43 protein-coding genes, 2 tRNA genes and 8 pseudogenes (1 of these 53 running past the window's edge) are annotated in these 57,332 nt (G+C 61.1%); 31 read left to right on the top strand and 22 right to left on the bottom strand.

Going from position 1 to position 57,332, the window contains the following annotated elements:
* The 5 genes from TU80_RS21400 to TU80_RS21380 form a co-directional block, all read right to left on the bottom strand.
* A protein-coding gene (locus TU80_RS21400) for a ParB family protein (RefSeq protein WP_057005343.1) crosses the window boundary here: on the bottom strand, window positions 1-1,685 show its 5' portion. It extends 40 nt beyond the left edge of the window; 1,685 of the gene's 1,725 nt are visible here — the first part of the coding sequence; its start codon is at window positions 1,683-1,685; its stop codon lies off the left edge, out of view.
* Window positions 1,678-1,938, bottom strand: coding sequence for a hypothetical protein (locus TU80_RS21395; protein WP_019689285.1), 261 nt, complete (start codon window positions 1,936-1,938; stop codon window positions 1,678-1,680). The genes TU80_RS21400 and TU80_RS21395 overlap by 8 nt, the downstream gene beginning before the upstream one ends.
* The gene (locus tag TU80_RS21390) at window positions 1,922-2,785 is read right to left on the bottom strand and encodes a ParA family protein (protein WP_057005342.1); all 864 of its coding nucleotides are present in this window, start codon (window positions 2,783-2,785) and stop codon (window positions 1,922-1,924) included. Before TU80_RS21390 ends, TU80_RS21395 begins: the two co-directional genes overlap by 17 nt.
* Before the next feature lie 36 nt (window positions 2,786-2,821).
* Window positions 2,822-3,034 (bottom strand): AlpA family transcriptional regulator, encoded by a 213-nt coding sequence (locus TU80_RS21385; protein WP_057005341.1) that lies wholly within the window; start codon window positions 3,032-3,034, stop codon window positions 2,822-2,824.
* Between the two features lie 483 nt (window positions 3,035-3,517).
* Window positions 3,518-4,423: a LysR family transcriptional regulator gene (locus TU80_RS21380; RefSeq protein ID WP_057005340.1), complete on the bottom strand. Its 906-nt coding sequence runs from the start codon at window positions 4,421-4,423 to the stop codon at window positions 3,518-3,520.
* A gap of 260 nt (window positions 4,424-4,683) precedes the next feature.
* Here TU80_RS21380 and TU80_RS31925 point away from each other — a divergent pair.
* Window positions 4,684-4,957 (top strand): annotated as a pseudogene (locus TU80_RS31925) (IS481 family transposase); the annotation flags it as partial.
* 56 nt (window positions 4,958-5,013) lie between these two features.
* On the opposite strand, the pseudogene TU80_RS31920 reads toward TU80_RS31925, so the two are convergent.
* Window positions 5,014-5,590, bottom strand: a pseudogene (locus TU80_RS31920) (Tn3 family transposase); the annotation flags it as partial.
* Between the two features lie 138 nt (window positions 5,591-5,728).
* Between TU80_RS31920 and TU80_RS31915 the strand changes: the two are divergent.
* The 13 genes and pseudogenes from TU80_RS31915 to TU80_RS21310 form a co-directional block, all read left to right on the top strand.
* Window positions 5,729-5,910 (top strand): annotated as a pseudogene (locus TU80_RS31915) (integrase); the annotation flags it as partial.
* A 237-nt stretch (window positions 5,911-6,147) separates the two neighbouring features.
* Complete coding sequence (locus TU80_RS21365; protein ID WP_057005337.1) at window positions 6,148-7,854, top strand: sensor histidine kinase; 1,707 nt, start codon at window positions 6,148-6,150, stop codon at window positions 7,852-7,854.
* Between the two features lie 17 nt (window positions 7,855-7,871).
* Window positions 7,872-9,221 carry a sigma-54-dependent transcriptional regulator gene (locus TU80_RS21360; protein WP_057005336.1) on the top strand — a complete coding sequence of 450 codons (1,350 nt, stop codon included), beginning with the start codon at window positions 7,872-7,874 and terminating at the stop codon, window positions 9,219-9,221.
* Window positions 9,222-9,491: 270 nt separating this feature from the next.
* Entirely contained in the window at window positions 9,492-10,823 is a 1,332-nt protein-coding gene (locus TU80_RS21355; protein ID WP_057005335.1) for an ABC transporter substrate-binding protein, read from the top strand.
* 30 nt (window positions 10,824-10,853) lie between these two features.
* Window positions 10,854-12,173, top strand: a complete 1,320-nt coding sequence (locus tag TU80_RS21350) for an ABC transporter substrate-binding protein (protein ID WP_057005334.1) — start codon at window positions 10,854-10,856, stop codon at window positions 12,171-12,173.
* Between the two features lie 71 nt (window positions 12,174-12,244).
* Window positions 12,245-13,144, top strand: coding sequence for a branched-chain amino acid ABC transporter permease (locus tag TU80_RS21345; protein ID WP_057005333.1), 900 nt, complete (start codon window positions 12,245-12,247; stop codon window positions 13,142-13,144).
* Window positions 13,144-14,088 carry a branched-chain amino acid ABC transporter permease gene (locus TU80_RS21340; RefSeq protein WP_057005332.1) on the top strand — a complete coding sequence of 315 codons (945 nt, stop codon included), beginning with the start codon at window positions 13,144-13,146 and terminating at the stop codon, window positions 14,086-14,088. The genes TU80_RS21345 and TU80_RS21340 overlap by 1 nt, the downstream gene beginning before the upstream one ends.
* Window positions 14,085-14,879, top strand: coding sequence for an ABC transporter ATP-binding protein (locus TU80_RS21335; RefSeq protein ID WP_057005331.1), 795 nt, complete (start codon window positions 14,085-14,087; stop codon window positions 14,877-14,879). Before TU80_RS21340 ends, TU80_RS21335 begins: the two co-directional genes overlap by 4 nt.
* On the top strand, window positions 14,876-15,523 hold the full coding sequence (locus TU80_RS21330) for an ATP-binding cassette domain-containing protein (protein WP_057005330.1): 648 nt from the start codon (window positions 14,876-14,878) through the stop codon (window positions 15,521-15,523). Before TU80_RS21335 ends, TU80_RS21330 begins: the two co-directional genes overlap by 4 nt.
* A gap of 9 nt (window positions 15,524-15,532) precedes the next feature.
* On the top strand, window positions 15,533-16,687 hold the full coding sequence (locus TU80_RS21325; protein WP_057005329.1) for an iron-containing alcohol dehydrogenase: 1,155 nt from the start codon (window positions 15,533-15,535) through the stop codon (window positions 16,685-16,687).
* Between the two features lie 17 nt (window positions 16,688-16,704).
* Window positions 16,705-17,859, top strand: coding sequence for an iron-containing alcohol dehydrogenase (locus TU80_RS21320; protein ID WP_057005328.1), 1,155 nt, complete (start codon window positions 16,705-16,707; stop codon window positions 17,857-17,859).
* A 182-nt stretch (window positions 17,860-18,041) separates the two neighbouring features.
* Window positions 18,042-19,287: pseudogene (locus TU80_RS21315) on the top strand (OprD family porin).
* A gap of 464 nt (window positions 19,288-19,751) precedes the next feature.
* A complete protein-coding gene (locus TU80_RS21310) occupies window positions 19,752-21,170 on the top strand; it encodes an IS1182 family transposase (protein ID WP_057005327.1) in 1,419 nt (472 codons plus the stop codon).
* A 116-nt stretch (window positions 21,171-21,286) separates the two neighbouring features.
* Here the strand turns inward: TU80_RS21310 and prpR are convergent, their stop codons facing one another.
* Window positions 21,287-23,242 carry a propionate catabolism operon regulatory protein PrpR gene (prpR, locus tag TU80_RS21305; protein WP_057005326.1) on the bottom strand — a complete coding sequence of 652 codons (1,956 nt, stop codon included), beginning with the start codon at window positions 23,240-23,242 and terminating at the stop codon, window positions 21,287-21,289.
* 244 nt (window positions 23,243-23,486) lie between these two features.
* Here prpR and TU80_RS21300 point away from each other — a divergent pair, with 244 nt between their 5' ends.
* The 7 genes from TU80_RS21300 (at window position 23,487) to TU80_RS21270 (ending at window position 30,743) form a co-directional block, all read left to right on the top strand.
* Window positions 23,487-24,545 (top strand): phosphotransferase family protein, encoded by a 1,059-nt coding sequence (locus TU80_RS21300; protein ID WP_057005325.1) that lies wholly within the window; start codon window positions 23,487-23,489, stop codon window positions 24,543-24,545.
* On the top strand, window positions 24,542-24,898 hold the full coding sequence (locus TU80_RS21295; RefSeq protein ID WP_057005324.1) for a DUF6285 domain-containing protein: 357 nt from the start codon (window positions 24,542-24,544) through the stop codon (window positions 24,896-24,898). The genes TU80_RS21300 and TU80_RS21295 overlap by 4 nt, the downstream gene beginning before the upstream one ends.
* Before the next feature lie 52 nt (window positions 24,899-24,950).
* Window positions 24,951-26,123 (top strand): acyl-CoA dehydrogenase family protein, encoded by a 1,173-nt coding sequence (locus TU80_RS21290; protein ID WP_057005323.1) that lies wholly within the window; start codon window positions 24,951-24,953, stop codon window positions 26,121-26,123.
* Window positions 26,123-26,890, top strand: a complete 768-nt coding sequence (locus TU80_RS21285; protein ID WP_057005322.1) for an SDR family NAD(P)-dependent oxidoreductase — start codon at window positions 26,123-26,125, stop codon at window positions 26,888-26,890. The genes TU80_RS21290 and TU80_RS21285 overlap by 1 nt, the downstream gene beginning before the upstream one ends.
* Window positions 26,891-27,034: 144 nt before the next feature.
* The gene (locus TU80_RS21280; RefSeq protein ID WP_057005321.1) at window positions 27,035-28,693 is read left to right on the top strand and encodes an acyl-CoA synthetase; all 1,659 of its coding nucleotides are present in this window, start codon (window positions 27,035-27,037) and stop codon (window positions 28,691-28,693) included.
* Between the two features lie 59 nt (window positions 28,694-28,752).
* Window positions 28,753-29,082: a DUF485 domain-containing protein gene (locus tag TU80_RS21275; protein WP_057005320.1), complete on the top strand. Its 330-nt coding sequence runs from the start codon at window positions 28,753-28,755 to the stop codon at window positions 29,080-29,082.
* Window positions 29,079-30,743 carry a cation acetate symporter gene (locus tag TU80_RS21270; RefSeq protein WP_057005319.1) on the top strand — a complete coding sequence of 555 codons (1,665 nt, stop codon included), beginning with the start codon at window positions 29,079-29,081 and terminating at the stop codon, window positions 30,741-30,743. Before TU80_RS21275 ends, TU80_RS21270 begins: the two co-directional genes overlap by 4 nt.
* A gap of 70 nt (window positions 30,744-30,813) precedes the next feature.
* Here TU80_RS21270 and TU80_RS31910 read toward each other — a convergent pair.
* The 4 pseudogenes from TU80_RS31910 to TU80_RS21255 all read right to left on the bottom strand — a co-directional run.
* Window positions 30,814-31,353: pseudogene (locus TU80_RS31910) on the bottom strand (transposase domain-containing protein); the annotation flags it as partial.
* Between the two features lie 207 nt (window positions 31,354-31,560).
* A pseudogene (locus TU80_RS21260) lies at window positions 31,561-32,280 on the bottom strand (HNH endonuclease); the annotation flags it as partial.
* Between the two features lie 90 nt (window positions 32,281-32,370).
* Window positions 32,371-32,628: pseudogene (locus tag TU80_RS34130) on the bottom strand (recombinase family protein); the annotation flags it as partial.
* A gap of 436 nt (window positions 32,629-33,064) precedes the next feature.
* Window positions 33,065-33,796, bottom strand: a pseudogene (locus tag TU80_RS21255) (reverse transcriptase N-terminal domain-containing protein); the annotation flags it as partial.
* 337 nt (window positions 33,797-34,133) lie between these two features.
* Between TU80_RS21255 and TU80_RS21250 the strand changes: the two are divergent.
* Window positions 34,134-34,209, top strand: a tRNA-Glu gene (locus TU80_RS21250).
* Between the two features lie 3 nt (window positions 34,210-34,212).
* Window positions 34,213-34,288: transfer RNA gene (locus TU80_RS21245), tRNA-Gly, on the top strand.
* Between the two features lie 283 nt (window positions 34,289-34,571).
* Here TU80_RS21245 and TU80_RS21240 read toward each other — a convergent pair.
* Window positions 34,572-36,194 carry an acyl-CoA synthetase gene (locus TU80_RS21240; RefSeq protein ID WP_017846813.1) on the bottom strand — a complete coding sequence of 541 codons (1,623 nt, stop codon included), beginning with the start codon at window positions 36,192-36,194 and terminating at the stop codon, window positions 34,572-34,574.
* A 261-nt stretch (window positions 36,195-36,455) separates the two neighbouring features.
* On the opposite strand from TU80_RS21240, the gene TU80_RS21235 reads away from it, so the two are divergent.
* Together TU80_RS21235 and TU80_RS21230 are read left to right on the top strand one after the other, a co-directional pair.
* A complete protein-coding gene (locus tag TU80_RS21235; RefSeq protein ID WP_057005316.1) occupies window positions 36,456-37,955 on the top strand; it encodes a PAS domain-containing sensor histidine kinase in 1,500 nt (499 codons plus the stop codon).
* Between the two features lie 16 nt (window positions 37,956-37,971).
* Window positions 37,972-38,607 carry a response regulator transcription factor gene (locus TU80_RS21230; protein WP_017846815.1) on the top strand — a complete coding sequence of 212 codons (636 nt, stop codon included), beginning with the start codon at window positions 37,972-37,974 and terminating at the stop codon, window positions 38,605-38,607.
* A gap of 6 nt (window positions 38,608-38,613) precedes the next feature.
* Here TU80_RS21230 and TU80_RS21225 read toward each other — a convergent pair whose 3' ends face one another.
* Window positions 38,614-39,228: a TetR/AcrR family transcriptional regulator gene (locus TU80_RS21225; protein ID WP_057005315.1), complete on the bottom strand. Its 615-nt coding sequence runs from the start codon at window positions 39,226-39,228 to the stop codon at window positions 38,614-38,616.
* Window positions 39,221-40,072 (bottom strand): 3-hydroxybutyryl-CoA dehydrogenase, encoded by an 852-nt coding sequence (locus TU80_RS21220; protein ID WP_017846817.1) that lies wholly within the window; start codon window positions 40,070-40,072, stop codon window positions 39,221-39,223. The genes TU80_RS21225 and TU80_RS21220 overlap by 8 nt, the downstream gene beginning before the upstream one ends.
* Before the next feature lie 161 nt (window positions 40,073-40,233).
* On the opposite strand from TU80_RS21220, the gene TU80_RS21215 reads away from it, so the two are divergent.
* Window positions 40,234-41,280 carry an AraC family transcriptional regulator gene (locus tag TU80_RS21215; RefSeq protein WP_046384175.1) on the top strand — a complete coding sequence of 349 codons (1,047 nt, stop codon included), beginning with the start codon at window positions 40,234-40,236 and terminating at the stop codon, window positions 41,278-41,280.
* A 1-nt stretch (window position 41,281) separates the two neighbouring features.
* Here the strand turns inward: TU80_RS21215 and TU80_RS21210 are convergent, their stop codons facing one another.
* Window positions 41,282-42,301: an AraC family transcriptional regulator gene (locus TU80_RS21210; protein ID WP_046384174.1), complete on the bottom strand. Its 1,020-nt coding sequence runs from the start codon at window positions 42,299-42,301 to the stop codon at window positions 41,282-41,284.
* A 259-nt stretch (window positions 42,302-42,560) separates the two neighbouring features.
* On the opposite strand from TU80_RS21210, the gene TU80_RS21205 reads away from it, so the two are divergent.
* Together TU80_RS21205 and scpC are read left to right on the top strand one after the other, a co-directional pair.
* On the top strand, window positions 42,561-44,339 hold the full coding sequence (locus tag TU80_RS21205; RefSeq protein ID WP_046384173.1) for an acyl-CoA dehydrogenase family protein: 1,779 nt from the start codon (window positions 42,561-42,563) through the stop codon (window positions 44,337-44,339).
* 43 nt (window positions 44,340-44,382) lie between these two features.
* Entirely contained in the window at window positions 44,383-45,888 is a 1,506-nt protein-coding gene (scpC, locus tag TU80_RS21200) for a succinyl-CoA:acetate CoA-transferase ScpC (protein ID WP_057005314.1), read from the top strand.
* 53 nt (window positions 45,889-45,941) lie between these two features.
* Here the strand turns inward: scpC and TU80_RS21195 are convergent, their stop codons facing one another.
* The 6 genes from TU80_RS21195 to TU80_RS21170 all read right to left on the bottom strand — a co-directional run bounded on the left by TU80_RS21195 (window position 45,942) and on the right by TU80_RS21170 (window position 53,244).
* Window positions 45,942-47,681 carry a dipeptidase gene (locus tag TU80_RS21195; protein ID WP_057005313.1) on the bottom strand — a complete coding sequence of 580 codons (1,740 nt, stop codon included), beginning with the start codon at window positions 47,679-47,681 and terminating at the stop codon, window positions 45,942-45,944.
* Between the two features lie 184 nt (window positions 47,682-47,865).
* Complete coding sequence (locus TU80_RS21190; RefSeq protein WP_046384170.1) at window positions 47,866-49,083, bottom strand: phospholipase D-like domain-containing protein; 1,218 nt, start codon at window positions 49,081-49,083, stop codon at window positions 47,866-47,868.
* Window positions 49,084-49,139: 56 nt separating this feature from the next.
* Window positions 49,140-49,787: a MotA/TolQ/ExbB proton channel family protein gene (locus tag TU80_RS21185; RefSeq protein ID WP_046384169.1), complete on the bottom strand. Its 648-nt coding sequence runs from the start codon at window positions 49,785-49,787 to the stop codon at window positions 49,140-49,142.
* A 17-nt stretch (window positions 49,788-49,804) separates the two neighbouring features.
* Window positions 49,805-52,084 (bottom strand): TonB-dependent receptor, encoded by a 2,280-nt coding sequence (locus TU80_RS21180; RefSeq protein ID WP_057005312.1) that lies wholly within the window; start codon window positions 52,082-52,084, stop codon window positions 49,805-49,807.
* A 24-nt stretch (window positions 52,085-52,108) separates the two neighbouring features.
* A complete protein-coding gene (locus TU80_RS21175; RefSeq protein ID WP_046384167.1) occupies window positions 52,109-52,834 on the bottom strand; it encodes an energy transducer TonB family protein in 726 nt (241 codons plus the stop codon).
* A 2-nt stretch (window positions 52,835-52,836) separates the two neighbouring features.
* The gene (locus TU80_RS21170; protein WP_005786670.1) at window positions 52,837-53,244 is read right to left on the bottom strand and encodes an ExbD/TolR family protein; all 408 of its coding nucleotides are present in this window, start codon (window positions 53,242-53,244) and stop codon (window positions 52,837-52,839) included.
* 190 nt (window positions 53,245-53,434) lie between these two features.
* Between TU80_RS21170 and TU80_RS21165 the strand changes: the two genes are divergently transcribed.
* Together TU80_RS21165 and TU80_RS21160 are read left to right on the top strand one after the other, a co-directional pair.
* Window positions 53,435-53,989, top strand: a complete 555-nt coding sequence (locus TU80_RS21165) for a GNAT family N-acetyltransferase (RefSeq protein ID WP_057005311.1) — start codon at window positions 53,435-53,437, stop codon at window positions 53,987-53,989.
* Window positions 53,986-55,560, top strand: a complete 1,575-nt coding sequence (locus tag TU80_RS21160) for an alkaline phosphatase D family protein (protein WP_057005310.1) — start codon at window positions 53,986-53,988, stop codon at window positions 55,558-55,560. The genes TU80_RS21165 and TU80_RS21160 overlap by 4 nt, the downstream gene beginning before the upstream one ends.
* On the opposite strand, the gene TU80_RS21155 is transcribed toward TU80_RS21160, so the two are convergent.
* A complete protein-coding gene (locus TU80_RS21155) occupies window positions 55,557-56,183 on the bottom strand; it encodes an alanyl-tRNA editing protein (RefSeq protein WP_057005309.1) in 627 nt (208 codons plus the stop codon). The genes TU80_RS21160 and TU80_RS21155 overlap by 4 nt on opposite strands.
* An 89-nt stretch (window positions 56,184-56,272) precedes the next feature.
* On the opposite strand from TU80_RS21155, the gene TU80_RS21150 reads away from it, so the two are divergent.
* Window positions 56,273-57,205: a LysR family transcriptional regulator gene (locus tag TU80_RS21150; protein ID WP_057005308.1), complete on the top strand. Its 933-nt coding sequence runs from the start codon at window positions 56,273-56,275 to the stop codon at window positions 57,203-57,205.
* The last annotated feature ends 127 nt before the right edge of the window (window positions 57,206-57,332 follow it).

The following is a 57,332-nucleotide window of genomic DNA, read 5'->3' as shown; positions in this document are numbered from 1 at the left end:
GCCTCGATGTCCAGCAATCGCCTGGCAAGCCTCAACAAGCGGAAAAGCTTCACCAGCCCACTGTCGCTCAGACGCACGACCTGCTGTGATGAGGGCGTACGCACCTGCCCCAGTAAAAGAGCGCCCAGGTCCTCGGCCAGTTGTGCTGTGTTGATGCGTACAGGCAAACTGCCGACCGGCTGATAGGGGGCGCTCAAGGCATGCAGCAGTGACAGTAACGAGCGCGGGAGATTTGATGGCGTGTCCAACTCGCCAAACGCTCGTGCGCACGTGAAGCCGATGCCCTCGTTGCAGGCGACGATGCCATCATCCAGACCCGCTTCGTTGGCGATCTCACGCGCGAATTGAGCGATGTGGATACGCAGCCGATCGGGTGTATCGAGGCTGGGGTCGATGTACCAGACATCCGAGATCGGATAGAGACCTCCAGCCTGGACAGGGATGGCCTGCAGGACGTTTGTTCCGAAATCAGGTGGTGTCTCGCCGGTGTGGTCAGCCACCAGTCGCTGGATCGACTGCAGGCGATCGGTGGTCTCGGCCGGCGAAACGATATGTTCCTGAAACAAGACCGAGCGATCGTCCTTGTCCTGTTGATCCTCAACCGCGTCGGCCGGAGGACGTGTTGCAGATCCACCTTGGAGCGTATGGGGCTCGCTTGCAGATGTTCTGGATGTCTCCGTCGTCCGCGGTGTGGATGCTGACGGCGGCGGTGCGACCGTCGATGGCAATGTTGGCTGGCTCGTGGGTGCCTGTCCGGTAGTCGCCGTGCTGGACGTGTTGTTGGGGTCACTATTCAGCAGTTGCCAGCGCTTCTCGGAATCGGTGATCTCGAATGCCAGCGTGTCATAGTCCACCCCGAGCAAATCGGCCATTTGACCGATCAGCTCATCCTGTACTCGCTGCGCCGCAAAGCTCCCTGGGGAGTCAAATACCATCAGGACGTCCTGGAACAGCGTCGCAAAATCAATGCTCGCACTGTTTCTGGTCATGCGCGCATCCCAGATCCGGGAACCGGCCCTACGCAGGCTGGTCAGTTGCTCGACTTGGGGGCGTCCGAGGCCGGCATAGAGCACGTTCGGTATCGCTGGCAGCAGGAACTGGATCGCCTCCTGCATGCGGCTGATGTGGGGTTGGGGCACGGGGTAGCCATCAGCCTTGAGGCGTCGGGCAAGCTCTGATTGCGACAGCGATTTACCATCCTCTTGCTCATAGAGCTCACGGACTTTTTCGATGCCCAGGGCACGTTCGATGAACGACAGGCCGCCGTGAAGTTCGTTCTCGACCAAATGTCCCGTCAGGGCAACGATCTCGCCACGCTCCGGCCATGGGCGGAACAGGCAGCCGATACGGAAGAATCGCTCGTCTTTGCTCTCACTCCAAAGATCGCGCAGTATCGCCAGGCGCGTGTTGCCGCCGTTACGGATGATGTAGTGATCGGCACCAGGGCGTCGGGTGATCGGCGGCGGGGCATCCAGCCCACGCTGGCGGATGGACGCTTTGATCTCCTCGTACAGCGGATTGCGCGTCAGCCTCGGATCGAGCTCATAGGAGCGTAACTGGTCCAGCGTCACCACCATTGGCGTGTCGGCGATCGGATCGCTCATCGAACTCGCTACCGGGCCGTTGCGTGTGAAACCATCGCTCAGGAGCTTGCTGGCGATGTCTTCTGGGGAGACATCAGTCATGGTCGGCTCCCTCTTGATCGGGGTGCTCGACCACTGTGGCGTGACGTTGTGCGCGCCGCAGCATGGCGCGCGCATTGCGTTCTGCCCGGTGATCGCTGGCTGTCGCGCTGGTATAAATCGGCGGTAAGCCCGGCTTGACGAATTTCAGGTGCCCGCCAGGTGTTCGGGAGACATTCCAACCCTCGCTCAGGGCATGTTCAATCAGTGGCAGTAGTCGCTTGTGGCCACGGGCCAGTTCATGGGCGTTCAACATGAGAATGTCTTCCCTCAAACTTCCCGGTGACCAGAGCGAACTGTTCCTGCCATTGCGGGCACAGTTCGCTGGCCAGCCCGCGGACAATGTCCAGTGCGGCTGCCGCGACTCGGCCAGTGGGCCGTCGGTGCTCAACCCGGTGGACCGGCAAACCACGCGTTGCCGCTCGGGGAAATGCCTCGATTGCAGGAATCTCGGTACGCAGGACGTGAACCCCTTCCTGATCTCGGTAGATCAAACGCAGTGTCTGCTGGATCAGCTTTGCATTGGCTGACACAGCAGGTACGCGGTTGAGCAGGAGATGAAGGTGTGGCGGGTTAATGCCCAGATGCCTATAGGGGGCGATGTCTTCGATGAGCTGCAGAGTGCCTCGGCGCATTTCACGCGCGGCGAGGATTTCGGGGGTGACGGGCGAGACCGCCTGTTCGGACGCCAGCACGGCCATCTCGAGCAGCACACTGCGAGCGCCTTGAGTATCGAGTAGCACCAGGTCGTAGTGCGGCTGAAACACCGGTAGCAGGTGCCGCAGTCGAAGCCGCCCATCCGGGGCATGCAGCAAGAGGGTGTTCAACTGCCGATGCGCGTCATTGGACAGAATCACGTCCAGCCGGTCTATGACGGTGCGCGATACCAGGCGCGCAATGTCGCGCTCGTTGAATGCCAGCAGCTCATAGATCCCGCATGGAGCGCGACGGGCAAGCTCGTAGTAGGATGACAGCGTCGGCTGCATATCAAGATCAAGCAGCAGAACCCTTAGGCCGGCATCGGCGATAAAGCCGCCGAGGTTCGCGGCTACGGTGGTTTTTCCTACACCGCCTTTGGTCGAGATAACAGAAATCACCTGCATGACGTGCTCCTCTTTGGCAAGGAATGGGGAGCTCAGTCAGGCGCGTTCTTTAAGGCGGTCAGTGATCCACTGGTCGATCTCAGTGGAGTCCCAGCCAACGGCACGGACGCCAAGTTTTATGGCTTTGGGGAATTGTCCCGCCTTCATGAGGCTGTAAAGATAGGCACGTTTGAAGCCTGTCTTGGCCTCGACTTCAGGCCGGCGGAGAATGCGTCGCTCCGCAATCGGAGCCGAGTTCTGTTCAGACATAATGGTCACTCCTTAATGCTCAGTGGCACGTGTTGGGCGTGACCCGTATTGAATCGATGTCACCACTGGAGCACATCAAACAATAGGATTGTGCTGACCATCGTATTCATTGCTTCGTCATTGAAGCTAAGGCTGCGAGGCGAAGCATTGCGGCCAACGCTATCCGTGGAACTGACACTATTAAAAGGTTCAGCGTTTTGATAAATAGTCCGTCGGGCGTTGGCTCGTTGTTCAATTTAGTAGCAACTGAATACGGCATTTTTCGTCATCTAGACGACAAAAAAAGTCGGTCATTAATGGCGGGGTGCGATTGACAAGCGCTACCAGCTCCAACGCTTGTGCATGAGCAGGCGCCTCCCCAACTGAATTCAATGGCCGCCCCCTTTATCTCGCGATGATGAAGGGGATATTTGAGACTTGCACCAGACAAAAATGTATGGAACTTAATGTGAGAGCCCAGTGCTGAGCATGGAATGATCATCGTCACTCATTGGTCATGCTGCCCCCGATGTGTTGCGCTCTTTTAATGAAGCGTTCCAGCTCTGCTGAAATTGGCCTCTCCGGTACAACGATGAATGTTGCCGTGTCGGGGATAGCGTCGATAACCGGCCGAACAATGACGTCAGGGTGGTTGTAAATGGAAAGCTGCGATTCCAACCCGATACCAATGCCATAGCCAGCGGCCACCAGCATCATCATTGGCTCATGACCAGAAACATGTTCAGCAATATTGGGGGAGGGCAACGAATCGTCCTCAAACCAATGATTAATGACGTTGTGTCCTCCGGCGCAACGTTCAGGATGGCAAAGAATCAACGGGTAGCGGAGTGCTTCCCCAAGAGGCACTTTATCCAGGGAAAGCAGCGGATGGTGAGTGGGAATAGCGATGGCAGGGCGTTCGACCCACACCCTTAACTTTGTGAAGCCATTGGTGGCGACTGTGCTGTCGACAGTGAAACCCGCATCTATCTCGTCATGGGCAAGAGCCTTATGCATCTCGTTGACGGTCATTTCCACGATCCGAATCTCGGTGGCAGGTTCCTCTTCACGGCATCGAGCCAGCAGCTGTGTCAGCCGAGGCTGAGCCAGGCTATCGGCGATGGCTATACGTACCCGGCCACGATAGCCCTGGGAGGCCGATTGCACGCGCGTCAGGGCGTTATCCATGAAGGCAAGGACGCGGCGCGCCTCCTCACGGAAAACCTCCCCTGGCCAAGTCAGCTGTATACGCCCCTTGGTGCGATGGAGCAGTCGGACACCGAGATAGGACTCAAGATCTCTTATGGCTCTGGACAACGGGGAAGGTTCGATGTGAACTCTGGCCGCCGCACGAGCAAAGCTTTGCTCTTCAGCGACGATCAGGAAATAGCGCAGGTGACGTATCCTCATGGTGCATCTTCCTTGTTGGTTGTTGACCTGTGCTTTGACCGCGAGCAGTGCCCTGTTATTCGCGCACGGGTAGTGGTTTCGGTGAGCTGCTGTGTGATTCAGTCCACAAGTTTTGACGCAGCCGAAGCTGACACGTACAGGTCGCAACCGTGTGACTGCTTCCTGAACTGAAGTGTTGATCCTACCGGCGTCTCTACGTGCCCCCCAATGTTGATGTCCAACATTTCGGGGTCAGATCACCGAAGGCCGACCCCAGCTTTCCGCTCCAAGGCCGCCCGAAGATGATCTACCTGGACAATGGCCCGGTGGCCAAGCGCCGCGTCTTCCAGAACGTCATGCAGGCACTGGACATCGAGTGGCAGACGCACATTCCCGCCGGCAGGCAAGGATGGCACACGCACTACGACCCGCTCGAAGGGCAAGGTTGAGCGGCCATTTCGCACAGTGAAGGAAGCCCACGAAACGCTGTATCACTTCCACAAGCCGGAAACTGAAGCGCAAGTCAACGAATGGCTGATGCGTTACCTGGTACGCACCTACAAGGGGAGCCTACAGAATTCGGAAAAAATCGTACGCTAAGGTTTTCCGACTTACCGTAGCGGCCTGAATTTCCCCTCTTCCAGCTTGCGACTCTGCCGCCAGACGTAGTCGCCGGTCAGGTTGATGTGCTCCCAGCCCAACGGCGATAGGTATTGATACAGGTCGGTATTCACCGGTTTTCCGGTGTCAGTCAGCCCTTGGGTTGCGCGTTCCAGGTAGACCGTGTTCCACAGCACAATAGCAGCGGTCACCAGGTTCAGTCCGCTGTCCCGGTAGCGCTGCTGCTCGAAGCTCCGATCCCTGATTTCACCTAGGCGGTTGAAGAACACCGCCCTGGCGGAGGGCATTGCGTGCTTCGCCCTTGTTGAGTCCTGCATGCACACGGCTGCGTAGCTCGACACTTTGCAGCCAGTCCAAGATAAACAGAGTGCGCTCGATCCGGCCCAGCTCCCGCAGGGCCACGGCCAGGCCGTTCTGGCGTGGATAGCTGCCAAGCTTGCGCAGCACCAATGAGGCAGTGACAGTACCCAGCTTGATCGACGTGGCCAGACGCAGAATCTCGTCCCAGTGGGCACGGATGTGCTTGATGTTCAGCGTGCCGCCGATCATTGGGCGCAGCGTCGGGTAAGGCTGCCGCCGGCGATGCGAATGCTCAGTTACGTGTGGATGGGATCATGCCGAGATAAGGAAAAATTAGGACATTAGACCTGTAATGGCATGATTTACTTGGCTTTTTATGGATCGTCATTTCACGCAAACAAAACGCAAGTCGGGGTGAAGATCATGCCCATGACTTCCGGCGCTCATTCATTACCCGGGTGATCGAAGAACATGATCTGTCGATCGCCCAAAAACTGGCCCATCACACCAATATCCAGACCACCGCCAGCTACGACGTGTGCGACGATAACGAAAGGCGCAGGGCCATTGATCGCTTTGACCTCTAGCCGCTGCCGAGGCACGAGGCTGCGATCGGGCGCGAAGCGGTCGTAAAAATCCTGAAGGCAACGCAGGTTTCGGACCTGCTGCGGCCCCTTCAGGACCGTTCGCAGCCTCGTGCCTCGGCAGCGGCTACAGAATTCAATAGTGGCCGTATGATGGGCGCAGATGCTTATGCTAATAGACAGGTACAAGTTGTCATCCCTATGCTGGCGGCGACTTTATAAAAAATAATCAAAAAAGCCATGAACCGCACTGCTTACTTCTGCGGGCTACGCAAGTGGCTCGCCCGGCCGCACCGCAGCCTGGTGGCGCGCTATACCTTGCTGTCCGTATTGGTGATGGGCATTGCCCTCATCACGCTGGCGGTGCTCTATGAGCAATTGGCCAAGGATTTGCTCAATCGCCTGACCGGTGAACGTCTGGACGCCCAGGCGCTGTCCACGGCCAACCGCTTGTCGTCGTTTCTCGATGACCGTTTCTACCAGCTCTCGGCATTGTCCAATCACCCGAACATGCCGGGGTTTATCGCCGATCAGTCTGGCCCTGGCAGTGACGTGGACTCATTGCTCAAGCTCGAAGCGGACTTACCGTTCCTCTATGGCGTGCTGTTTTTCGATGAGCACGACCTCTTGATCAATGTGCTGCCGGGGCAAGCCGCCTCCGGCGAGCCCTATTGGACCAACACTCATTGGTCCATCGCCGGTCTGCCGATCCAGTGGGTGGGTGACATCGAGGTGATTGGGCCGTTGCTCGCCGAACCCGGGCGCTCCGGTGGCTTTTTGATCCGCAAGACGATCCGCAATGGCCGCACCGATCACCGCGTGCGCATCGCCTTGCACCTGCGCCTTGCTTCGCTGACCGAGCTGCTGGTCAGTGCCGGGATGAGCGGGGTGGTTGCACCGTTGCTGCGGGTGCCGAGCGGTGCCTTTATCGACCCCACCGGGCGCGCGGTCGAGGCGCCTAAGCAGTGGCGTGATGGCCCGCAGATCATCCCCGGCTGGCAACTGGTGTTCAGTGTGCAGCCGGGGGCTATCCTCAAGCCGTTGAACGATGCGCGTTGGTGGTTGTACTGGGTGGCCGCCGGTTTTATCGCGTTTATCCTCGTTGTGTTTTTTACCCTGTCCCGGCAGCTGCGTTCGCGGGTCAGCACCTTGTTGCAGGGCGCTCATCAGTTGTCCATGGGCGACCTGAGTTATCGCCTGGCCGAACAGCCCCGTGACGACGAAATCAGCCATGTGGCGCGGGCATTCAACGTGATGGCCGCGCGCCTGGCCGACGTGCTGGAAAACACCGTGCGCACGGAAAACCTGGCGGTATTGGGGACTTTTGCCACCGGCGTGGCCCATGAGGTGCGCAATCCCCTGGCGACCATGAAAACCACGGTGCAAGCCTTGCTGCGTCGTGAGGAGGAGCCCGAACGACGCCACTTGCTGACCGACCTGGGCAAGGAGATCGACCGCCTGTCCCACGTCACCAGCGATCTGCTGGAATACGGCAGGCCGCACCCGGCTCAACCCAAGGTGGTGGCCGTGGCGCCGTTGTTCGAACAGATCGCCCGGCTGGTGGCGCCGAATGACCTGCAATTGCTGTGCAAGACAGAACCCGGCTTGCAGTTGTACGTCGACCCGGATCAGATCCGCCAGATACTGCTCAACCTGTGTTTGAATGCCTTCCAGGCCTGCGACAACCAAAGCCCCGTGCACCTGTGTGCCCAGGCGTGGGATGGGCAGGTGCGGGTCATGGTCATTGACCAGGGTTGCGGTATCTCCGAGGCGGACTTGCAACGCATCCGCCAACCGTTTTTTACCTCCAAGGCGCGGGGCACCGGGCTGGGGCTGAGCATCAGTCAGCAACTGCTGGAAGCCAACGGTGCGCGCATGGACATTATCAGCACGCTTGGCGTAGGGACTCAGGTGATCCTGGACTTTCCCCACGCCCCCAGGGAATGAGGCGAAGTAAACCACCGATGTCTGACATTCACGTTTTGATCGTTGATGACGAAGAGGCGCTGGTGCGCTCCCTCAGCTATGCCCTGCGCGGCGAAGGCATGCGCATCAGCACGGCCGGCAGCGGCGAGGCTGCACTGGAATTGCTGGCGGGGAACACCACCGACATCGACATCGTGCTGCTTGACCTCGGGCTGCCGGGCATCGATGGCATGGCCACTTTGGACGGTTTACGCCAGCGTCACGTACAACTGCCGGTGATCATGATTTCCGCTCACGGCGACACCCGCGCCGCCGTACAGGCGGTGAAAAGCGGCGCCACCGACTACCTGACCAAACCTTTCGAACTGGATGACCTGCTGGCGACCATCGCCAGCACCCTGTCGCTGGCCAACCACGAAGAGCCCACAGTGGTGGTCAGCGGTGAACTGGCCGCCGGGCTGCTTGGGCACAGCCCGGCGATGGGCGCCTTGCACGCAGCGGTGGGGCGCATTGCCCGTAGTTCCGCGACGCGGATTTTGCTGCTGGGCGAATCCGGCACCGGCAAAACCTTGGTCGCCCAGGCCCTGCACAACCATAGCGGGCGGGGCGGGCATTCGTTTATCGAGGTCAACTGCGCGGCGTTGCCGGAGCAGTTGATTGAGGCCGAGTTGTTTGGCTCGGAAAAGGGCGCGTATACCGGTGCCCACCAGAAGCGTGCCGGGCTGGTCAGTCAGGCGAATGGCGGCACCCTGTTCCTCGATGAGATCGGCGAACTGCCGTTGGCGCTGCAAGCCAAACTCCTGCATTTTCTGGAGAACGGCAGTTACCGTGCCGTGGGTGCCAGTGCCGCGAGCAGCGCTGATGTGCGAGTAGTCGCGGCGACCAATCGGGATCTGGCCGATGACGTGCAATCGGGGCGGTTTCGCGAAGACCTGTTCTATCGCCTGAACGTTATCACCCTGGATATTCCGGCACTGCGCGAACGCGGTGAAGACGTGCTGTTGCTGGCCCAGCATTTTGCCCGGCGCCAGGCCGTGGAGGAGGGGGTAGAACCGATCCGCTTCCTGCCGGACAGCGCCCAGGCATTGGCCCGTCACCGCTGGCCCGGGAACGTACGCGAGCTGAAGAACCTGGTAGAACGCCTGACTATTCTTTCGCCGGGGCAGGCGATCACCGTGGCGATGCTGCCAGCGCCGCTGCAAGGCCCGCAGGTCGAGCCGCTGGTGCTGGGCGAGCAACTGGAGCGCGCCGAGCGTGATCTGGTCACCGATGCTCTGAGCCGCGCATCGGGCCATAAAGGTCTGGCAGCGGGCCTGTTGGGTATTTCCCGGCACGCGCTCAAGCGTCGCCTGCAACGCCTGGGGCTGGATCGCTCCACTGAGCGGTAACCGCTCAATACCGCGCGCAGGTTGAGCGCTAAGCGCTCAACGCCACGTGGGCACCGCTCAAAGCAGCATACCCATGTGAGAGCGAGCCTGCTCGCGATAGTGTTGTTCCCGCCAACATCCCCGATGAATGTGACTTCGTCATCGTAGGAACGCCGCCCGGAGCCAGCTCGCTCACACGAAAATCCGTCTGTGCCAGCGTCCTGGCACACCCTTTGCTCTATCCCTCTGGCTAACTAACAAGAGGCGTTGCCAACGCCCTAAAGGATTTCTATGTCACTGCCACGACCATGGTTTCATTGCGCGCTCACATTGGGCGGTCTGCTGCTGAGCGTTGTTGCCTCAGCCCAGGTCGGCCGCGTGGAGTTGGGCGCGGCCGCCTCCCAGGCGGACCTGACCATGGGTTGCCTGTACCCGATGACCGAGCGCGCAGTGATCTACGGCCAGGACAGCATCGCCGGGATTCAGCTCGCCCTCGGCGAGTTGCAGGCCCAGCGCGAGGCCGGCCAGCAAGTGCCGCGCCTGCGGGTGATTATCGACGACGACCAGTCCAAGGCTTCCTACGGCGTAGGCCTTGCTAAAAACTTTATCCACCAGGACGGTGTGCAAGTGCTGTGCGGCATGGTCTCGTCCGGCGTGGGCCTGGCGGTCAGCCAGTTGGCCAAGCGCGAGAAGGTGTTGATGATCGGCACCGACCATGCGTCCTCGCGCATGCCCCTGGAAAACGGCCACCCGTACTACTTCCGGGTCACCAATGACACCTGGACCTCGATGGCCGCCGGTGCCCGCTACCTGCAAGCCCTGCAACAACAAACCGGCTGGAAACGCTTGGCGTTCATCGGCCCGGATTACGAATACGGCCATGTGTCCCGTGATGACTTGCACGAAGCCTTTGCCCAACTGGGGGTTAAGTTTGAGGACGTCACCGAGCTCTGGCCACGCCTGTATGAGCCTGACTATTCGGCCTATATCGCCGCCCTGGAACAAGCCAAGCCCGACATCATTGTCTCGGCCCTGTGGGGCGGTGACTTCCACGCCTTCGTCAAGCAGGCGGCCGGCACCCAATTGTTCGCCACGTCGCGCCTAGCCAACTTCGACACCGGTGGCAACTACGATTTCCTGGTGTCCCTGGGCGACAAAGCACCGCCCGGGCTGATCCTCTCGGCGCGGCACCACAACAACTGGCCGGACACGCCGCGCAATCGCTCCTTTGTCGAGCGCTTCCAGGCCTTGAACGGTCGCTACCCGACCTACGCCGCCCAAGGCGCCTATACCGGGGTCATGGTGCTGGCCAAAGCCTACGAAAAAGCCGCGGGCAGCACTGACACCCAGGCGTTGATCCGTGCCCTGGAGGGTTTGGAGATCGCCCTGCCGGAAGACCCGCCCGGGTTTGTCTCGCGGATCGACCCACAAACCCACCAGATCCAGCAGACCCAGGCCATCGGCACACCGGTACTCAACAACGACTACCCGCCCGCCAAGGCCATGCTGGGCAATTGGGCGGTGTATTCCGCCCAGGAACTGCAGCAAAGCAGCGCCACCATCAAACGTCGCATGGCCGCTGAAAGCCCTGGCTCGAAAAACAGCCGTCCCGAGAGTCCTTAGTCAACTCATTAATCGACAGTGGAAGCACAGATGAACAACTATAAGAAAAGCGCACTGAAACACCCTTTGACCTTAGCCATTACCGCTGGCTTGGCACTGTCCATGGGCTCCTCGGCCATGGCTGCCGAGAACGGCAAGTTCCGCATCGGCGTGGTGACTTTTCTATCGGGTCCAGCAGCCGGGCCGTTCGGCGAGCCCTCCGCGAACGCCGCCAAAGTGCTGGTGGAAGGGCTAAACAAAGGCAAGCTCCCGGTGCCTTACAACACCATCGGTATCAACGGTGCCGAAATCGAGGTGGTGATCATCGACGAGGCGGGCGGCGCGGCCAAACAGGTCGAAGAGTTCCGTAACCTGGTGCAGCGCCAGAAGGTTGATGCGGTGGTTGGCTACATTTCTTCCGGTGACTGCTTGGCCATTGCGCCTGTGGCCGAAGAACTGGGTGCCATGACCGTGTTCTACGATTGCGGCACTTCCCAGTTGTTCAACGAAGACAAGACCCCGCAATTCGTGTTCCGCACCAGCCTCGATGCGGCCGTGGACAATATCGGCGCCGCCCGTTACCTGACCAAGACCCGCCCGGACGCGCAGAAAGTTGCCGGCATCCAGCAGAACTACGCCTGGGGCCAGGACAGCTGGAACGACTTCACCCACTCCATGGAGCAGTTGATGCCCAAGGCCAAGGTGGTCGAGTCGCAGATGCCGAAGGTCTTCCAGGGCCAATACGGCGCGGAGATTTCCGCACTGTCGGTCAAGCGTCCGGACATCATCCACTCCAGCTTCTGGGGCGGCGACATGGAAGCCCTGGTGTTGCAAGCCAACGCCCGTGGCCTGCTGGAAGACGCCACCGCCGTGCTGACCTGCGGCGAGTCTGCCCTGGACCGCTACAAGGACCAGGCGCCGAACGGCATGATTATCGGCGGTCGGGGCCCGTTCGGTGCGTTCGCGCCGGATAACGAACTCAATCGCTGGTTCAAGGACAAGTACCAAACCGCGTACAACACCGCGCCGACTTACCCCGCGAGCAAAATGGCCCAGGCCATTCTCGGACTCAAGCACGCGGCGGAAAACGCCAAGGTTGAATCGGGCAAGATCCCGGCGCCGCTGGAAATCGCCAAGGCCTTCAAGGGCGCGACCTTTGAATCGGTGTCCGGCACCGTACAAATGGCCCGCGCCGGCGGCCATCAGGCCATGCAGGGCATTTCCTATGGCGAGTACCAGTACGACAAGGCCAGTAAGAAAGGCAGCGTGCAAAACGTCATCGCTTTCTCTGGTGAGTGCGTGACCCCACCGGACGGCACCACCGCTCTGGAGTGGATCAAGGCTGGCTTCCCCGGTGCCCAGTGCAACTGATCAACCTCGCTTGATTGATCCGAAGTGGCGGCCCTGTGGCGCCGCCACCTTTTTGCCAAGGTAGGACCTCTATGATGAGTCTTTTCGCGGTGCTGATTGACGGCACCATCTATGCCTCGTGGCTGTTTCTGGTCGCGGCCGGGCTGACGGTGATCTACGGGGTCATGCGGATCCTGAACATGGCCCACGGTAGCTTCTATGCCATTGGCGCCTACACCGCCGCCTCGCTGGTGGGCTGGTATTTCAATAACGGCATCGGCCCAGTCTGGGCCGGTTACCTGCTGATGCTTGGCTGTGCCCTGGTGGCTGGGCTGATCGTCGGCCTGATTATCGAGCGCGGCCTGCTCAAGTTCATGTACGGCCGCGACGAAGTGCTGATGGTGATCATCACCTACGCGCTGCTGCTGGTGTTGGAAGACACCATGAAAATGATCTGGGGCGTGAACCCCTATTTCGCCTATCAACCCTATGCCGAAATGGGCCGCAGCGCCCTGGCCGGATTGAAGGTGTCCAATTACGACCTGATGCTGGTGGGTGTGTCGCTGGTGCTCGGGCTGGGCTTGTACCTGTGGCTGGAACGCACCAACCAGGGCAAGGTCCTGCGGGCTGTGATCCACGACCGCGAAGTGGCCATGGCCATGGGCGTGAACGTCAAGCGCATGTTCACCCTGGTCTTTGTGCTGGGCACCATGCTCGGCACCTTGGCTGGTGCCTTGACTGCTCCGGCGATTTCAGTGGTGCCGGGCATGGGCGTGGAAATCATCGTCCTGGCCTTCGCCGTGGTGGTCATCGGTGGCATGGGCAGTATCGAAGGCGCGGCAGTAGGCGCCTTGCTGGTGGGACTGAGCCGTGCGGCGGCGGTGCACTACGCGCCGGAATTCGAACTCTTTGTGATTTACGGCGTCATGGCGCTGGTTCTGGCGGTACGTCCGCAAGGCCTGTTCGGCCGCGTGCTTGCGAGGAAAATCTGATGCGCCTGGATAAAACCGAACTGATTCTACTGGCGGTTGCAGCGTTACTGGCCGCCGGTGGCTGGATTGCCCCGCAATGGCTGGTGTTCCTGCTGACCATGGCGCTGGCCAAGGCCATGGTGGTGCAAGGCGTGGTGATGCAGATGCGCGCCGGCCTGGTGACCTTTGGTCAGGGCCTGTTCTTCTGTGTCGGTGGCTACGCCGTGGGCATGAGCGGGCACTTCCTCAACATCAGCGACCTGGCCCTGCTGTTGGTGATCGGCGTTGGCGCGGCGGTGCTGCTGGCGATGATTCTGGGTCTGCTGATGACCCGCTATCGGGAGATTTTCTTTGCCATGCTATCGCTGGCGTTCTCGATGATCCTCTACGGCGTGCTGGTGAAAAGCTCGGCCCTGGGCAGTACCGACGGCTTCAACGTCAAGGCCTGGACACTGTTTGGCTGGTCGCCGGCTTCCGGGCAGGGGCCGCTGGCGCTGTTCATGATCATCATTGCCTGCTCGGCGGTACTGGCGGTGTTGCTGCATCGCTACAGCCGCAGCAGCGCCGGGATGATGTGCGAAGCCATCCGTGAAAACGAAGTGCGGGTCGAGTACCTCGGCCAGTCCCCGCGCTGGGTGCTGTACATGAACTACGTCGCAGCCGCGGCGGTATCGGCATTGGGTGGTGGTTTCATGGCGCTGTCCGCCGGGCATATCGACCCGGAAATGGCCTACTGGATCACCTCCGGCGAGTTCGTGTTCATCGCCTTGCTCGGCGGCACCGCCCACGTGGCCGCCCCCTTTATCGCCGCCATAGTGTTTGCCGTGGTGCGCACTTACGCCATCGAACTGGTGCCCCATAGCTGGCAGATGATCCTGGGCTTCACCTTGTTGGCGATCATCGTGTTCCTGCCCAAGGGCTTGTGGAGCCTATTTACCGGTAACGCCAGGAGGGCCAAAGCATGACCTGCATTCTCGAAACCCAGGGCCTGTGCAAAGAGTTCGGCGCCGTCACTGCGGCCAAGGACGTCAATGTGCGGATCAACAAAGGGGAAGTGGTCGGTGTAATCGGCTCCAACGGCGCCGGCAAGACCACCTTCATCAATATGGTCACGGGTTACTTGAAGCCGAGCCGGGGCGAGATCCTCTTCAATAACCAGTCGATCATTGGCCGCACGCCACGGGCGATTACCCGCTCGGGCATGGCCCGTTCGTTCCAGGTCGCCCAACTGTTCCCGCAATTGAGCGTGCTGGACAACCTGCTGATCGCGGTGGCGGCGGCAGAAAGTCCGTTTCCAGCGCTGCTGGCGCCCGTGCGCAGCGCCGCACGGATCGCCCGCGCCGACGCCATTCTCGCAGAGTTCGGCATACCGCAATGGCGCGACACCCTGGTCACGGCGGTGCCGCAAGGGGTGCGCAAACTCATCGACATCGCCATGGCGTTGATCGGTGACCCACAGATGTTGCTGCTCGACGAGCCCACCAGCGGTGTCAGCGCCGAAGAGAAAACCGCGCTGATGGACACCGTGATGCGGGTAGTCGCCGAACATCAAGTGACCGTGCTGTTCGTCGAACATGACATGGACGTGGTACGCCGCTATGTGTCGCGCATCCTTGCGTTCTACAGCGGTGAAGTCCTGGCCGACGGCGCCCCGCAAGAGGTGTTGGCCAATGCTCGGGTGCAGGAGTTCGTCACCGGCGGCGCCAAAGCCCACGACAAGGCCCACGACAAGGCGCAAAGGAGGGCCGTGAAATGAGCCTGGAAATTCGCAATCTCAACGTGTCGATTGAAGGCATACCGATCCTCAATGACGTGTCGCTGTACGTAGGCCCCGGGCAAATGGTCGGCTTGATCGGCCACAATGGCGCCGGCAAGACCACCTTGATCCGCGCCATCATGGGGTTGTTGCCCACTGACACCGGCGAAATGTTTTTCGATGGGCAGGACCTCTGCGCGCAACCGGCCTTTACTCGTGCGGCGACGGGTATCAGCTACTTGCCGGAAGACCGGCGCCTGATCCCGGCGCTGACCGTGGAAGAGAACATCATGCTGCCGGTGTGGGCCAATAAACTGGCCGACAGCAAGCAGCGCCTGGAATGGGTCTACGGTCTGATTCCGGAAATCGCCCAGTTCCGTGACCGCAAGGCCATGCAGTTGTCCGGTGGCCAGCAGAAGCTGGTGGCTTTGGCCCGCGCGCTGATGCCGGGCAACCAGTTGCTGATTCTGGACGAACCTTTCGAGGGTGTGGCGCCGGTGTTGTCCCGGCGTTTGAGCGAGGTGATCGCAAAACTGGGCCAGGAAGGCCTGTGCGTGCTGATCTCCGAATCCGATGACACACACTCTGCCGACCTGGTCGATGCGTTGTTCCGCATCGAGCGCGGCAGCGTGACAGCAGGGTAGGGCAGATAAATGTCGACGTTTAACTTTGAAACCACGCCTCGGGTGATTTGCGAGATCGATGGCGCATTACGCCTGGGCACCTTGTGCCGCGAGCTGAAGGCCGAGCGGGTATTGCTGGTCAGCGATCCGGGGCTGTTGCGCGCCGGTTTGCTGGATGCACCCTTGCGGGCCCTACGCGAAGCCGGGGTCGAAGCGACGCTGTACAGCGATGTGCAGGCCGATCCGCCGTCGGAATCGGTGCAGGACGCGGTGGATGCCGCGCGTAACTGCCGTGCCCAAGCAGTGATCGGCCTGGGTGGCGGCAGCTCCCTGGACACCGCGAAGTTGGTGGCCTTGCTCTGTGGCCGCGAACAGGCGCTGGAGTCGATCTACGGTATCAACCTGGCCCAAGGCCCGCGCTTGCCATTGATCCAGGTGCCGACCACGGCGGGTACGGGCTCGGAAGTGACGGCGGTGGCGATTGTCACCACCCCCAGTCATGAGAAGAAGGGCGTGGTCAGCCCATTGTTGTATCCGGATATCGCGCTGCTGGATGCCCGCCTGACCGTTGGCTTGCCTGCTGCCGTCAGCGCCATGACCGGTGTCGATGCCATGGTCCATGCCATCGAGGCGTACACCAGCGTGCACAAGAAGAATGTGCTGTCCGATGGCCTGGCAGTGCAGGCGTTGCGCCTGCTGGCGGGCAATCTGGATCGGGTCCTGGCCGAGCCGGGTGATTTGCAGGCCCGTTCCGACATGCTCCTGGGCTCGATGCTCGCGGGCATGGCCTTTGCCAACTCGCCGGTGGCGGCGGTGCATGCGCTGGCGTATCCGTTGGGCGGCCACTTCCATGTACCCCACGGTTTGAGCAACGCCCTGGTGCTGGTGCCGGTGCTGAACTTCAATCGTCCCGCAGCCTCGGCGTTGTACGCGCAACTGGCGGCGGCGGTGCTGCCGGGGCAGCGCTTTGCCAGCGAGGCACTGGCCTGCGATGCCTTCATTGAGTTCATGACCCGGTTGGTGGAACGCATGCCATTTGCCCAGCGGCTGCGGGACGTGGGCGTGACTGCCGACGACCTGGATCGCCTGACTGATGACGCGATGAAGGTCGAGCGCCTGCTCATCAATAACCCGCGTCCGGTAACCCGCGACGATGCCCGCGCCATTTATGCCTCGGTGCTGTAAACAGAGAGGATTGACCGATGAATTATGAATTCAGAAGCGTGCCGCGCATTGTCTGCGAAGCGGGCGCGTTGCACAGCGTGGGCACGGAACTCAAGGGCCTCGGTGCACAACGGGTGATGCTGGTGTGCGATCCGGGCATCGTCAGCCTCGGCTTTGCAGGCAAGGCCCAGGCGGCGCTGGAAGCGGCTGGCTGCGCGGTCACTGTGTTCGACCAAGTGGTTCCCGATCCGTCGTCCGCCGTGGTCAAGGAGGCCGCCGAGCAGGCACGTCAATTCAAGGCCGATGGCGTGCTGGGCCTCGGTGGCGGCAGTTCCCTGGACGCCGCCAAACTGGTGGCTTTACTGATTAACAGCGAACAGCCCCTGGAAGATCTGTATGGCACCGACAAAGCCCAGGGGCAGCGGGTGCCGCTGGTGTTGGTGCCGACCACGGCAGGCACCGGCTCGGAAGTGACCTGGGTCTCCGTCATCACTGACGAGCAACAGCGCAAGCAAGCGGTGTATTCGCCGCAACTGATGCCGGACGTGGCGGTGCTCGACCCGCTGCTGACACTCGGTCTGCCGGCCAAGGTCACCGCTGCCACCGGCCTGGACGCCATGGTTCATGCCATCGAGGCCTACACCAGTCGCACCCGCAAGAACCCTATTGCCGATGGCCTGGCCACCGCAGCCCTGGGGTTGCTGGGCGCCAACCTGCGCAAAGTGCTGGCCAACGGTCAGGACGTAGCGGCGCGTACGGCGATGCTGCAAGGCTCGCTGATGGCGGGCATGGCTTTCGTCAACGCCTCGGTGGCGGCGATCCATGGGTTGGCCTATCCGCTGGGGGCGCGTTTTCACATTCCCCACGGCCACGCCAATGCCCTGGTGATGGCGCCGGTGCTGCGCTTCAACCTGAGCGCGGCGCAAAGCCAATACGCGGAGCTGGCGGCGTACCTGTTGCCTGATCGCCATTTCGAGCACGAGGCCGATGCCGCGCAAGCGTTTGTCCAGGCCATTGAAACGCTGGTGGCCGCCAGCGGCCTGGAAACCCGCCTGTCGAAACTCGAGGTAGACGAACCCGCCCTCGCCGAGATGGCCAACGCGGTGGTGCTGAACCTGCGTCGCCTGATCGACAGCAATCCCAAGGACATGACCGAGCAGGACGTAGAAGCCCTCTACCGCAGCATCTTCTAACCGACTGACGCGCATCGCCTGCTAACAGGCGGTGTACTGAAGGGGTACGCACCCTAATTTGAGGGGCCGTATCAGCTTGCCCTCCCTTTTTTCACCTCGTCTGTCAACGCAGAGGGGAGGGTTTTGTGCGCTTTTTAACCATGAGAATAAAAATAATGAACTGCAGCAGTAAAACTATCCGCATGCTTACACCTGTCGTGAGCACCCATGCTCTCGGACTGGCGCTGGCCGTGTTTGCCTTTCCGGCCCTGGCCGAGGGTTTCTTCGAGGACGCCAAGGCGAGCCTGACGGCGCGCAACTTCTACATCAATCGCAACTTCACCAATCCGGCTTATCCGCAGAGCAAGGCTGAGGAGTGGACCCAGAGCTTTATCCTGGACGCCAAGTCCGGCTTTACCCAGGGGACGGTGGGTTTCGGTGTCGACGTGCTGGGGCTGTATGCGCTCAAGCTCGATGGTGGTCGCGGCACCGACCAACACCCAATTGTTACCGGTGCATGAGGATGGCCGTCCTGCCGATGATTTTGGGCGATTGGGCGTGGCGTTGAAGGCTCGGCTGTCAAAAACTGAACTGAAGGTCGGCGAATGGATGCCGGTACTGCCGATCCTACGTTCCGATGACGGCCGCGCCCTGCCGCAAACCTTCCGGGGAGGCCAGGTTACCTCCCAGGAAATCGACGGCTTGACCCTGTATGGCGGGCAGTTCCGGGGTAACAGCCCGCGCAACGACGCAAGCATGGACGACATGTCGATGACCGGTGTCGGCGGCGTTACCTCCGACCGCTTCAACTTTGCCGGTGGCGAGTACAGCTTCAACGGCAAGCAAACCATGATTGGCCTGTGGAATGCCGAGCTCAAGGACATCTACAACCAGCAATTCATCAACCTGGTGCACAGCCAAGCGGTGGGTAGCTGGGTGCTGGGCGCCAATCTTGGCTACTTCATCGGCAAGGAGAGCGGCAGCAAACGGGCAGGGGAGCTGGACAACAAAACCGCCTCCGCCATGCTCTCGGCCAAGTACGGCAGCAGCACCTTTTACCTGGGGTTGCAGAAAGTCAGCGGCGACAACGCCTGGATGCGCGTCAATGGCACCAGCGGCGGCACCCTGGCCAACGACAGCTACAACTCAAGTTACGACAACGCCAAGGAGCGGTCCTGGCAGTTGCGTCACGACTTCAACTTCGCCGGTGTCGGCATTCCTGGCCTGACCCTGATGAACCGCTACATCAGCGGTGAAGACGTGCACACCGCGACTGTGAGCGACGGCAAGGAGTGGGGCAGGGAAAGTGAGTTGGCCTATGTGATCCAGAGTGGCAGCCTGAAAAACCTGTCGCTGAAATGGCGCAACAGCACATTGCGTCGCGATTACAGCAGCCTGGAGTTCGATGAGAACCGTCTGATTATCAGCTACGCCTTCTCGGCGCTATAAGCGCGGTTAGACGCTCTTTTGTTTGGATCAGCAACAGCGTTGCCTCAACTGACCTGGCCTGCGCTTGCCACCAGATCCTGTTGCGTATTCCACGCGGTGAGCGCGGCGATCCGCAAACCTTTCACCAGCGCTTCCAGTGCCATCGAAGGTTGCCCAGGGTCTACGCGGGCTGGGCAAGTAGGGCACATGAATAAAGCCCTAATGCTGGTTGGCGACAATGGAATGCAGGTCGGCGCGGATCAGTGCAGGTTCATTCGCAATTAATGCTGGTTTGCAGGACCGGACAGTCGCAGTTAATCCTGGTCGAAAAGCGCCTTGATTGCAGGTCGGGGCGTTTTCAAATGCAGGTCGTTATAGATAGCGACATCAAAAAAAGCACCTTAGCAGACTGTGTGAAAACCTAGCAATCTGCGCAGCGCTCAAAGAAAATGCTCCGTATCGAAAGATACGGAGCATTTTTCGTTATGGCCTACATCCAAGGAGAGTCCCGCAGCCAGACCAGTCTATTCCCGGTCTCGCTGGAAGAGTTGATCCCTGAGGATCACCTCGTCCGGGTTATTGACCTGTACGTCGCCAAGCTGGATCTGGTGCAACTGGGTTTTGATAAAGCGCTTCCCAAAAGCACCGGTCGCCCCTCTTATGACCCTGCCGATCAGCTAAAACTCTACCTCTACGGCTATTTTCAGCGGATCCGCTCATCGCGGCGGCTCGAAGCCGAATGCCAGCGCAACATCGAAGTGATGTGGCTGATCAACCGACTCAAACCCGACTTCAAGACCATCGCTGACTTTCGTAAAAACAACAAACTCGCCTTTGTGGCGACGTGTCGCGCCTTCGTTCGGTTTTGCCGCATGGCAGGCCTGATCGCAGGTGACTTGGTGGCCATCGATGGCAGTAAGTTTCAGGCGGTCGCTTCCTCGCGGCGCCACATGAACCTCAAGCAACTCAAGCGTCAGGAAGAGAAACTGGACAAGCGCATAGCCCAGTATCTGGCGGAACTGGATGAGGCCGACAAGGCCGAGGCGGGAGAGGTGATTGATCGCGGCGCGATCAAAACAGCACTGGCGCAGCTTGAAGTTCGGCAGCAGGACAATCAGAGCTGCCAGGCGCTGATGAATTCGATGGGCCTGGAGCAGTTCAACACCCATGAAAGCGATGCCCGCATGATGCGCACGCCCAAGGGGCCGCGTGTGTCCTACAACGTGCAGAGCGCCGTGGATGCCGCACATTGCCTGATTCTGCATCATGAAGTGACCCAGGACGGCGACGACCGAAAACAACTGGAGCCAATGGCAAAGGCCGCCAAAGAATACCTGGAACAAGATGCCTTGAGCGTGACGGCCGATGCCGGCTATTCAAACGGCCAGCAGTTTCAGGCCTACGAGGAGGCTGCAATTACGGTTTATGTGCCACCTAATCGCTCAGTCAACCCAGGCGGCGAGGAACTCTTTGAGCGCAAAGACTTTACCTACGAAGCCGAACACGATCGTTATCAATGCCCGGCGGGCAAGTGGTTGACGCTCAAGCAGCGCAACAAGGGTGATCGGATCTATCAGGCAGATGTCAGCGGCTGCGCTGCCTGCCCGCTCAAATCCCGATGCACTGGCGCTCAACGCCGCTACATCTCACGTCATGCCCATGAGGAAGCATTTGAGCGAATGGAGCAACGAATGCTGGCCCATCCGCAGATGATGGCCAGCCGAAGATCCATCGTTGAACACCCCTTCGGCAACCTGAAGCAATGGGTGTTTGGCAACGCTCGCTTCCTGTTGCGCCAACTGGATGGAGCGAGAGCGGAAATGGCCCTGGCAGTGAACGCCTACAACCTAAAACGCGCAATTAGCGTGCTCGGAGCCCGCCAGTTGATGGCGCTAATGGGCTAAAGGCCTTTTTTCGTCTGTCGTTCGCACAAAAACAAACGCCCCGAACAAGTCGGGGCGTTTGTTGGGCTGGCCTTCAGTGTGTTTTCACACAGTCTGTTAGGGTGCTTTTTTTGTTTTCAACTGCGCTCGTTGCGCAACCTTCTCCAGAGTGTCGTGCGGCTGATGCCTAGACGGCGGGCTGCCTCATCCAGGTTGCCCTGGCAGTCGTCCAGCGTCTGGCGCACATGGTTCAATTGCACCGTCTTGCTTAGCGTACGCAGGTTCTGCGTCGGTGCCGGCGGCATGGCCGATGGGTCTTTTCGCTGCTCGAAGAGCTCGGGAAGCAGGCGCGCCAGGCGTTGTTCGTCGATCTCGCCGTGTTGCGTCAGTTCCTTGGCCGAGAGCACTGCGCGTTCGACGATGTTCTCCAGTTCGCGCACGTTGCCCGGCCAGGCGTAAGCCATCAGGTACGGCAACAACGCCGGGGGCAGCGCACCCGCACCTCGCGGTTGGCCGCTGACCAGCAGGCTCTGGACGATGCCGCGGGCTATCAGCGCGATGTCCTCAGGGCGCTCGCGCAACGGCAGGGTTTGCAGGCGCAGGATGTTCAGCCGGTAATACAAGTCGGTGCGAAAGCGTCCGGCCTCAATCGCTCCACGCAAGTCCTGATGGGTGGCCGCGATGACCCGCACGTCGATGGATATCGGCTCGGTGCCGCCCAGGCGCAACACTTCGCGTTCCTGCAACACGCGAAGCAGACGAGTCTGCAGCGACACTGGCATGTCGCCGATCTCGTCGAGGAACAGCGTCCCGCGATGCGCTACCTCGAACAGACCGGGTTTGCCACCTTTGCGCGAGCCGCTGAACGCACCTTCCTCGTAGCCGAACAGCTCGCTCTCCAGCAGCGACTCCGGAAACGCCGCGCAGTTGATCGCCACGAAAGGCCCATGCGGGCGATGGCTGGTGTTGTGGATGCCCTGGGCCAGCAGCTCCTTGCCAGTGCCGCTCTCGCCGGTGATGAGGATGGTCGAGTTGGTCAGCGCATAGCGTTCGGCCAAGTGCAGCAGTTCACGGTTGGCCAGGCTGTTGCCGCTGATCTGCTCCAGTCGGTATTTGGCGGCGAACGCTCCCGGGCGGCGGGAGGAGCGAATGCGCTGGTCGGCGCGCTGTACTGCTGTGGTGTCCTGACAGACCAACACCATGCCGGTGCGCTGTCCGTTTTCCAGGATCGGCAGCAAGTTGCTGACCACTTGATGTGTGCCGAGGCGCATGACCTGGTTTTCTTCACCGATGCCATCGCGTAGCGCTTGCTCCAGGTCCAGCGCCGGACACAGTTCTTGCAAGGGCCGACCGAGCGCGGCGCTCACTGGCAGGTCCAGCAGCAACGCCAGTGCCGGGTTGAGCGATTGCACGATACCTTGGTTGTCCACCGCAGCCACACCGGCCGGAATGTGCTGCAAAACACCATTCAAATGTTGGCGCTTGGCGATTTCGATGCGTTGGCTGTGCAGGATGCCGAGCGCTTCCTCCAGGGCTTTGCGGACGGTCTCGGCGCTCAGCGATAGTACGCCATGCAGACCGGCCTGCTCCGCGATTTCGAGCACAGTGGACGAACCGATGATGCTGCGGCAACCGAGGCTGGCCATCTTTTCCACCGCCTGCCGCGCCTCCTCAAGGGTGGTGTAGGCCGCTTGATGGATCTGTACGGTGAACAGCGCGGCCATTGCTTGTAGTTCCACGTTGGTGCGGTTGTAGCTCAGGAGTGCCACCTGGGAGGAGTGCGAACGTGCCTGCTCCAGTGCGTGCAGCAGGTCAGCGCCGCTGATACGCATCGACAGTACCGGGCGGGTCAGATGCTTGCGCAGGTAGGCAGCGGTTGCGCCTGCGCACACGAACACGTCGACTTCACCGCGCCGCTCCAGCTCGCAAGCGACCTGAAGCGCTTCGTCCACCGAAGTGTCGAGCACCTTGATGTTGGTCTCATCGGCGTAGTCACCCATCAACCCCTCAACCACTTGCGCCAGTCGGCTCTGCTGATTGGGACGTTGCAGGTGGCTGATCAGCACGACGATTTGCGCACGGGGCAGTGACATGCACAACTCCTCATTTCAAATATGAAATTATTTTTCATAGTTGAACAGATTTGTCTCGATAGTGAAACGGATATTCAGCGTGGTGATGCACCCTGCATTTCAAGTGAGCTGCTGCAGCCCAGGCATGGCGGGGCTTTGCGCTTGATTGACGAAGGCCTGTTAGGATTTGGCCCGGCAGTTGCTATAGCTAACACGCCATAAGCAACTCCCGATAAAAAATCCAAAAGTCAGGGCGAATTGATTGATGAGCAGTCTCAACGCAGCATCTCAAGCAGCTGGCGTGCGCAGCGACGTGGCGAATGACGAAGGCCTGCTGGCTTTCATCCGAGAGCAGGCCGAGGCGCATCGGGTGGTCATCCTGCAGCGCAAGCAGCTTTCAGGCGGTGCGATCCAGGAAAACTGGTTGCTCGAATTGCAGGTCGACGGTGGCCCCTGGGCCGGCGTGCAACGCTGGGTACTGCGCAGCGATGCAGTCTCCGCGCTACCGGCCAGTCTCAGCCGTGCCGAAGAGTTCGCGGTGCTGAGTCGGGTCCATCGGGCCGGCGTGAAAGTGCCTCGGCCGCTGTGGTTGTGTCGCGACACTGCAGTGATTGGACGCGCATTCTTTCTGATGGAAATGGTTTCCGGGATCGCAGCCGGCCATTTGCTCACTGGCCGATGCGCTAGCGGAGGCAATCCGCAACTGGCCGCTGAGCTGGGGGCCAACCTGGCGCGGCTGCATCAACTACGCCCGCCAAGTGCAGAACTGGAATTTCTGCCGGTACCGAGCACGCCGCCGGCACTCGCCGCCATCGCTGCCTACCGCGCGTTCCTCGACCAGCACGCGTTTGCCCATCCAGTGCTGGAGTGGGGCCTGCGCTGGTGCGAACTGAATGCGCCGAGTGACAGTGTGGTGTGCTTGCTGCACCGCGACTACCGCACCGGTAACTACCTGGCGAGCGAAGAAGGCTTGCAGGCGGTACTCGACTGGGAATTCACCGGCTGGGGCGATCCGCGGGAAGACATCGGCTGGTTCAGCGCACGTTGCTGGCGATTCGCCCGACCGGACCTAGAAGCGGGGGGCATCGGCCCGCTGGAGGACTTTCTACGCGGCTACCGCGAGGTGTCCACGCTGCACATCGACCGTGAACAACTGAATTACTGGCAAGTGATGGCGACCTTGCGCTGGGCGGTGATCGCCCTGCAACAAGCGCAACGCCACCTCTGCGGTGAAGAGCCGTCGCTTGAGTTAGCACTGACCGGGCGTTTGCTGCCCGAGTTGGAGCTGGAAATCCTGCGCCTGACCACCGGAGGTGCCCGATGAACCGCCCCGATGCCCGCGAGCTGCTGGAAATCGCTCGCCAGACCCTGCTACAGACGTTGCTCCCCGAACTGCCCGCCGATAAGCGCTACCTGACGTTGATGGTGGCCAACGCGATGGCCATCGCTGTCCGCGAGTATCACGCCGGCAGTCGCGCCGACGCCGAGGAGGGCGAGCACCTGCGTGCACTGCTGAATGATCCGCAGCTGTCGCTTGAGCTTGCGCGTCAGCACCTGGTCGCCGCGATCCGCGAAGGTCGTTTCGACGCTGGAGATGAACAAGCTCAGCTACTGCAGGTGCTGCAACAGACAACCCTCGCGCATTTGGCGATCAGCAATCCCAAGGCGCTGCCTTGAGTGCGCTTGCACTTTCCAAACACCGCACCGAGCCTAGAACACAAGGACAGCCATGAACTTCACTATCCCCGATGAATTGCTCGCCCTGCAGGAAAAGACCCGCCTGTTTATCGCCGAGCAGGTGATCCCGCTGGAAAATGACCCACGGCAGACCGCCCATGGCCCGAGCGAAGCCTTGCGCCAGGAGTTGATCGAGCGCGCCCGTGCGGCCGGACTGTTGACGCCCCATGCCAGCCGCGAGATGGGTGGCCAGGCGCTTAGCCATGCTGCCAAAGCCATCGTCTTCGAAGAAGCCGGTTACTCGCCGTTGGGACCGGTGGCGCTGAATATCCACGCGCCTGACGAGGGCAACATTCACCTGATGGATGTGGTCGCCACCGAGGCGCAAAAGGATCGCTGGCTGCGTCCGCTGGTACAGGGCCGCATACGCTCCTGCTTCGCCATGACAGAACCGGCGCCGGGCTCGGGTTCCGACCCTTCGATGCTGCGGACCACGGCCACCCGCGATGGCGACGACTACCTGATCAACGGCCGCAAATGGTTGATCACTGGGGCCGATGGTGCTGGTTTCGTGATCATCATGGCGCGTATGGAAGACGGCAGCGCGACGATGTTTCTGTCGGACATGAACCGCGACGGCATCATCCACGAGCGGCAGATGAACTCGTTGGACAGCTGCTTCACTGGTGGTCACAGCCAGTTGCGCTTCGACAACCTGCGCGTGCCGGCCAGTGATGTATTGGGTGAGATCGGCGCGGGCTTTCGCTATGCCCAGGTGCGCTTGGCGCCCGCCCGGCTAACCCATTGCATGCGCTGGCTTGGCGCCGCCCGACGCGCCCATGACATCGCCTGCGACTACGCCCGTACCCGTGATTCCTTTGGCAAGCCGCTGGGCGAGCATCAGGGCGTTGGCTTCATGCTGGCGGACAACATGATGGACCTGCACGTCGTGCGCCTGGCGGTCTGGCATTGCGCCTGGGTGCTTGATCAAGGGCAGCGCGCCAATGTCGATTCGAGCATGGCCAAAGTGATCAGCTCCGAAGCGTTGTGGCGGGTGGTTGATCGTTGCGTGCAGGTGCTTGGTGGCCGAGGGGTAACCGATGAGACCGTGGTCGAACGGATCTTCCGCGACATTCGACCGTTTCGCATCTATGACGGCCCGAGCGAAGTGCACCGCATGAGCCTGGCGAAAAAACTTCTCGACCGCCGCGTAGGAGCGCACTGATGCAGCCTTCTATTGCCCATCTTTTCAGCCTCGACGGCCGGCGCGCCCTGGTTACTGGCGCATCCAGCGGGCTCGGTCGGCATTTTGCCCTGACCTTGGCGGCGGCCGGCGCTGAAGTGGCCGTGGCGGCGCGGCGCAGCGAGCCGTTGCGCAGCCTGGTGGAGGAGATCGAAGCGGCTGGCGGCCATGCCAAGGCATTCACCCTCGACGTGACCCACCGCGACGACGTCTGTCGCTGCCTTGATGAAATCGGCCCGCTGGACATTCTGGTCAACAACGCCGGCGTCAGCGACAGCCAAAACCTGCTGGCCTACGACGATGAGGGCTGGGATCGGATTCTCGATACCAACCTCAAAGGTGCCTGGATAGTCGCCCAGGAAACGGCGCGGCAAATGGTGCAAGGCGGGCGGGGCGGCAGCCTGATCAATGTCACGTCCATTCTCGCCAGCCGCGTGGCCGGTGCGGTAAGCCCGTACGTTGCAGCAAAGGCCGGACTGGCTCAGTTGACCCGCGCCATGGCGCTGGAACTGGCGCGCCACGGCATCCGGGTCAATTCCCTGGCTCCCGGCTACGTAATGACCGAGCTGAATGAAGAATTCCTTTGCAGTGAAGCCGGAGAAAAGCTGCGTGCGCGCATTCCGAGCCGTCGTTTCAATCTGCCGGCTGACTTGGATGGAGCCTTGTTGCTACTGGCTTCGGATGCCGGCAAGGCGATGAGCGGGGCAGAAATCGTGGTTGATGGAGGACATCTCTGCAGCAGCTTGTAAGCCGTATGCCGTATGCCGCATGCGTGTCGCTTCGCCAGAAGAACAACAGACCGATAACGGTCAGGAGGATTGTATGTATTCACATCACAGTGCCGTACCCGCCCATCGTTTCGACAGCGCCCGAGTGGCAACGGGGGAGTGGTCATGATGCCTTCGATGTTCGACGCCGAGTTGGCGCCCAACGACGCCAACTATGTGCCGCTGTCGCCGGTCTCGTTCCTCAAGCGCGCCGCGCACATTTATCCAGAGCGGGACGCGGTGATTCACGGCGCGCGTCGCTACACCTACCGGCAGTTGCATCAACGCAGCTGTAGCCTGGCCAGCGCACTGGAGCGGGTAGGGGTTCGCCCCGGTGACCGCGTTGCGGTACTCGCACCGAACGTGCCGGAACTGCTGGAGGCGCACTACGGTGTGCCTGGCGCAGGCGCGGTACTGGTCAGTATCAATACGCGCCTGGAAGCGCAGAGTATCGCCTTCATCCTTCGCCATTCCGCTACCAAGCTGCTGATCTGTGACCGCGAATTCGGGGCCACTGCGCGCGAGGCGCTGGCACTGCTGGAAACGCGACCGCTGGTGGTCGATATCGACGATACACAGTCCAGTGGCGGTGAACTGATCGGCGAACTGGACTACGAGGCGTTCCTCGCCCAGGGAGATTGCAAGCGGCCGCTTTCGCTGCCGGAAAACGAATGGCAGTCAATTGCCCTCAACTACACCTCAGGCACCACCGGTGATCCCAAGGGGGTGCTGCTGCATCACCGTGGGGCTTACCTCAACGCCTGCGCCGGTGCGCTGATCTTCCAGCTCGGGCCGCGCAGCGTGTACCTGTGGACGCTGCCGATGTTCCATTGCAACGGCTGGAGCCATACCTGGGCGGTCACGCTCTCTGGCGGCACCCATGTCTGCCTGCGCAAGGTGCAGACCGCGCCGATCTATGCGGCCATCGCCGAGCATGGTGTCACCCATATGAGTGTGGCGCCGGTGGTGATGTCGATGCTGATCCATGCCGAGGAGCAGTTCGAGCGGCGCACCGGTCAGCCTGTAGCGGTGATCACAGGGGGCGCGGCGCCGCCCAGCGTGGTGATAGCCGCCATGGAAGCGCGAGGCTTCAGCATCACCCACGCCTACGGTATGACCGAAAGCTACGGGCCGAGCACCCTCTGCTTGTGGCAGCCGGGCCTTGACGAAATGCCACTGGAGGCCCGCGCCCAGTTCATGAGCCGCCAAGGTGTAGCCCACCCGATGCTTGAAGACGCCACGGTACTTGATGTCGATAGCGGCCAGCCGGTACCCGCCGATGGAGTCACCCTCGGCGAGCTGGCGGTACGCGGCAATACGGTGATGAAGGGCTACCTGAACAACCCCGCAGCGACTCGCGCAGCGTTCGCCGATGGCTGGCTGCACACCGGTGACCTGGCAGTGCAGCACCCGGATGGCTACATAGAAATCAAGGACCGCTCCAAGGACATCATCATCTCCGGCGGCGAGAACATCAGCTCACTGGAGATCGAGGAAGTGCTCTATCAACACCCCAGTGTGATCGAGGCCGCCGTGGTAGCACGCCCCGATTCCCATTGGGGGGAAACACCCCACGCATTCGTCACTTTGCGCGCGGATGCCGTGGCGACCGTCTGTGGCGACGACCTGATTCTTTGGTGTCGCGAGCGCCTGGCGCATTTCAAGGCGCCGCGGCATGTGTCCCTGGTGGAACTGCCGAAAACCGCGACCGGCAAGATCCAGAAGTTCGTGCTGCGTGAATGGGCCAAGGCGCCACAGGAGGTACCCAGCACAATCGAACACTAAATCAAGCCGCCGCACACCTTATTCCAATAACAACAAGTGCTTTCGTCAGAGGTGATCCCATGCCCAGTTCCAGTCCCTTGTATGCACGCATTCGTGGCAACACCCAATTCGTAGATCTGGTGGCTCGACGTAACCGGCTCACGCTGAGCCTTCTCGTGGTGATCGTGGCGGTGTTCTACGCCTATATGGGGCTGGTGTCGTTCTGGCCCGAGTTGATCGCCCGCCGCCTGGCCGAGAGCTCGAACCTGACGTTCGGGGTAGCCGCTGGGGTAGCGTTGTTCGTGTTCTTCTGCGCGTTGTCTGGCTTCTATGTGTATCGCGCCAATGGTGAATTCGACCGGATGACCCGCGAGCTGATCGCCCAGGTCGAGCAGGAGGAGGCACGATGAAAGCATTTACTTTGCTCGCCCTGGGCGCAGCGTTCTGCTCCACCTCGTTACTGGCCGCGCCGACTATGGACGCGACGGTGCGGCAGCCGCTCAACCTGCATGCGATCGGCATGTTCATGGTGTTCGTTGTCTTCACCCTGGGCATCACCTGGTGGGCCGCGCGGCGCACACGTTCGACCGCCGATTTCTACAGCGCCGGTGGCGGCATCACGGGCTTTCAGAACGGTCTCGCGCTGGCCGGCGACTACATGTCGGCGTCGACGCTTTTGGGTATCACCGCGCTGATCTACACCTCGGGCATGGATGGCTATATCTACCTGATCGCGTTTTTCGCCGGCTGGCCGGTGCTGCTGTTGCTGATGACCGAACGACTGCGCAACCTCGGTCGTTTCACCTTCGCAGACATCACCTCGTACCGCCTCGATCAAGGCAAGGTGCGGACTATGGCAGCGATCGGTTCGTTGACCGTTGTGTGCTTCTACCTGGTGGCGCAGATGGTGGGGGCCGGGCAGTTGATCAAGCTGTTGTTCGGCCTCGATTACCATATCGCGCTGCTGATTGTCGGTGCACTGATGATGCTTTACGTGACCTTCGGCGGCATGGTTGCAACCACCTGGGTGCAGATCATCAAGGCCTTTCTGCTGATGGTCGGCGGTACCCTAGTGATGTTGCTGGCAATGAACGAGTTCAACTTCAGCTACGACACCCTGGTCAATCGGGCAATGAGCATTCACGGTCTGGGTGACCGCCTGTTGGCGCCCGGCAGCCTGCTCGCTGACCCACTGACTGCGCTTTCGCTGAGTTTGGGCCTGGTCTTCGGCACCGCCGGGCTGCCGCACATTCTGATGCGTTTCTTCACCGTCAGCGACGCCAAGGAAGCACGCAAGTCGGTGCTCTATGCCACCGGTTTCATCGCCTATTTCTTCAACGTGATCTTTCTGCTCGGCCTGGCCTCGATCGTCATCGTCAGCCAGGAACCGCAGTACTTCGAGGGCGGTCAGACTGGCGGCAAGCTGCTTGGCGGCGGCAATATGGTTGCCATGCACCTGGCCCAGGCCGTCGGTGGCAACATGCTGCTCGGTTTCCTCTCGGCGGTAACGTTCGCCACCATCCTCGCCGTGGTTTCCGGGCTTGCCCTGGCCGGTGCCTCGGCAATTGCTCACGACCTGTATGCGCGGGTTATAAAGAAGGGCACGGCCAGTGAGGCGCAAGAGCTGCGGGTGACCAAATATGCAACGCTGGGTCTGGGGTTCGTAGCGGTCGGCCTGGGTATCGTTTTCGAGAATACCAACGTGGCGTTCATGGTTGCGCTGGCCTTCGGCATCGCTGCTTCGGCGAACTTTCCGGTGCTGTTTCTCTCGATGTTCTGGCGCGGGCTGACGACGCGTGGCGCGCTGGCGGGAGGTTACCTGGGGCTGGTCAGTGCGATGGCGTTCGTGGTGCTGTCGAAGTTGGTCTGGGTCGACGTGTTTCACTTCAGCGAGCCGCTGTTCCCTTACACCCAGCCGGCGCTGTTCTCCATGCCGATAGCCTTCCTCGCCGCCTACGTGTTCTCGAAGCTCGACCACAGTGCGCGTGCTAAAACCGAGCGCGAGGCATTCGAGGACCAGTATGTGCGCGGGCAAACCGGAGTGGGGGCAAGCGGCGCATCGGCACATTGACAGGTAAACACGCACGGGGGCGCCGCAGCGCATGATCTCTGCGCGCCCCTGTGGGTGATGATCGCGGTCGGAGGTGAGCCAACAGGCCTGCGGTCGGGATGCCTTTGTCGATCACTTGCGTCGGCACCGGTGCCTGGATAAGCGTTTCACACTCGCGGCAGGCCCATTTTCCACGTACGTGTTGCTCGACCGTGAACACGCCCGGCGTGTAATCCAGCTTCTCGCTGACGTCTTCGCCGACGCGCTGAAGCTGGCAGCCGCACACGCACTGGGTGTTCTCTGGTTCGTGACGGATCACGGTTCGTGGAAACTGCGGCGGCAATGGCGCACGCTTGGGCTGCTGACCCGGTCCAGGCGGTGCGGCAGGCGGATTGACCGCCTTCAGCTCGGCTTCGATGGCCGCGATATCAGTATGCAGGAGGTCGTCGAGCAGGCTGCCCTGGTCAGGGCTCAGCTGTTCGCTGCGCTTGGCGAACTTGTGCCGTTTGAACAGTGCGATTTCGTGGGTGAGCTGTTCGTTGACCGTTTCGATTCGCTGGATCTTCTTGCCCATCGTATCGACCTGCGACAGCAACTGCGCAGCGAATGCACGCAGTTGATCGGGGGTCATTTGATCGAGATTGGACGAAGAAGTGTCGGGTAGCCACAGATCATTACTGATCCGCAGCCCCCTCAGAACCGTACGTGCGAGTTTCCCCGCATACGGCTCAAGCTTACGAAAGCCAGTGCATCACTGGCCGGTTACGCGGAAGGTGGTTTTTTGCAAACCGTTATACTGAAGTGGCTTGTTGAGTCCCAGTTCATGGCACTGCAAGTATCAGTCGAGATGAAGCAGTGCGCGGTTTTCTAACTTATCAGAGCCGCCATCCACCCGCCTGACAACATGGTGATCATGCCAGCCGGTATCCTTGCTGATGGCATGCCCGCATAAGGCACATATACCCTGTTGCCGCCTGAAAAGGCTATGTATCTGCCGTCGATAACGAAGCTTGTGCAGCATCCGCTGAACCCTTAATGCCTCCCATTTGAACTCCTGTTCTGCATCGTACGGTTGATACGCAAGCGGTAAACGCTTGTGACGAACGATTGCTGTGTCCGCCAGCATGTATAGTTGGCGAAACCTTACCATCCCGTCGGGCCCCTTTAATGGGTGCACAAATGCCCGATGAATTTCGGAGCAGTAATATCGTCGCTTAATCCAGCCAACAGACTTCCTCGGATGCCGTCGCTTTGCCCACCTAAAAATACGCCAGAATATTAGATTATCCAGCTTACTAAAGGTGGCTTTCGCCACAACCGGGGAATGGTTTTGTGCCCATCCTCGCAGTACAGGGTTAAGCCGTCCCATCAGTGCGTTTTGGGTAAGCGCTCCGCTATTTTTTATGATATCTCGCACTTTTCGGTAGAACGCTGATACATTTTTCTTCGAAGGCTTGATCATCAGCTTTGCTTTTCTTTTCGACGACTTCGGAACGTACTTCTTAAAATTCCACCCAAGAAAATCAAATCCTTGATGGATATGTACGATGTGCGTTTTATCCTGGGCAGTCGACAGCACATTGATGCTGCCGCGTTTGGCCCCATGAAGCTTGCCGCGACGATTGCGTTCCATAATTTTGGCCCGTTCGTACTCCGCGATCATGCCCTGCATCTGCAGCAGCAACGACTCCTCCGGCGTGACGCCAATGGCATGATTGAGGAACACAACCTGCACGCCACACGCCAATAGCTCTTCCATCAGCAATGCCTGATGAGCATATTTGCGCGACAGTCGATCTGGGGACAGGACATAGAGACGATCCACCAGGCCGAGGGCCGCCCGGTCTCTGAGCCGCTCCAACTGTGGACGAATCAGCGTCGCGCCGCTGACGCCGACAAAGCGCATGTCCTCAGCAACATGGGCACCATCGGCCACAGATCCGCTCTGTCAACGCGGCAATCTGGCTTTCAATCGTGCCGCGTTTAGCCTGTTGGTCAGAGGATACGCGGGCATAGAATGCCACCATCCCAGCCTGGCTCATTGCTCACCTCGCTTGGCAGTACGATGCTTTTTCACCGAGGGCTGGGATTGTGACAATTCTGAGGAAGCCCGCGTTTCTGTCGGCTTAAGCTGCTCGTAGACCCTCTCGAGCTGTTCACGAGAGAATCGATTTGGCTCAAAAGTCAGACGAATACGCCAGATACGCGGTTTTCGGCTCATGACTGAAGTCTCCCATCAGTGGGGGCGAGGCCCTCAATGACGAGAACAATCTCGACATCGGGGCATCCCGCATGCCTCGGGGCAAAACTCTCCCTGGCAATGCGCAGTCCCCATTTTATCCGAGAGTTTGCTCTGTTGTTGCCGGTGCTATGATGCCTCCCTGCGGGGTTCCGGCGTGGCTGGAGAACAGCTGATTCTGGTAGACATAACCGGCCTGGAGCCATTTCTGCAAAATCGCCTTATCCATGGGAATGTTGGCGATCAACCAGTCATGGCTGATATTGTCGAAACAGCTTTGAATGTCGCCCTCTAACACCCACTCCGCGTTTGCTTTTCGTGACAGCACACCAAAGCACTGTGCGGCGGCATCCGCAGTTGAACGTTCCGGCTTGAATCCATAAGAGTTCGGATCGGCGGTGGTTTCCGCTATCGGTTCCAGAGCCAGCAAATGGAGCGCCTGCATGGCCCGGCATTTCATCGCGGGAATTCCGAGAGGTCTCGTCTTGCCGTTTTTCTTAGGAATAAGCACTCTCCGAAGCGGAAGCGGCGAGTAGCCTCGCCGCCTCAATGACGCTATCGCACAGATCTTGGCCCCCGGTGTATTCCAAGTGACCTTGTCCACCCCGGGGGTATTTTTGCCTTTGTTTTCAGACACCCGTTTCACGGCCAATGCTTTGCCGCTAAACGAGTGAGTCAGCAGCCATTGCAGGGCTTTCGCCTTGTTATGCCCGCCATCTTGTACCGCCTTCACAATACGCGCTTGCAGCCCTCTTACTCGACGTTGAGCACCGGCCCAATTGATGCCGTCCCACGACGTGCCGGAAGGTGCACACGCCAATATTGCTGCGTTCATTTGCTCTCCTTCCGTTGAACCCCTCCACGAACGACTCGCCTCCAGGGGCGTGTGAAGGGTGAGTCATGGTTCTTGTTGGCCCTCTGTGGCAATCAATGGAAAAAACTTGGTATTGGACTTGCCAATGAGCCAGAACAAGTCCAAGATAGCGTCCATTCCTGAGATAGGAAGCAAGGAAAACCTTTTCTAATCAAAAGGTTAGAGGCTAGATTCTAGTCCCGTTTCCCGCTCCATTTTTAAGCAGTGTGGCCTTCGGGCGGCATTGAGTGAAACCAGGACCAAGTCTTCGGACGAGGCCTCTGGGCACTGAAATACACACCATGTGTTTCAGTAGCGTGTCCCCTTCGTCTAGTGGCCTAGGACACCGCCCTTTCACGGCGGTAACAGGGGTTCGAGTCCCCTAGGGGACGCCATTTGCGGGAATAGCTCAGTTGGTAGAGCACGACCTTGCCAAGGTCGGGGTCGCGAGTTCGAGTCTCGTTTCCCGCTCCAATTTTTGATTTGCAGTGTCCATCGGGCCTGGGAGTCAGCGAAAAAAAGACGCTTCGGCGTCTTTTTTTTCGTTTCTGCGATAAATCAAATATTGCATCTGCTGAGGGTGGCTTGAGCGCTTCGGGCTATCCGACACCTCAACCGCGCCTGCACAAAAAACAATGCCCTCCATAGAGGAGGGCATCGGTTTGAGGTTGGCTGCATCAATCCCGTCAGCTAGCGTCCATGCCGTTCAATCGGACACGAGCGTGTGCGCGCAGCGTTCGGGCTTGATGGAAACGGCCTAGAGCTTTTTCGCCATGTCGCGCAGCATGAACTTCTGGATCTTGCCTGTCGACGTCTTCGGCAGCTGTGTGAACACCACCGTGCGTGGCACCTTGAAGCCCGCCAGGTGTTCGCGACAGAAGCTGATGATGTCGGCTTCGCGGACGTTCTGGTGGTCGGCCTTGAGGGTGACGAAGGCGCACGGCGTTTCACCCCATTTTTCATCGGGGCGGGCGACGACCGCGGCTTCGAGGATTGCCGGGTGGCGGTACAGCACACCTTCGAGTTCGATGGTGGAGATGTTCTCGCCGCCGGAGATGATGATGTCCTTGAGCCGGTCGCGGATTTCGACATAGCCGTCAGGATGGGTCACCGCCAGGTCGCCGGTGTGGAACCAGCCGCCTTCGAACGCTTCGGCGGTTGCCGTCGGATTCTTCAGATAGCCTTTCATCACCGTGTTGCCCCGCATGAAAATCTCACCGATGGTGTGGCCATCATGGGGGGTGGGTTCGAGGGTTTTCGGGTCGGCAACCATCACGCCTTCCAGGGTCGGGTAGCGCACACCCTGGCGCGCCTTGATCTGGGCGCGTTCTTCCAGGGGCAACTCATCCCATTCCGAGTGCCAGGCGCACAGGGTCACTGGGCCGTACACTTCGGTCAGGCCGTAGACGTGGATCACCTTGATGCCCATTTCTTCCACGGCGCCGATGACCTTGGCGGGTGGCGCCGCGCCGGCGACCATCGCGTTCACCGGGTGGTCGATGGCAGCCTTGGCCGAGTCGGGCATGTTCACCAGGGCGTTGAGCACGATTGGCGCGCCACACAAGTGGGTGACCTGATGCTCGCGGATCAGGTTGAGGATTCTCTGTGGGTCGACGCGGCGCAGAAACACATGGACCCCGGCCAAGGCCGTGATGATCCACGGGTAGCACCAACCGTTGCAGTGGAACATCGGCAGCGTCCACAGGTACACCGGGTGGTTGCCGATCGCCCAGATCATTTGGTTGCCCAGGGAGTTCAGATAGGCCCCGCGGTGGTGGTAGACCACACCCTTGGGGTTGCCGGTCGTGCCCGAGGTGTAGTTCAGCGAGATGGCTTGCCATTCGTCTGCAGGCCACTGCCAGGCGAAATCCGGATCGCCTTCGGCGAGAAACGCCTCGTAGTCCAGGTCGCTGACCGGCTGGCCTTCGCCGTATTCCGGGTCGTCGACGTCGATGACCAGCGGCGGATGGTCAAGCATGCCGATGGCCGCGTGCACCACATCGTGGAACTCACGGTCGGCGATCAGTACCTTGGCTTCGCCATGCGCGAGCATAAAGGCGATGGCCTCGGCATCCAGGCGCACGTTGAGGGCATTGAGTACCGCGCCAATCATCGGCACGCCAAAATGCGCTTCGAGCATGGCCGGGATGTTGGGCAGCATGACGGCCACGGTGTCGTTTTTGCCGATCCCGCGACCGGCCAGGGCCGAGGCCAGGCGCCGGCAACGGCTGTAGGTTTGCGCCCAGGTGGCGCGTATCGATCCGTGGATCACGGCAGGGTAATCGGGATAAACGCTGGCAGTGCGTTCAATGAAGCTTAAAGGCGAAAGAGCAATGTGATTAACGCTGGTCGGCTCGAGGCCTTGGTCGAAAATGGACATGGTGCGGATACCCGGTGGCTGATTATTAGCTCTATTGTTCGAGACGCTGGTAACGGCAGTTAAGCTGACGGTGCCGGCCTTGAGGCTTTATCGTTGGCACGCCGGTCCCTGCGGGAAAAGCTCAATGACTTCTCCGGCGGCTTTTATATACTGTCCGCGCAGATATATGGAAGTACTACCTGTGTTGTATAGTATATGTACTATATCTTGATGAAACGCTTCCGCTGACCTCGACGTTCCCCTCCCTGTATAGGTTCCATGATGATCGGCAACTCCGTGCGCTTGACAGGCGGTTCGCCGCTGCTCAGGCATGACCCGCAGCCGAGTCTGCTGCTCGATGCCCAGGCTCGGCCGCTGGAGTTCAACGCCGCGCTGCTGGCGTTGCTTGAGCAGTTGTCCTTGGTCGATTGTATGAACCTGTTGCCGATCAATTGCTTGCCGCTGGTGCAGGCGTGCCTGGGGCAGCAGCGGGCGATCGAAAACGTCGAGGCACAGTTCGCCGAGCGCATTCTGGTGTGGACGTTCATTCCCGACCCGGATGAAAACCGCGTGCTGGCGCGCTGCCGGGAAGCCAGCGCGCAGATTGTCGCCGAGCGCGAATCCACCAAGGCGCGGCGCCTGTATCGGCTGATCATCGAAAACACCACCGACCTGATTTCCCGGCACACCCCGGATGGCGCTTTTCTCGACGCTTCACCGGCTTCCTGGGCCTTACTGGGCTATTGGCCGGGGGAATTGCGCGGGACTCGGGCACAGCGCCTGTTCCATCGGCAAGGCTTGGCGGGGTTGGTGCGGCGCGCCCGGGAGGGCCTGGAGCAGGACGGTTATTACACCATGACCTATCGCATCCGCCATCGCCAGGGCCATTACCTGTGGTTCGAAACCGCCTGCCGGGCGATCCGCGAGACCTACACCGGCGCGGTGGTGGAGGTGGTCAGCGTGTCCCGCGACATCACTGCCAGGGTCCAAGCCGAGGAAACCACCCTGACCGAACGCGAGCTGCGCGAGGCCCAGCAACGCCATCATCAGGACGAACTGGCGCACACCGCGCGCGTGGTGACCCTGGGTGAACTGGCATCGGGTATCGCCCATGAAATGAATCAGCCACTGGCGGCGGTGGTCAATTACGCCAACGCCAGCCAGCGTTATCTGGCCGCGATGGGCAGCGATTCGCCGGCGGCCGAACGGGTGGCTCAAGGCCTGGAACGGATCTCGGTGCATGCCAATCACGCCGCGCAAGTGATCAAGCGCTTGCGTGCGTTTCTGCGCAAGGGGCGCCGCCGCATGGAGGCGCTGAACCCCGGCGAGGTCGCCCGCGAAGCGGTGCGCCTGTGTGCCTGGGAGGCCAGCGATTGTCAGGTGACGATCGAGGATCGCCTGCCGGATAATCTGCCGCTGATTTACGCCGACCGGGTGTTGCTGGAACAGGTGCTGCTGAACCTGCTGCGCAATGCCATCGAGGCGAATCGCGAAGCCCATCCCGGCCAGCCCTCGCTCATCGTCATGAGTGCCTTGGCGCAGCGTGACGGGTGGGTGCAGATCGACGTGAGCGATCAGGGCCCCGGTGTCTCGCCGGCGCAGTTGGAACAGATATTCACGCCGTTCTATACCAGCAAGGCCAATGGCCTGGGCCTGGGCTTGTCCATGAGCCGCAGCATTATCGAAGGCTTCGGTGGCGAGTTGCAGGCCGAGCCGATGCCGGTCGGGCTGCAAATGTGCTGCCGCTTGCCCACGCTCGCGCAGAGCGGCGCTCCACAATAAGAAGAGGAATCAAGCGATGGTGAGCGTGACGGAACAGGTGGTGTATGTGGTGGATGACGACCAGGGGATGCTCGACTCGACCGTCTGGTTGCTCGAATCGGTGGGCCTCAAGGCGCTGCCGTTTACCAGTGGCCGCGAGTTTCTCGACGCCTGCGACAGCCGCCTCAACGCCTGTGTGCTGCTGGATGTACGCATGCCGGGCATGGGCGGCCTGAATGTTCAGGAGCACATGCGCAGCCGTGATTTGCACCTGCCGGTGATTTTCGTCAGCGGCCACGCCGATGTGCCGATTGTGGTCCGCGCGTTCAAGGCCGGGGCGCATGACTTTATCGAGAAACCCTACAACGAACAGTTGCTGCTGGACAGTGTCCTGCAGGCCCTGAGCAAGGCCGATCATCGCCAGAGCCTCGGTGAAGGACCGGCGCGGGTACAGGCGCGGCTGCAGCAACTCACGCCACGCGAGCGCGATGTATTGCTGCCGTTGGTGCAGGGTTATACCAACCGCGAAATCGCCGAGCAGTTGGGCGTCAGCGTCAAGACCATCGATCTGTATCGCGCACGGGTCATGAAGCGCATGGCGGCCAGCCATTTGCCGGAGCTGGTGGGGATGGCGATTGCCGCCGGCCTGGTGGACCCCCTGCAATTGCGCTGATAGGCCTCAGGCCACGGCAATCTGCAGGCTCGGCCGGTCGCAGGCCCTTGTTGCCAGCACGCGCTCGATGGCGCCTGTCAGCAGGTTTTCCAGTAACTCGGTGCGTTCGGCATCATCCAGCGCCTGCCCAGCCAGCCAGCTCGGCGCATTGTTCAGCAGCGTGGCGATCGCGTGGCCGGCCGCTTGCAGGGCGTGGACACTCAGCCGCCGCGGTCGCCCGAGCATTTGCAGCAGTCGGCGCTCGTATTGTTCGCGCAACTGCCGGACCCGTAGCTGCTGGTCTTCCGTGAGGCAGCCGCAATCACGCTCCACCAGGCGGAAGTGCCATGGCATCTCTCGATGCAAATTCAGGTGGGCGTGGATCAGCCGTTGCAGGTTGTCCTGGCGTGAGCGCGGCCGTTGCTCGACGCGCCCCAGGGTGGTCAGCAGTTCTTCGTAGAACTCTTCGATCCAATCCAGCAGCAGGTGCTGCTTACTGGGGTAGTGGTGGTACAGCGAGCCCGGGGTCAACCCCAGGCTGCTGGCCAGCTCGCGCATGCCGACTTGACCGAAGCCTTTACTGGCGAGCAACTCCAGGGCCTTGTTGCGGTGTTCGCACAAGCGCGAGCGATACTCAGCCATAGGTATGGAAGCCGCGCCCGGTCTTGCGCCCCAGGTAACCGGCGGCCACCATTTCCTTGAGCAGCGGCGCGCTGCGGTATTTGCTGTCCTGGAAGCCCTCGTAGAACGCTTCGAGGATCGCCAGCAAGGTGTCCAGGCCGATCAGGTCGGCCAGGGCCAGCGGGCCGATCGGCTGGTTGCAGCCCAGGCACATGCCGGCGTCGATGTCTTCGGCGCTGGCCAGGCCTTCCTGGAACACCAGGATCGCTTCGTTGATCATCGGCACCAGAATCCGGTTGACCACGAAACCCGGGCGGTTGCCGGCGGTGATCGCAGTCTTGCCCAGGTGCTGCGCCAGCTCGATGGCCTGAGCGTGGGTCGTGTCGCTGGTCTGCAGGCCACGGATCACTTCGATCAGGCCCATCACCGGCACCGGGTTGAAAAAATGCAGGCCGATAAAGCGCTCCGGGGCGTTAACGCCGGCCGCCAGTTCGGTGATGGACAGCGAAGACGTATTGGAGGCAATCACGCATTGCTCATCGACGTGAGCAGCGATCTGTTGCAGCACGCGCCGCTTCAGTTCGAGGTTTTCCGTGGCCGCCTCGATGACCCATTGGGCATTCGCCAGGCTGGCGTAGTCGGTGCTGGTGCGGATCTTGCCCAGCGCCGTATGCTTCTGGGGTTCGCTGAGGATGCCCTTGCTGACTTGGCGATCGAGGTTCTTGCCCACGGTGGCCAGGGCTTTTTCCAGGGCGCCGGCGGAGATGTCCAGCAAGGTCACGTTGATGCCGGCCACGGCGCAGATCTGGGCGATGCCGTTACCCATGGTGCCCGCGCCGATCACGCCGATATTCTGCAGATTCATCGTCAGTCTCTCTTCAATTGTGCGCTGCCGTCGCACGGCAGACATGCCTTGCAATACGGTCCATTGGGCGAGAGTCTAGGGCCCGACAATGTGGCGGCCTATGCCGAAACCTGTCAGTTGTATTGGCGTTTCTTACCATGTGTCCGCTACAGGAACTCAGAATGATGCCCACCCGGGAAAAGGATTCGGTTGCCGTCTACTTCGTGCAGGTCATGATCCATGCACTGCGCGATCAGCCCGAGCGGCTCGCCGCGGTGCTGTGCGAAGCGGGCATCGCGCCAGCGTTGCTGACCCAGCCCGAGGCCCGGGTGCCGGCCAGCGCGTTTGCGGCGTTATGGCTGATTCAGATCCGTGAGTTGAACGACGAGTTCTTCCGCCTGGACTCCCACGGCATGCCGCCGGGCAGTTTCGCCCTGATCTGCCGTGGCCTGATCCAGGAGCCGAACCTGGGCAAGGCGCTCACCCAGTGCCTGGCCAGTTTCGCCCTGTTCCTGCGCGACTTTCGCGGCAGCCTCAGCGTGCATGGCAAGCGCGCGGTACTCAGCCTGGAAGTCGGCGGCGGCGATGAGGACACCCGGCGTTACGGTGAGGAAACCTTCCTGGTGCTGATGATCAGCCTGCTGTGCTGGTTGGGCGGACGCCGCGTGCCCATCGATCGCGCCGACTTTCGCCATGTGCGTGCGCCGCTCAGCGACGATCAATTGCTGTGGGGCTACAACCTGACGTTTGGCGCGGCCCGCACCGAAATCGAGTTCGCCAGCAGCTACCTGCGTCTGGCCGTGGTGCAGGACCTGGCGTCGCTCAAGGTGTTTCTGCGCAGCGCGCCGCAATGGCTGGTGATCCGCTTTCGCAACCAGGACGGCATGGCGACCCAGGTCTACCAACGCCTGCGTGGCAGCCACTACAGCCAGTGGCCGGCGCTGGAGGATCTGGCCGTGGATTTGCACATGAGCCCCAGCACCTTGCGCCGGCGATTGGAGCGCGAAGGTTGCTCGTTTCAGGAGATCAAGGACGAAGTGCGCCGCAGCCTGGCGCTGGAACTGCTCTGCCAGACGCGCGCCAGCATCGGTGAAATCGCCGCGCAATGCGGTTTTCAGGAACCCAGCGCATTCCATCGCGCGTTCAAGAAGTGGACCGGCGAAAGCCCGGGGCGTTACCGCGAGCGGGTCCAGGGCAAAGTGTCGCGGCCTGCGCGCCTGGACGCCTGAGTCATTTTCGGTTGAGCGCCGCGTCGCGGTAAGTCCTGGGTAACTCGCCGGTCCATTGGCGAAAGGCCCGGGTGAACGCCGAAGGGTCCGAGAACCCCAGCTGTTGCGAGGTCTGGTTGATCGACATCGACGTCTGGCTCAAGTAGTGAATGGCCATGTCGCGGCGTACCCCGTCCTTGAGTTTCTGGAACTTGCTGCCTTCGGCCAGCAGCTTGCGCCGCAGCGTTCTTTCCGTCAGGTGCAGCTCACTGGCGGTGCTCTGGATGGTGGCCTTGGCGAGATCGCTGACGTTCTCCAGGTGGTCCAGCACCCGTCGCGTGTAAACCGGGTAATAGGCGGGGCGGGTGAACCAGTCCACCGGTGCGCGCTGCAGGTGGTAGGCCAGGGTTTCCGCGGTTTGTACCAGCGGCGCGGTGAGCATCCGGGCGTCGAACACCAGGCAGGTCTCGGGTTGGTCAAAATGCGTGGGGCACGGAAACATCAAGCGGTATTCCGCTGAATGGGCAGGCTCGGGATGGTCGAACGTCACCCGCTTGAGCGTGATCCGCTGGCCGATCAGCCAACTGGGGAAACGATGCCAGAGCAAGAGTAAAAACCCCCTCAACAGGTAACCGGGGTCCAGGCTCGGGTCGCTCAAGGCCATGGAAAACATGGCCTCATCACCGACGACTTTCAGCTCCAGGTGCAGGGAGTCGTTCATCACGTTGTAGAAATGGCTGAGCTTGTAATACACCGAATGCAGGTTGTGCGAGTGGATCACTTGCTTGGCCATTATCGCGAAGCAGCCCTTCGGGCAGCGCTGTGAACCCGCGCCGAAAAACTCATCATCACTCAAGCGCCACACGGCCTGCATCAAGCGACTGAACTGGTCGGGGGTGATGCGCAGGTGCAGGTTGTCCAGGCGCTTGCGGCTGATGCCGGCTTCCTTGAGCAATACCTCTTCGTCCAGCGCGAGGCGGCGCGCAGCCGTCATCAGGATGTGGGCGAAGTACATGGAGATGGAATAACGCTCGATGCCCATCGTTCAGGAGTCCGGCAGCAGGGGAGGTTAGTTTAGCCAAAAGTGACTGTCCGTTTATGTCTGTTTTTCGACTGATTTGGTAATTGCCACGCGGGGCTGGATCGGAGGAAGCTGAATAGAGCTTTGCGCTGCTGGCTTCGTCCCTGCTTGCTACCGACCCGGGTTTTTAAGGTAATGGCCGTTTTGGTCAATTACTCGGCATGGGGTAGCGGGCGAAGGGTGTAGCGGCCTGTCTAACGAGTGAATGAGGAAAGTAACAATGAGTGGTTATGCCCATCCGTACCGCGACACCGAATTCGTGCTGGAGGAACTGGTCGGATTTGAGCAGTTGTGCGCGAGCGCCCAGCTTCAGGATGTCAACAGCGAGTTGGTCAGCGCCATCTTGAGCGAGGCAGGCCGCTTGGGCTCCGGCGTGCTGGCGCCGCTCAACCGGGTCGGTGATACCCAAGGTACGCACCTGGGGGAACAGGGTGTGCAAGAGGCACCGGGTTTTGCCGAGGCATATCGGCAATTCCAGGAAGGCGGCTGGCCCTCGTTGACCGCTGCGGAGCAACACGGCGGGCAGAACCTGCCGAACGTGATCGGCACGGCCGTCAATGAGATCTGGCACTCAGCCAATATGGCGTTCGCCTTGTGCCCCATGTTGACCCAAGGCGCCATCGAAGCCATCGCCCATCACGGCTCGGCCGAACTGCAAGGCGCCTACCTGGAAAAACTGGTGAGCGGCGAGTGGACCGGGACGATGAACCTGACCGAGCCGGATGCCGGCTCCGATCTGGCGGCCATCAAGAGCCGCGCCGTGCCCCAGGGCGACCACTATCTGATCACCGGGCAGAAGATTTTCATCACCTGGGGCGATCACCAGATGACCGACAACGTCGTGCATTTGGTCCTGGCACGTTTGCCGGATGCGCCGGCGGGCGTCAAAGGCATTTCGCTGTTCGTGGTGCCCAAGTTCCTGCTCGATGCCCAGGGCCAGCCGGGTGTGCGCAACCGCGTGCAGTGCATCTCCCTGGAACACAAACTGGGCATTCATGGCAGCCCGACCTGCGTGATGAATTTCGGCGATCCCGAAGGGGCCGTCGGTTATCTGCTTGGCGAGCCACACATGGGCCTGGCCTGCATGTTCACCATGATGAACCACGCCCGCCAGAGTGTCGGCCTGCAGGGGCTGTCGATTGCCGAGCGCGCTTACCAGCAGGCCCGTCAATACGCCAAGGACCGTCTGCAGGGCACGCGCAAGGATGGCAGCCGTTTCTCGATCATCCACTTTCCCGATGTGCGCCGGATGCTGTTGCAGATGAAAGCGTCCATCGAAGCGATGCGTGCGTTGTCGCTGGTGGCCGCCGCCGAAGTCGACCGTGCCGCGCATGCGCCCACGCCGGAGCTGGCGCGCCATCACCAGGGGCGGGTCGATGTGTTCACCCCGATCGTCAAAGGCTGGCTGACCGAACTGGCCCAGGAAGTCACCTCCCTCGGCGTGCAAATCCACGGCGGCATGGGCTTCATCGAAGAGACCGGCGCGGCGCAGCATTATCGCGATGCGCGCATCCTGACCATTTATGAAGGCACCACCGGCATTCAGGCGCTCGACCTGGTGGGGCGCAAGACCCTGCTGAACCAAGGCGCGTTACTGAACAGCCTGCTCGAGGAAATGGATGAAACCGTCGAGCAACTGCGTCACATCGACGCCCTCGACTATCAGGCCGTGGCACTGGCCGCTGCGCTCGGCGCCGGGCGCGAGGCCTTGTCGCGGTTACTCGACAACGCCAAGCACGATGCGGATTGGGCCGGCAGTGTCAGCGTCAACTTCCTGATGCTCTTCGGCTACCTGTCGGGCGGCTGGCTCATGGCGCGTTCTGCTGTGCAGGCGCATGCGCAGTTGGAAGCCGGCACGGGCGATGCGGCCTTCCTCAAGGCCAAGGGCGTCAGCGCACGCTTCTACGCGGAGCAATTGTTGCCGCGGGTACACGCATTGTTGGCGGCGGTCAGCGCTGGGAGCGCGAGCATCATGGCGTTGGATGAAGAACAGTTCTGACAGCGCGTTGGTTTTTGTGCCTAACTTTTTTGAGGTTCACCCCATGCATCACCAGCGCATCCGCCTGGATTCCTTGCACGAAAAAATCATGAGCGCGGCGCAGGCCGCCGCGTTCATTCAAGACGGCATGACCGTGGGCATGAGTGGTTTCGGTGGCGCAGGGGACGCCAAGGCCGTGCCGCTGGCGCTCATCGAACGAGCGCGGCAGGATCCGCTCAAGATCAACCTGATCACCGGCGCGAGCCTCGGTCGTGGCCTGGACGGGCAGATGGCCGAGGCCGGGCTGCTGGCGCGGCGCATGCCGTTTCAAGGCGACCCGGTGCTGCGCAAGGCGATCAACGAAGGCCGCGTGGTGTTTATCGACCAGCACCTGAGCGAAGTGGTCGAACAACTGCGTGACGGCAGCCTGCCCAATCCGGATATTGCGGTGATTGAAGCGGTGGCGATCACCGAGCAGGGCCATATCGTGCCGACGTCTTCGGTCGGCAATTCGGCCAGTTTCGCCCAGACGGCACGGCAGGTCATCGTTGAGCTGAACCTGGCCAGCAGCCCCTATTTCGAAGGGATGCATGATATTTTCCTGCCCCACGGGCGCCCTGGCCGCGGGCCGATTCCGGTCATCCGCGCGGATGATCGCATCGGCACCCAGGCCATCGAAATTGACCCTGCCAAGATCGTCGCCATCGTGCTCTGCGACACGCCGGAATCTGCGATTCCGATGCTGCCGCCCGATCATGAGACCCAGGCGATTGCCGACCATCTGGTGGCTTTTTTCGAGCAGGAAGTGGAGCACAAACGCTTGGGCAGAAGCCTGGCGCCGTTGCAGGTCGGCGTCGGCTCCATTGCCAACGCCGTCATGTGCGGGCTGATCGATGCGCCGTTCACCGACCTGGTGCAGTACTCGGAGGTGTTGCAGGATTCGACCTTCGAATTGCTCGACGCGGGCAAGCTGAAGTTTGCCTCCGGCTGTTCGATTACCTTGTCCGGCCCCTGCGGCCAGCGGGTGTTCGGCAACCTGGGAAAATACGCCGACCGCCTGGTGTTGCGGCCCCAGGAAATTTCCAATAACCCGGAAGTGATTCGACGCTTAGGCGTGATTGCCATCAACACCGCGCTGGAGTTCGACCTGTACGGAAACGTCAATTCCACCCACGTCTGTGGCACGCAGATCATGAATGGCATCGGCGGTTCGGGAGATTTCGCCCGCAACGCGCTGCTGTCGATTTTCGTGACCAAGTCGATCGCCAAGGACGGTGCGATTTCCCGCGTGGTGCCGATGGTCAGCCATGTCGACCACACCGAGCATGACGTCGATATCCTGGTGACTGAGCAAGGGCTGGCCGACCTGCGCGGCCTGGCGCCGAAAGAACGGGCCGAGTTGATCATCAACCACTGCGTGCATCCGGATTATCGCGAGGCGTTGCGCAGCTACTTCAAGGCCGCGTGCGCCAAAGGTGGGCATACGCCGCATGTGTTGAGCAAGGCCTTGAGCTGGCACATCAATCTGCAGGAAACCGGTTCGATGCAGGCGGCCGCCGTCGGCGTCTAGGGTGTCTGCGCCAACTGAAACAAGCCCGCCGTTGCGGCGGGCTCCCGCCGCATTCAGAGCTGCGGTAACTGACCGACCCGCGCCATCATTTCGGTGACGATCTGCAGGTCGAGGAGGAACTGTTCGACGGTCTTGAACTCATTGTCGGTGTGCCCGGTGTACTTCTCTTCCGGGCGTGCCAGGCCGAACTGCACGCCGTTGGGCAGTTCATGCACGGAGGTGGCGCCGGCCGAGGTGCCGAACGCGTGTTTCATGCCCAGGTTTTCCGTGGCCACCGCCAACAAGGCCTTGACCCACTCACCTTCCGGGTTGCGGTACATCGGTTCGGCGATCGAGTAGGTGAAGTTCACGTTGACCTTGGTTTTCTTGTCCCAGGCGCTGAGCTTGTCGGCAATTTGCGCTTTGAGTTTCTCCGGCGACTGACCCTTGGGCACGCGCAGGTTCACCGCCAGCTTGAAGCTCTTGTCATCGAGGTCGACGAACGTCAGCGAGGTGGTCAGCGGGCCCATGAAGTCATCGGCGAAGCCCACGCCCAATTTGCCGCCCAGGTAATCCAGGCCCCAATTGTCGGCGGCATAACGCGCTGCGTCGGTGATGTGGTTGTGCTTGAGGGCGATCTTGCCATCGACGCTGTGGATCAGCTCCAGCATGCGCGCAACCGGGTTCACCCCGGATTCCGGTTCGGACGAATGCGCCGAGACCCCGGTGACCGTCAACTGCACCTGTTTGCCGACCACCTTGGCGCTCACCTGGAAGTCACCGCCATTGCGCTCGGCGTATTGCGTACCGGCCTCTTGCAGGCTGGCCGCCAACTCGGCGGGTTTGTCGCTGAGCAACGTGGCGACCGACGCCGAGGGAATCTGGTTGGTGGCCTTGCCGCCGGTCATGGCGATGATCTCTGCGCCTTTGCCTTCGCCTTTGCGGCGTGGGAAGGTGGCCATGATCGTGCCGTAGCCTTTTTCGGCAATGACCACCGGGTAGCCGCCATCCAGCGCCAGGTTGTACGGCGGCGTCGGGTTGCGTTCGAAGTAATAGGGGATCGCGTCGCCGGAGGTTTCCTCGGTGGTGTCCACCAGCAGCTTGAACGTGCGCGCCAGCGGCAGCTTCTCTTCCTTGATCACCTTCATGGCGTACATCGCCACCACGATGCCATTTTTGTCGTCTTCAGTCCCGCGGCCGTACATGCGGTCGCCAATCAGCGTGACCTTGAACGGATCGAGCCGGGTGCCGTCTTTCAACACCCAATTTTCCGGCGTCACCGGCACCACATCCGCATGCGCGTGGATGCCCACCACTTCATCGCCGCTGCCTTCCAGGGAGATTTCGTACACGCGGTTATCGATGTTACGGAAGTTCAGGTTGAAGGCTTTCGCCAGGCCCTGCAGCTTGTCGGCGATCTTGAGGAATTGCGGGTTTTTGTACTGCGGCACGCCGTCGACGTTGAACGTCGGAATTTCCACCAGCTCGCGCAGGGTCTCGGTGGCGGCCTTGGCGTATTTCAGCCGCGCATAAATGCCCAGCAGGCGATTGATTTCGTTCTGTTGCTCGGCGCTCAGGGGTTTGTGCTCGAGAAAGGCGCTGATCGCCGGCCCCGTATCGCTGGTTTTGCCCAGCTCGCCCTGGGCCAGGGTGCCGAGGAAACCGTTGAAGTCAGTGACCGAGGTTTGGCTGAAGTCCTTCAGAATCGCCGTGCTCTGCTGTGGGGTGATATTGGCGAAAGCCGGGCTGACGAGGGTCGAAAGGCTCGCGGCGAACACGCTGGCGGCAGCCAATTGCTTGAGTGGAAAGTACATGGCGGGACGCATTCCTTTGCTGGTAGTGAGTGGGGGATTTCTGATCATTAAGTCAGAAATATTTCCACACACTACCACCACAGGGACTGAGAATGGCAGACCTTGGCGTAGGAAATTTCTCAGTCAAACGCCCCCGCGTCGGAGTGTACATCCCTGTGCGCGCGGGCGTTGAATCGTGTTCAGGTCAAGGTTGGCCAGGGTGCGGCGCAGGGTAATCGGCCGTTACGTCCAGTGCTTTGGCGTAGGGCCCATCCCACAACTGCTCATGCAATTGGCCTATACGCTTGGCCATCGCTTCGCTGCGCATGACCACCTCCAGGTTGCGCGAATTATCCAGATAACCGCCCAGCCAATTGCTGGTGCCGACCCAGGCCACTTGCCCGTCGATCTCCAGGGTCTTGCTGTGGATCACCCGTGCGTAGGGGATAAACCCTTGCTTGGCCTGGGGCAGGGTGACGATCTTGATCTGCACGTTGGGCAGCACCGCGAGGCTTTTCAAATAGGGCAGTTCCAGCGCATCGGTGTTCCAGTTGGACACCATCAGCTTGATCGACACCCCGCGTGCGGCGGCGGCACGCACCGCGTTGTCGATCACCGCATAGTAGGGCCGGGTTTTATCCGGGCCGTAGGACAGCGGCGCGTAGTCCAGCAGTTGCACGCGCACTTCGTGCTTGGCTTCGCCGAGCAGGCGCGGCAGTTCGAGTTGGGAGTCGCCCACCCCGGGCGGGTTGTAGCGTTGCGGGCTGGCCACCAGGTAATTGCCGCTGCGCGCAGGCGCCTGGCCGGCCATCGGCAGCGGCACCGGGCTGTGTGCGCTCAGCGCCGCCTGGGCTTGCCAGTCCTGATCGAAAATCGCCTGGACCTGGCCGACTACCGTAGCGTCGGTGATGCGCAGCCCGGTTTCGTGGATATGTTCCAGGGACCGCCAGTCGAAATTCTGGCTGCCGACAAACGCCTGCTGCCCATCCACCACCATGTATTTGGCGTGGATGATGCCGCCACTCAGTTGCGCGTAGGGCAGCACGCGCAAGGTCAGGTTGGGAATCGCGCGCAGGCGTTCCAGGGTGGAGGCTTCTGATAGGCGAATGCCTTTTTCCTCCAGCAGGAAGCGAATTTTCACGCCGCGTTTACCGGCGGCTTCCAGGCGCTCGATCACCCGCTCCAGTACCGAGCCTGGATGGTCGGCGGCATAAAACTGGCCGATGTCGATCGTGCTTTTCGCGCCGTCGAACAGCTCGATCCATACCGGGCCCGGCTGGCGTAGATCGGCGCTCGCCAGGTCGGTGTCCAGCGGCACGGTGTGTACCAGTTCGAACCCCGGAATTGAAAAGTCCGCCTGGGCCAGCGGACTGAGCAGCAAGCCGGCGAGACCGGCGATACGGCATTTCATCGATAGGGACATAGGCATCTCGTCAGGGAAAAAGACAGGGCGGGCGCCTCACGCGCCCGCCCTGACAGTCATGCCGTGCGGCTGTGCAACGAGGTCGGCACCAGGTGCGGCACTTCGCCTTGCACGCGGGCCCCGGTGGCAGCGCGGATCAGCAGGATCTTCAACTGATCGTTGATGCGTTCCAGGCTGTCCTGGAAGAAGTTGTGGAACACCACGCAGAACAGCGCGATGGCGATCCCCAGGCCCGTCGCGAACAACGCGGTGCCGATACCGCCGGAAATCTGCCCAGGGTCGGACACCCCCGCGCTGGCCAACGCCTTGAAGGTGTCGATGATGCCGAGGATGGTGCCGAGCAAGCCCAGCAACGGCGCGGCGGTGGTGATGGTTTCGATGATCCACAGGCTGCGGGCCAGCGGGGCGCGGGTGGTCAGGTACTGGGTTTCGATCACATCGTCCAGGTCCTTGCGCGAACCCTGCGAGGCTTTCTGTGCCAGCACCGGCATCACCATGTTCAGCGGCAGGCTGTCGCGGCGGCTCAGGCTTTCCGGCAGGTCACGTTCGCTGTGTACGTGGGCGCCCAGCACCTCGGTCAAGGCACGGGCCTGGCGGCGCACATAGGCGAAGTAAATACCGCGCTCGATGGTGATAAAGATGGCGATGGCCATCGCGGCGTACATCACATAGAAGGTGATGTCGTGGAGCAGGTTCATGTTCATGTTCGATTACCTCGCCGTTAGAAATTGGCTTCCAGGGACACCGTCACGGTGCGTTCCAGGCCAACGATGTAGGTCGGGTCGCCGTCGCGGAAACCGCTGTAGCTGGCCGCGTTGGTCTTGGTGGTGTACACGCCGTCCAGGTACTTCTTGTCGAACAGGTTGTCGACGTTCAGGCGCAGGGTTGCATCCTTCACCACTTTCTTGTCCACCGGCAGGTAGATACCGGCGCCGGCGTTGAACACGGTGCGGCCGGAGATGGCTTCGTCGTTGGTCAGGTCACCGTAGAGCTTGCTGGTGTATTTGCCGCCGAAGGTGCCGTAGAAGCGTCCGTCGTCATACCCGATGTTGGCGGCCAGCATGTTTTTCGGCACGTTGGCGAACTGCTTGCCGCTGGTGGGCAACAGGATGGCTTTGCCCGCGTTGTACACGGTCAAGTCGTCCTGTTGCTCGGCCTTGGTATAGGTGTAGGAGGTGTAGTAGTTGAAGTGGTGGGGCAGCAGGCCGCTCCATTCCAGCTCCAGGCCGCTGTTGTTGACCGATCCGGCGTTGATGTCGGCGAAGTCGCCGTTGACGTCCTTGGACGAAACCTGGCGATCCTTGAACTGCATGTAGAACAAGGTGGCGGCCACGGTCATGTCGTCGCCGGTGAAGCGCCAGCCCAGCTCATGGTTCCAGCTGGTTTCCGGCTTGGAGTTGATCGAGTCCACGCCCTTGTCGTACAGCACGTAGTTCTGTGGGATACGCATGTTGCGCGACAGGCTGTAGAACAACTGGTCGCGTTCGTCGAGCTGGTACTTGAGGCCGGCGTTGGGCAGCAGCTTGTTGTAGGTCTGGTGACGTTTTTCCGGCTGCTCGGTGAGGCTGCCGTTGTTGGTGCCGTCGCGCTTGACGTTCATGTAGGCCAGGCCGGCCACCAGGGTCCAGTCCGGGTTGATGTACCAGGTGTCCTGGGCCCAGACTTTCTGCGCCGGCGTGACGGTGAAACGATCGCGGCCTTGCACGGTGTTGCCGTTGGCATCGACCACGGAAGTGCCGTCCGGCCAGGTATCGGTAGGCTTGCCGTTGCTCTTGAGCGCGATGAACGGTTGGGTCTGGCTTTGGCGCGCGCGCTCGTACCAGTAGCCGAATTGCAGGCTGTGATCGCCCAGGTCCCAGTTCAGTTTGGTGGTAATGCCGGGGCGCCAGGTCTGGGTGCGGGAGGGGCGGTAGTACACGCCGGTGGTCGAGGAACCGTCGGCATTGTATTGCGCGGCGGTGGGCAAGTTGCCCAGGTCGAAGACGCCGCCTGCGTTTGAGCCGCGGTTCAGCGCGTAGCTCGACGAGTTGACGCCGCTGCCGTTACCCCAGAAGTAATACGGGATCACCGACAGGGCCAGGTTGTCGGCCAGTTTGAACTGGGTATTGAGTACGCCGGTAAAGGTCTGGAACGGGTTCTGCGCGAGGGCGTAGTAGCTGTTGAGCTTGCCGTTGCTGCCGACCGTCGGTGTGGCGGGGTAGGGGTCGAACTTGCGGCCGTTCTGCTGGAACTGCGATTTGGTCAGTTGGCTGTAACTGTTGTTGTCCTGCTCGTGGTACTTGAGGATCAGGTTGGCGGTGTTGCCGTTGCCGGCGTCGAAGAAGCTGTTCCACTCGACCTTGTCCGCACGCACGGCGCCCGAGCCGCGCCACATCTGCCCTTCGGTATGGGACGCCGACAGCCAGTTGCTCAGGCCGTTGACCTCGCCGGTGTTGAGCCGGGCAAAGGTCTTGCGGGTGGCGTTGCTGCCGATGGTCTGTTTGACGAAGGCCCCGGTTTCCTTGGTGGGGCGAATGGTCACGATACCGATGTTGCCGCCGCTGGAACCGATGTGCGGGCCGTCGGCCTCCGACGAGCCTTGGGTGACGAAAATCTGGTCGATGTTTTCCGGGTCGCCCAACAGGTTGGAGTACAGCGCGTAGTTGCCGGAGTCGTTGATCGGCATGCCGTCCACCGACATCCCCACCTGGTCGGAGTTAAGCCCGCGCATGGTGAAGCGAAAACCCGACAGGCCGGTGGCATCTTCGCTGGAGATGTTCAGGCCCGGGGTGTACTTGAGCTTGTCGATGGCGTTGCCGGTGGCGGTTTGTTTATCCAGCGCTTCCTTGGTTATCGTGGAGCGCCCCTTGATGCTTTCTTCCTGCACCATGTAACCGCCACCGGCAGTGGCCTTGCCCTGTACGCCGATGGTGCCGACGTCGCTGTCGCCGGTGTCGGCCATGACCATGCCATGCCCCATGCTCGCGGCAACGAGTGCCAGATGAATCCGTGTGAACCTCATCAGTGTCGTCCTAGTGTCGGGTGCTTATTGCACGCTGTAGTTGAAGGTGGCGGTGAAGCGCTGCTCGTTGCGCCCCCCGAAGGCTTGCTCGGGGAACGGCTTGACCTGCTTGATACGCCGCAGGCTGTTGGCGGCGGCCCGGTTGAGCAACATGCTCGAGGCCGGGGTCTGCACGCCGGAGTCGAGTACCCGACCCTGGCGGTCCACCAGCAGCCAGACCACCACGTCGCCACTTGGGCGTTCGAGGGAGGCCTGGCGTCCTGTGGGGTATTGCTTGTAAGTGTCCAGCTCGTTACGCAAACCCTTGAGGTAACCGCCCTCCAGGGCCTGGCCGTCGACCTTGGGTGGTGCGGGCGGGGCCGGAGTCGGCGCAGCCTGGGCGACCGCCGCCGGCGCGGGTTTGGCCGCCACCGGGGGCGGCGTCGGCGTGGGTTTGGCGACCACGGGCTTGGGCACCGGCTTGGGCTTGGGTTCAGGTTTCGGCACCGGCTTGGGCGGTGGCGGGGGCGGTGGTGGAGGGGCCGGCTCGGCCTCTTCATCCTCGATCACCGGCGGTGGCGGTGCTTGCTCCGCCACGGGTGGCGGCACCACCTCGGGCTCCGGCTCGACCAATGCCAACTCGACCGCCGACTCGTCGTACACCGGTTCGACCTTCAACGTCTGGGACTGGATACCCAGTGCAATCAGCACCAGGGCGATCAGGGCCGGGACACTGCCCAGCAGCCGACGCGCACGAAACAGGACATACATGATCAGGACTTACGCGTGGCGATGGACACGGAGGTAAAGCCACCCAGACGCAGGGTGTCCATCACCTCCACCAGGCGCGAAACCTCCACGCCCTTGTCGCTGTTGACGATGATCGTCGACTTGGTATCCGGCTTTTCAGCCGCCTTCAGCGCCGGTACCAGAGCGTCGACCGTGAGGTCCTTGCCATCCAGTTGCAACTGGCCTTCCAGGCCCAGGGTGAGGATGAATTTGTTCTGCGGCTTGAGCTGCTGCGAACTGCTGGCGCTGGGCAGTTGAGTCTTCATGCCGAGTGCCGGAATCACGTTCAGACTCACGAGTACGAAAAACACCAGGAGGAACATCATCACGTCGATCATCGGGATCAGTTCGATGTGTGCCTTGCGTTTTTTCGGTTCGTCCCAGGTTCTCATTCCGCTACCCCGTTATTGAATTAGGGGCGACACGCTAACAACGAAAAATGACCGAACGGTTAACTTTAATTTACGTTTTGACGTGTCTAGGACGTGTCTTACAGATCGGTTTCCGGTCAATTTCACGACGTAATGAAACTGAAACGCCGGGGGTACATTCTCGAAAAATTTACACCGAGAGCCGTCTTGTATGAGTCAGTCATTGCCGCATTTGTTGACTTCGCGTTTGCTGTTGCGGGCGCTGGAAAGCGACCAGGCCGCGGTACTTTCCAGCCTCGCCAACGGGCCGAAGATTGCTGACAACACGGCCAACATTCCATCGCCCTATACCCTGGAAACGGCCCGGACGTTTATTGACGGGATGCAAGACAAATACCGCGCCGGCAACCTGTTGAGCCTGGGCATGCACCTGCGCGAAACCGGCGAATTGATCGGCATCGTCAGCCTGCGTCTCAATGCGCGTCACCACTACGGGCACCTGGGCGGATGGGTGGCGGCGCACTGTCGCAACCAGGGCTATGCCGCCGAGGCAGCGCGTGCGGTGATGGACTTCGGGTTCGCCGAACTGGGCCTGTACCGAGTGGGCAGCCAATGCTTTGCCCGCAACAAGGAGTCGGCGCGGGTCATGGAGAAAATCGGCCTGCTGTACGAAGGCTGTATGCGCGCCGCGTTTCTCAAGAATGGGGTGTATGAGGACTTGCTCGGGTTTGCGACCGTGCGCAATGACTGGGAGCGCCTGGCGTGAGTCGCGCGGTTGACCATGATCGGCGCCGGGTGCTGGCCGGGCTGGCGCTGGCCACCACCTTTTCGATCCTCAGCCCGTTTGCCCGCAGTGCGGGGATCGATTATCCGTTCACGTTGGGCGTGGCCTCGGGTGATCCGTTGCCGGATGGTTTCGTGATCTGGACGCGCCTGGCGCCGTTGTTCAATGCGGCGGACGGTCGCGGCGGGTTGGCGCGTGCGGTGCCGGTGCGTTGGCGGGTCGCCAGCGATGCGGGGATGACGCGCATTGTGAGGCAGGGTGAGGTGATGGCGAGCGAGCGCTTTGCCCACTCCGTGCATGTGGAAGTCGCGGGGCTGGAAGCCGGCAGGCCGTATTGGTATCAGTTCGAAGGGCTGGGGGCGCAGAGCGCGGTCGGGCAGTCGCGTACCGCGCCGGCTTTGCATGCCCTGGCGACGGCGCGCTTGGGGTTCGTGTCGTGCTCCCACTGGGAACGCGGGTACTTCAGTGCCTATCGTCACCTGGCGGCGGAGCAGCCGGACCTGGTGTTTTTCCTCGGTGACTATATCTACGACAATTCCTACGCGGCAGATTCGGGAAAAGTCATTCGTTCCCACGGCAGCGGCAACGCGCTGACCCTGAGCGACTATCGCAACCGCTATGCGCTGTACAAGACCGATCCGGATCTCCAGGCCTTGCACGCGGCGGCGCCCAGCGTGGCGACCTGGGACGATCATGAGGTGCAGAACGACTATGCCAGCCGCTGGTCCCAGGACCCGAAGGTTGCCGTGGCGCAGTTTCTCAAGCAGCGGGCGGCGGCGTATCAGGCCTATTACGAGCATATGCCGCTGCGCGTGAGCAGCCTGCCCAACGGGCCGGATATGCGCGTTTATCGGCGCCTGGACTACGGCCGCCTGGCACGTTTCCATGTGCTCGACGGTCGACAGTATCGCTCCGAGCAACCGTGCATTCAGGCCAACGGCAGCCATCAGGGCCACATCGCCGCCAACACCTGCAGCGACTTGCGCGACCCCGCTCGCACCATGCTCGGTTGGCAGCAGGAGGCCTGGCTGGACCAGGGGTTTGCCCAGTCGAAAGCGCAATGGAACGTGATCGCCCAGGACTTGCTGGTGGCGCCGCTGCTGCAGCGCGACCTGACCCAGCACACGCTGGGCCATTGGACCGATGGTTGGGATGGCTACATGGCGAACCGTTCACGGATGCTCGCGTCCATCGCGCGCCACCAGGTCAACAACCCGGTGTTCTGGGGCGGCGATATACATTCATTCTGGGCCACCGATTTGCATGCCGATGCCAACAACCCGGACTCGCCCGTGCTCGCCACCGAGTTCGTCGGCACCTCGGTGACCTCCGATGGGCCGCCTTACGACGCCTTCACCCAGATGCTGCCGCAGAATCCCCATGTGAAGTTTTTCGACAGCCGCCAGCGCGGGTATGTATCGGTGACGTTAGATGCCCAGCGCATGCTCACGGACTTTCGTGTGATTACCGATCCGCGTGACCCGGCCGCCACGGTGTCGACGCTCAAGTCGTTCGTGGTGGAACCGGGGCGGGCCGGGGCGATCGCGGTTTAATCCAGGCTGTAGCGCACCGACAGCGTGCCCTTTTTCTCCGCCACGGCCAGGATCGTCACCTGGCCCAATTCGCCCAACGCCTGCACATGCGTGCCACCACAGGCATACGCGGGCAACTCGCCGAAGCCGACTTCGCGGATGCCGTCTTCCAGGCGCATCTGGCGCGGGTAGTCGGCGGCGATCCAGTGGTCGAGCTGTTGTTGAAGCGTGTCGGCCTCCATGGCTTGTGCGCTTTCGCCGCGGATAAAGGTGATCTTGCCTTCACCCGGCCAGTGGTGAGCCTTGATCGGCATCCAGCCCAACGCCTCGCCGGCGTTGCCGATCAAGTGTCCGGCGGAATGCAGGCGGGTGTGCAAGGCTCGGCGTGGTGCATCGACCCGTGCGTTGATCGGGCCCGGTTCTACGGGCTGGTCGAGGTAATGCACCACGCGCTCCGCCTCCTGGGTCACCCGCAGCACCCGGCTGTCGCCCAGCCAGCCGGTGTCGAATGGCTGGCCGCCGCCCTGGGGGTGGAAAATCGTCGACTGCAGCGTGACCGCAAACTGCTCTTCGTGGGCGGTGCAGCTCAGCACTTCAAGCTCGGCGGTCAGGTGGTCGTGGGTGAAAAACAGGCGCTCGGTCATCGTCTACATCCGCATCAAGGTTCTGCGGGCAGTATAAATAGTGCGCAGATGGGTGATAATCCGTTCAATTATCAATGGACTTGTGCGTCATGAGCATCAATCTTCCTTTGCCGCTGCTGGGTGAAATGGCGATTTTCGTCAAAGTGGTGGAAGCCGGCAGTTTTTCTGCGGCAGCGCGACAACTGAGCGTGTCGCCTTCGGCGGTGAGCCGCAGCATCTCGCGTCTCGAACAGGCGTTGGCCACGCGCCTGCTGCAACGCACCACGCGCAAACTGCGTTTGAGCGAGGGCGGCGAAGAGGTGTTCAAGCGTTGCCAGGAGATGGTCAACGCGGCGCGCTCGGTGATGGAAATCAGCGGCCAGTTCACCCACGAAGCCGAGGGCCTGGTGCGGGTCAGCGTGCCCAAGGCGGTGGGGCGGTTCGTGGTGCATCCGTATATGCCGGAATTTCTGCGGCGCTATCCCAAGGTCGATGTGCAACTGATCCTCGAGGACCGGCAGGTGGACCTGATCGATGACAACGTCGACCTGAGTATCCGTATCACCGACAGCCCGCCGCCGGGCCTGGTGGGGCGGCAATTACTGCCCATCGAACACGTGTTGTGCGCGACGCCGCAGTACCTGGCCGAGCATGGCGCGCCGAGTCATCCCCATGATCTGCTGGCGCACAGTTGCATCTACCTGGGCGAAACCCCGGGGGACTCGCGCTGGAAGTTTCGCCGGGCGGGTAAGGCGGTCACGGTGGGCGTGCGGGGGCGGTATGCGGCGAACCACACCGGCGTGCGCCTGGATGCGGTGTTGCAGCATGTGGGGATTGGCAGCTTGCCGTATTTCACGGCGCGGCATGCGTTGGATGAGGGGCGCCTGGTGCAGGTGTTGCCGGCGTGGGACTTTATTGCGTCCTACCATGGCGAGGCCTGGCTGCTGCACTCGCCGACGCGGTACCTGCCGCCGAAGGTGCGGGTGTTCATTGATTACCTGGTGGCGTGCATGGCCACCGAGCCGACGCTGCGCCGACGGTAGTGTGGGAGGGGGCTTGCCCCGGTACAGACCGGAGACATCCTTTACGTTTGAAACCGGAGACATCGTTTACATGTATTAATCATGGCCAGGAGGTAACTGGCCATGTCATGGAATCGAGAGTCCCCTA

It is taken from the genome of Pseudomonas veronii (assembly GCF_001439695.1).
Taxonomy (GTDB): Bacteria; Pseudomonadota; Gammaproteobacteria; order Pseudomonadales; family Pseudomonadaceae; genus Aquipseudomonas; species Aquipseudomonas veronii.
This window is presented reverse-complemented; position numbering and strand designations above follow the sequence as displayed.

What these genes read in the sequence shown, in the direction of transcription:
- TU80_RS21195 (WP_057005313.1), bottom strand. Translation starts at nt 47,681, where the DNA reads ATGTACTTTCCACTCAAGCAATTGGCTGCCGCCAGCGTGTTCGCCGCG.
- TU80_RS21330 (WP_057005330.1), top strand. Translation starts at nt 14,876, where the DNA reads ATGAGCCTGGAAATTCGCAATCTCAACGTGTCGATTGAAGGCATACCG.
- TU80_RS21360 (WP_057005336.1), top strand. Translation starts at nt 7,872, where the DNA reads ATGTCTGACATTCACGTTTTGATCGTTGATGACGAAGAGGCGCTGGTG.
- TU80_RS21235 (WP_057005316.1), top strand. Translation starts at nt 36,456, where the DNA reads ATGATCGGCAACTCCGTGCGCTTGACAGGCGGTTCGCCGCTGCTCAGG.
- TU80_RS21210 (WP_046384174.1), bottom strand. Translation starts at nt 42,301, where the DNA reads ATGGGCATCGAGCGTTATTCCATCTCCATGTACTTCGCCCACATCCTG.
- scpC (WP_057005314.1), top strand. Translation starts at nt 44,383, where the DNA reads ATGCATCACCAGCGCATCCGCCTGGATTCCTTGCACGAAAAAATCATG.
- TU80_RS21190 (WP_046384170.1), bottom strand. Translation starts at nt 49,083, where the DNA reads ATGTCCCTATCGATGAAATGCCGTATCGCCGGTCTCGCCGGCTTGCTG.
- TU80_RS21270 (WP_057005319.1), top strand. Translation starts at nt 29,079, where the DNA reads ATGAAAGCATTTACTTTGCTCGCCCTGGGCGCAGCGTTCTGCTCCACC.
- TU80_RS21395 (WP_019689285.1), bottom strand. Translation starts at nt 1,938, where the DNA reads ATGTTGAACGCCCATGAACTGGCCCGTGGCCACAAGCGACTACTGCCA.
- TU80_RS21215 (WP_046384175.1), top strand. Translation starts at nt 40,234, where the DNA reads ATGATGCCCACCCGGGAAAAGGATTCGGTTGCCGTCTACTTCGTGCAG.
- TU80_RS21325 (WP_057005329.1), top strand. Translation starts at nt 15,533, where the DNA reads ATGTCGACGTTTAACTTTGAAACCACGCCTCGGGTGATTTGCGAGATC.
- TU80_RS21170 (WP_005786670.1), bottom strand. Translation starts at nt 53,244, where the DNA reads ATGAGAACCTGGGACGAACCGAAAAAACGCAAGGCACACATCGAACTG.
- TU80_RS21390 (WP_057005342.1), bottom strand. Translation starts at nt 2,785, where the DNA reads ATGCAGGTGATTTCTGTTATCTCGACCAAAGGCGGTGTAGGAAAAACC.
- TU80_RS21335 (WP_057005331.1), top strand. Translation starts at nt 14,085, where the DNA reads ATGACCTGCATTCTCGAAACCCAGGGCCTGTGCAAAGAGTTCGGCGCC.
- TU80_RS21290 (WP_057005323.1), top strand. Translation starts at nt 24,951, where the DNA reads ATGAACTTCACTATCCCCGATGAATTGCTCGCCCTGCAGGAAAAGACC.
- TU80_RS21365 (WP_057005337.1), top strand. Translation starts at nt 6,148, where the DNA reads ATGAACCGCACTGCTTACTTCTGCGGGCTACGCAAGTGGCTCGCCCGG.
- TU80_RS21355 (WP_057005335.1), top strand. Translation starts at nt 9,492, where the DNA reads ATGTCACTGCCACGACCATGGTTTCATTGCGCGCTCACATTGGGCGGT.
- TU80_RS21185 (WP_046384169.1), bottom strand. Translation starts at nt 49,787, where the DNA reads ATGAACATGAACCTGCTCCACGACATCACCTTCTATGTGATGTACGCC.
- TU80_RS21220 (WP_017846817.1), bottom strand. Translation starts at nt 40,072, where the DNA reads ATGAATCTGCAGAATATCGGCGTGATCGGCGCGGGCACCATGGGTAAC.
- TU80_RS21300 (WP_057005325.1), top strand. Translation starts at nt 23,487, where the DNA reads ATGAGCAGTCTCAACGCAGCATCTCAAGCAGCTGGCGTGCGCAGCGAC.
- TU80_RS21285 (WP_057005322.1), top strand. Translation starts at nt 26,123, where the DNA reads ATGCAGCCTTCTATTGCCCATCTTTTCAGCCTCGACGGCCGGCGCGCC.
- TU80_RS21165 (WP_057005311.1), top strand. Translation starts at nt 53,435, where the DNA reads ATGAGTCAGTCATTGCCGCATTTGTTGACTTCGCGTTTGCTGTTGCGG.
- prpR (WP_057005326.1), bottom strand. Translation starts at nt 23,242, where the DNA reads ATGTCACTGCCCCGTGCGCAAATCGTCGTGCTGATCAGCCACCTGCAA.
- TU80_RS21310 (WP_057005327.1), top strand. Translation starts at nt 19,752, where the DNA reads ATGGCCTACATCCAAGGAGAGTCCCGCAGCCAGACCAGTCTATTCCCG.
- TU80_RS21380 (WP_057005340.1), bottom strand. Translation starts at nt 4,423, where the DNA reads ATGAGGATACGTCACCTGCGCTATTTCCTGATCGTCGCTGAAGAGCAA.
- TU80_RS21350 (WP_057005334.1), top strand. Translation starts at nt 10,854, where the DNA reads ATGAACAACTATAAGAAAAGCGCACTGAAACACCCTTTGACCTTAGCC.
- TU80_RS21385 (WP_057005341.1), bottom strand. Translation starts at nt 3,034, where the DNA reads ATGTCTGAACAGAACTCGGCTCCGATTGCGGAGCGACGCATTCTCCGC.
- TU80_RS21320 (WP_057005328.1), top strand. Translation starts at nt 16,705, where the DNA reads ATGAATTATGAATTCAGAAGCGTGCCGCGCATTGTCTGCGAAGCGGGC.
- TU80_RS21225 (WP_057005315.1), bottom strand. Translation starts at nt 39,228, where the DNA reads ATGGCTGAGTATCGCTCGCGCTTGTGCGAACACCGCAACAAGGCCCTG.
- TU80_RS21150 (WP_057005308.1), top strand. Translation starts at nt 56,273, where the DNA reads ATGAGCATCAATCTTCCTTTGCCGCTGCTGGGTGAAATGGCGATTTTC.
- TU80_RS21340 (WP_057005332.1), top strand. Translation starts at nt 13,144, where the DNA reads ATGCGCCTGGATAAAACCGAACTGATTCTACTGGCGGTTGCAGCGTTA.
- TU80_RS21240 (WP_017846813.1), bottom strand. Translation starts at nt 36,194, where the DNA reads ATGTCCATTTTCGACCAAGGCCTCGAGCCGACCAGCGTTAATCACATT.
- TU80_RS21230 (WP_017846815.1), top strand. Translation starts at nt 37,972, where the DNA reads ATGGTGAGCGTGACGGAACAGGTGGTGTATGTGGTGGATGACGACCAG.
- TU80_RS21155 (WP_057005309.1), bottom strand. Translation starts at nt 56,183, where the DNA reads ATGACCGAGCGCCTGTTTTTCACCCACGACCACCTGACCGCCGAGCTT.
- TU80_RS21180 (WP_057005312.1), bottom strand. Translation starts at nt 52,084, where the DNA reads ATGAGGTTCACACGGATTCATCTGGCACTCGTTGCCGCGAGCATGGGG.
- TU80_RS21205 (WP_046384173.1), top strand. Translation starts at nt 42,561, where the DNA reads ATGAGTGGTTATGCCCATCCGTACCGCGACACCGAATTCGTGCTGGAG.
- TU80_RS21280 (WP_057005321.1), top strand. Translation starts at nt 27,035, where the DNA reads ATGATGCCTTCGATGTTCGACGCCGAGTTGGCGCCCAACGACGCCAAC.
- TU80_RS21345 (WP_057005333.1), top strand. Translation starts at nt 12,245, where the DNA reads ATGATGAGTCTTTTCGCGGTGCTGATTGACGGCACCATCTATGCCTCG.
- TU80_RS21275 (WP_057005320.1), top strand. Translation starts at nt 28,753, where the DNA reads ATGCCCAGTTCCAGTCCCTTGTATGCACGCATTCGTGGCAACACCCAA.
- TU80_RS21295 (WP_057005324.1), top strand. Translation starts at nt 24,542, where the DNA reads ATGAACCGCCCCGATGCCCGCGAGCTGCTGGAAATCGCTCGCCAGACC.
- TU80_RS21175 (WP_046384167.1), bottom strand. Translation starts at nt 52,834, where the DNA reads ATGTATGTCCTGTTTCGTGCGCGTCGGCTGCTGGGCAGTGTCCCGGCC.